This window comes from Cryobacterium sp. Hz7 (assembly GCF_004402815.1).
Taxonomy (GTDB): Bacteria; Actinomycetota; Actinomycetes; order Actinomycetales; family Microbacteriaceae; genus Cryobacterium; species Cryobacterium sandaracinum.
This window is the reverse complement of the sequence record NZ_SOFB01000045.1, coordinates 1-57,671: the sequence shown is the minus strand read 5'-3', so window position 1 is coordinate 57,671 and position 57,671 is coordinate 1. Positions and strand designations below refer to the sequence as shown.

Here is a 57,671-nt window from a genome sequence, read left to right as displayed (position 1 = left end):
GGAGGGGGCGCAGGGCGGAGCCGATGTCGGTGACCGTGGCGGACGGGGTCTCGACAGGCTCGACCACCGGTGCAGGGGTCTCGACAGGCTCGACCGTTGTAGGGGGCTGGTCCGCTGCCTCGTAGCCGCTGCGCCCAGGGGTGGCGGCCACGGCGTCGGACAGGCCGAGGGCGGCGTGGATACCGGCCCAGACTCGATCGCCGGGCTCCACGAGTTGCACACTGCGCGCGGACCGGCCGACGTGGGCGGTGTGCTGCAGGGCGATGAGTTCCAAGGAGCACTCGGGGCATTCCGACAGGTGCTGGCGTTCGGGTTCGGTGAGGTCGAACTCTGTCATTGCGATGAGAGCGAGGTTTTCCCGGTCAATGTGTGTCATCGTTCGCCTCCAATCTGGTGCGCAGTCTCGAAAGACTTCGGCGGATGTGACTCTTAACGGTGCCGAGCGGCAGTCCGAGGTTATCGGCGATTTGGGTGTGCGTGAGATCGTCGTAGAAGGCCAGCTGCATCACCTGCTGAGGAACGGGTCCGAGCCGGCGAAGTTCGTCGCTCATTAGCACACGATCCGCGATGTCGGCGGATTCGTCGGTCTGGCTGAGCGCGGTGTCGACGAGGACAGCCTCCTCGACCCGCCGCCGTCGTGAGCGGGCCTCGTGGGCATCCGCGACGGTGTGCCGAGTGATCCCGACGAGCCAGGCCGGCAGAGGCGACCGCGACGCATCAAATCCGTCCCGCCCGCGCCAGGCGGCGATGAAGACCTTCTGGGTGACGTCTTCGGCTTCGCCGGGATCGCCGAGCGAACGAACGGCGATCGTGTAGACGAGGGATGACCAGCGGGCGTAGGCCTCGGCGAGCGCACGTTCGTCTCCCGCCCGAAACGCGAGAACGAGCTGGGCGTGGTCGTCTTCGTCGGTGAGTGCCGTCACGTCGTATCGGTTTCCCCCGGTTGGTGAGCGCATCGGGAGGTCGTACATGTCAGACTCCGCCGGAGAGCAAGCCTCGACCACCGTGATGACCAGCATAGCCACCCCTCTGCGTCATGGTGCCTGGGTCATGCGATTGGACTCGCCGAGACGATTACGTTGGACAGATAGGTGCGGGCGTCGTAGTCGAATTCGCCGCCGCAGGTCACAAGGGTGAGCCGGTTGGGACCGGACCGGTCGAAGATCGAGTCCCAAGGCACATCCTGTTTGGCCACGGTTTGAACGGATTCCACGGAATAGCGACGCTCCTGACCGTCGTCGGTGGTCACCACGATCTCGGTGCCCGCACGCGCCGAGGCGAGCTGGGCGAACGGTCCGATGTCGTAAATCAGGGAGTCGACGTGGGCGGCGATCACGGTCGCGCCGGTGGTGCTGGCCGGTGACGGTCCAAAGCGATACCAGGCGGCGAGCGAGGGGTCTTTTGGCAGCTCCATCGCCCCGTCGTCGGCCAGACCGACGGACTCGATGGCCATGTCGATTCCGAGGGAGTCGACTCGGATGGTCTGGGGCGGCCGGGCCTGCGGGGTCTGGTTCTGATCCAGCGAGGAACTGACGGTCGGCACGTCGACCTCGGCGACGGGCAGCGGGGCCGACGGCGTCGGAGTCGGCGCTGCGTTCGTCGGGGAAACGTAGGCCGTGGGCGATGATGTGCTCGGGGCGCTGCTGCAGCCCGTGAGCAGGGCAAGAGCCACAGCGAGCACTGTGAAAGTGCCCACTGTGGCTCTCATTGTGGATCTCCCTTTCTGACTGGCGTGACTAGCGGCGAGCCGCGGACAGGCGACGCATACCGACGACGGCGGCGGCGACCAGACCCATCAGCACGGCGGCGAAGCCACCGACCATGAGCCCCATGGAGTCGTCCGCCTGGTTGGTGGCGACGAGACCGGCCTCACCGGCGGGGATGCTGTCCGGGTTGGAGTGAAGCCCGTCGATGGTCTGAACGGCCAGGGCCAGGTTCTTGTCGGTCAGGCTGCCCCACGCGTAGACGATCGTGTTCGTGCCCTCTGCGACGTTGACGTCTGCCGGGCCGATCACCGGGTCAGTCGTTCCGGTTGCGGCGACGGCGGCCGAGATGGTGCCGGCCGGCAACGTGAGCACGGATTCCTTCGGGTTCATTAGGGCGGTGATCGCGACGGCTCCGTTGGCGAGAACATCGACCGCGGGGGCTGCTGCCACGTGGCGAACCGTCAGGCGGCCCTCCCCGGCGGCGAGCTGCGAGATGTCGTTGGTGAACAGCGACGCCGTGGGCTTGCCGGCCTCGTCGAGGTGCGCGGCGGCGGTGTAGTTCTTGCCGGCTTCGAGCGGGAGGTCGACCGGGCCGATGGCAGGTGCGCTGGCATCCGCTGCGTCCGACGCGGTGATGGCCACCTTGTAGGTGCCGGGTGCGAGGTCGAGCGGACCGGCGAGGTCGCCCGGCTTGAAGTCGTCCAGGGTCAGCTTGTCGTTCACGTAGACGTCGACGGTGAGGCCGGGAACTCCGTGGAACACAGACAGCTTCGCGACGTCTTCGGCTGCCTGTGCCGGAGCGAGACCGCCGAGGGCGACGAGAGCACCGAGAGCGCTGGCCGTCATTCCGATCTTGAGGGACTTGTGCATCGTTTCCTCCTGCGTAATGGATCTGTGAGTGGGTCACTCTGAAGAGATTCTTGAAACCTCTTTAACCCCTACTTCTCTCGCACGTCCCCAAACGGATGCACATGCATGGAAATCTCTGTAAAACTTTTTTTGCGGGCTGCAGGTCGCGCGCGATTTCATCGGCTCGCCGCGGCGCGATGCAGGGAGATGTCCCGGCGAAAGACCAGCATCACCACCACCAGCGACACGGCCGAGAACGCGGCCCCGCCCGCGAACATCGCCGGGTAGCCTAGCCACGGCTCGAGTAGGGACAGCGCCAACGGCACGAAGAACCCCAGGTAGGTGATGCCGTAGTAGATCGCGGTCAGCCGGGCGAGGTGGTCGGGCGGCGCGATCCGCTGCACCTCCTGCAGCCCCGACACCATCAGCAGGCCGTACGCGGCGCCGAGCAGGGCCGCCGCCGCCAAAATCAGCCAGAGCACGGGTGGGCTCACGGCGACGGATGCGAGCAGCAGCGACCCGACGGTCAGCATCAGCGCGAACATGATTCCTCGGGCATTGTGCCCGGCGGTGATGCGGTGGCTGAAGAGCTGCAGCGACGCTCCCGCGACGAGAGCCACCACGCAGAGCAGGGCCGCGAATGCCACCGGCGCGGACGGGATCTCGGTCGCGGCGAGCGCCGGCAGGATGGCGTAGGCGGTCGTGGCCGTTCCGAAGACCCACGGCGCCACCGGCACGATCAGGAGCAGGAACCGCGGGTACGGGGAGATGGCCGGGTGGACGGCCGGCAGGGCCCCGGCCGCGATGCCCCGTCCCTGGGACTCCGGGGTGCAAAACAGCAGAAGGCCGAAGAGCACGGCGATGACGGTGTGCGCCGCGTACGGCAGCACGCCGGGGAACGGCGCCCACTGGGCCAGCGCTCCGGAGCTCGCCGCGCCGAGTGCGAAACCGAGGGACAGCGCGATGGTCGCCCGTCGTGCCCCCGAGGAACGGTCGGCCCCGAAGTCGAACGGTCTCGCGGAGAGTTCCTTCACCCAGCTGGTGCCCACGGCCATGGCCAGGCCGAGGGCGACGCCGGAGAGGATGCGGCCGGCCAGCAGCATGGGCACATTTCCCGCGGACAGGGCCAGCAGCACGCTCCCCGCGATCGCGACCCAGGGCGCGGGCAGCATCAGCGGTCGGCGGCCGAACCGGTCCGACAGCGGGCCGGCGATCAGTAGCGCCGGGATGATGCCGAGTACGTAGGCCCCGAGCAGCAGGTTCGCCAGCTGGTTGGAGAACCCGTCCGCCTGTCGGTACATCACCAGCAGTGGGGTGAATTCGTTGCCGCCCCAGGCGACGGCGAAGATCGCGGCGGCCGGCGCGAGCCAGTACTTCCTGCCCCGGGCGCCGGTGAACGAGCCGGATCCGGTGGTCGAGCCTGTCGAAACCGAACCCATCGCATCCTGGATGTCGGTTGTCATGACGGTCCCCCGGTCGGCATTCGGCGGCCTCGGCAGCGAGGCCCGCACGCCCCCAGCCTAGGGGAGGCGCCGGGGCTCACTCCCCCCAGCCGGCGGCGAACCAATTCGACGGAGATTGTGCAATATGTGCGGGTTTTCGGAGTGTTGGACGCGGTTATGGGCACAATCTCCGTCGAATTCGTCAGGGTCAGGGCCAGGGCCAGCCGAGCTCGCGCGTGTGGCCAACTCAGGACATCCGTCGCCCGGTGGCCCGGCCGCCCCGGACCAGTGCGGAACCAGCGCGGATGTCCGGGCCGGCCCGGACGGATCTCCTGAGTTAGCCCCAACATCGGCCGGTTGCCCAGCAGCGCCAGCCGGATGCGCAGCATCTCTTGTGCGGTTCGGGCAGCCCCCACGCGCTCCGCCCCACAGCGCGAACGAATTCGACGGAGATTTTGCGATATGTGCGGGTTTCTGAAGGTGTTTAGGGCGATGCGGGCAAAATCTCCGTCGAATTCGTTAGGGGCGTGAGAGGCGAGCGAGTGCCCGGACTCAGGGCGCTCAGGGCGCTCAGGCCAGGAACTGCAGTGCGGCGCGCTTGAACTCGCGGGAGGTGAGCGTGTTCACGTGGTCCCGGCCCGCCAGTTCGAGGTAGTCGGCACCGCGCGCGCGGGCAAGTTCGGCGACCCCGGCCGGGATGCAGTCGGCGCCGCCGGCGACGTAGAGCACGGGAATCTCGACCGGCACGTCCAGCGAGGAGCCGGCCACCCCGCCGACGCACGCCACGAGGGCCTCACGGTCGGCGCCGGCGGTGATCGCGGCACCCAGTATCGCCGCGATCGACGGGTCGGCGCCGGCGGTGCCGGCGGTCACGAACCGGCGCACGGCATCCGGATGCCACGTCTCGAACAGTTCGTCCGGCCCGGCTCCGCCGAGCACCAGTCGGCGCACCCGGGACGGCGCCAGCCGCGCGAGCGCCGCCGCCACGCGCGAGCCCATCGAATAGGCGACCACGTCGACCTGCTCCAGCCCGAGGGCGTCGAGCACGACCACGAGGTCGGCGGCGAGTTGCCGGGGCAGGTAGTCGATGCTGCGGTGCGGCTTGTCGCTGCGGCCGTGACCGCGGAGGTCGAGGGTGATCACGCCGCGCCCGGCGTCCTGCAGGGCTCGCACCCAGCCGGTGCCGACCCAGGTGACCTGCGATGTCGACGCGAACCCGTGCACGAGCAGGATCGGGCGCTCGCCGGGCACGACGTCGTAGGCGATCCGCACGCCGTCGAGGCGCTGCGCGAACAGCGCCCCGCCTGCAGAGCCCACCGGAGCAGAGCCCGCCGGAGCAGAAACCGCCGAAGCAGAAACCGCCGCGGCCGGCCCCGCCGGGGCCGGACTCGCCGGGGCCGGACTCGCCCGGCCGGTCACCCCCACGCTCAGACGACCACGTCGGAGGTGACGAGCACGGCACCGGCATAGGCCAGCTCGCCCAGGGCCGCGTCACTCGTGTCCGGGGCGACGCCGGCGACGAGGTCGGTCAGTACCCGCACATGCTGGCCGTGGCCCCGCGCATCCAGGCCGGACGCGCGCACACAGTGGTCGGTGGCGAGGCCGACGATGTCGATGTCGGTCACCCCGTTCGCGATGAGCAGCTCGCCCGTCTTCTCGCCGCCCATCGAGATGCCGTCGAAAATGGAGTAGCCCGGTTGGCCCTGCCCCTTGCGAATGTGGATGGTCGTGTCCGGCAACAGCAGCGAGGGGTGGTACTCGGCGCCAGGGGTGCCCGCCACGCAGTGCACGGGCCAGGGGTCCATGGAGCCTGGCTCGCCGGCCCGGGCGAAGTGTCCGCCGTTGTCGCTGTCGGGGTCGTGCCAGTCGCGGGAGGCGAAGATCACGTCATAGGCATCCGGATGTTCCGCCAGCAGCGCGCTGACGCCCGCGGCCACCGCAGACCCACCCTCGACGGCGAGGGCCCCGCCCTCGGTGAAATCGTTCTGAACGTCGATGATGAACAGGGCCCTGGTCACGGATTGCTCCTTCTGTCGCCGGTTGAAGTCAGGAGTTCGACAGGTTGTCGCCGCAGCGGAAGAACCCGGCGGTGATGGTGTCGAGCGCCTGCTTCGCATTATCGCTCACATCCCCGAGCGCGTAAACGGCGAAGGTGAGCGGCGTGCCGTCGGCCGCCCGGATAATGCCGGAGAGCGTGTAGCCGGTGTCGATCCAGCCTGTCTTGGCGAAGACGGCGCCGTCGGCGACGGTGTTGTCGCCCGTGAACCGGTCGCTGTAGGACAGCGATCCGGTGGGTCCACCGGCGATCGGTAGGCCGTCGAAGATGACGCCGAGGTCGCCGTCGCGCGCGTTGATCTTGACGAACAGCCGGGTGAGATACGACGGCGGTACGGCGTTGTCGTCGCTGAGGCCTGAGCCGTCCCGGATGATGATGCCGGTCGTGTCGATGCCATAGGCGTCGAGCGCCGTGACGACGGACTCCTGCAGGGCGCCGAAGGTGTTGCCGGCCCCGGACTCCACCGCGACGAGCCGGGCGAGCATCTCGGCGAGGGTGTTGTCCGACACGATCAGCGACTGCCCGATCAGCACGGACACGGGCTGGGACCGGGCGGCGGCGAGCTGTTCGGCCCCGGCCGGCGCGGTGCCGACGCTGACGCTCACGCCGCCGCCGAGCGCGGCGGCGAAGGCCGCGCCGGCGCGCCCGACGGGGTCGGCGCTGCGGGAAGAGCTCTGACGCGAGGGGTCGTCGCGGTCACCGTCGACCTGCAGGGCGGTCACGTCGGGCATGGAACCGGCGTTGCGTTCCAGTTCATCCCAGCTCGGTTCCCAGCCGGGCCCGCCGAAGAACGAGGCGTCCAGCACGAGGGAGGTGATCGGCGGGTTCGCCGGGTTCGCCCGCCAGGCGGCGAGGGTCTGGCGGGCGAGCTCATCGACGTGGGCTGCGCCGGGGTAGACGGATTCCGTGCCGGTGGGCAGGCGCGTGAGGGTGAGGTCTCCCCCGCCGACCAGCACGACAGACCCCGGTGTGCTGCCGGTGACGACGGTGGTCGTGGCCCGGTAGTCCGGTCCGAGCACCTCAAGGGCGGCGGCGCTGGTCAGCACCTTGAGCACGCTCGCCGTGCGTGAGGAGGTATCGCCGCCGCGGTCGAAAAGCACCTCGCCGGTGCTGGCGTTGATCACCTGGGCCTGGAAATCAGCCAACCGGGGGTCGGCGGCCAGCGCTGAGACCGAACACGTACGCAGGTTTCTGGCATCGGAGGCGGTGGCCGGCACAGGGCGCTCCGAAACGGGTTCCGCGGCCGGCACGTTCACGCTCGCACCGGTGTTCGCGGCGGCGATGGAGGCGGTGGCCGCGGCATCCGGGGCCCGGGTCGACGCCCCGATCAGGACGGCACCCGCGCCCAGCAGCACCGCCACGGTGACGAGGACGGCCGCGAGGCGTTTGCGAGGCTTCGATTCTTCCACCCGTGAACCCTACCCGCCGGGCTTGTGAGTCAGCCGGTGCCTCGTGCCCACGGCGTTGCAACGGCGTTACTGCGGCGTTGCGACGGCGCCCGCGTGGCCGCCGGCGCGTGCCGGGCGGCGAGCCAGGCATCCAGTGCCGCGGCCGGAAGCGGGCGGGACATGTGGAAGCCCTGGGCCTCGTCGCAGCCGTACCGGGTCAGCTCGGCGTAGGCGACGGCGTCCTCGACGCCCTCCGCCACCATGCGCACGCCGAGGCTGTGCGCGAGCGCGATGATCGAGGCCACCAGGGCCGCGGCCCTGGCGTCGTCGGCCATCGGGAACACGAAGGACTTGTCGAGTTTGAGCTCGTCGATCGGCAGGTCCCGGAGGTAGGCGAGGGAGCTGTAGCCGGTGCCGAAATCATCCACGGCGATGCGGATGCCGCTCTCCCGCAGGCGGATCAGGATGTCCCTGGCCCTGGCCCGGTCTTCCATCAGGAACTCTTCGGTGATCTCCAGCATCAGGTCGGCGGCCGACAACCCCCGCACCTGGATCATGGCGGCGATGCGTGCGGGCAGATCGGACTCGATCAGGGTGCTGGGAGACATGTTGACCGCAACGGTCAGCGGTGTTCCCTGCGCACGCCAGACCGCGGCCTGGTCGAGCGCCTTTCCCAGCACGATCCGGGTCAGGTCGCGCATGAGCCCGACGTCTTCGGCCAGGGTCAGGAACACGTCGGGAGGCAGCAGACCCCGGCTCGGGTGCTGCCAGCGCACCAGCGCCTCCACACCGTGCACGTGCCCGGTGGCCAGCTCGATCTTGGGCTGGTAGTGCAGCACGAGTTCGTCCGTGGCGAGGGCGCCGCGCAGGTCTTCCATCATCCGCAGCCTGGAGTCGCCGTGATCGTCGTCGGAGCAGACGAAGACGTGGTGCCCGCTGCGGGAGGACTTGGCCTTGTACATGGCCATGTCGGCCTTGCGCAGCAGCACCTTGAGGGTGTCACCCTGGTCGGGGAATAGGGCGATGCCGATGCTGACGTTGGACTCGATCGCGATGCCCTCCAGCGTGAACGGCCGGGCCAGGACCGCCCGCAGCCGCGCGGCCGCCGCCACGGCCTCGTCGTGGCCGGCGTCCTGGATCAGAAGCGCGAACTCGTCGCCGCCGAGCCGGGCGAGAAGATCGCCCGGTCGTCGCTGATCGAACAGGCGCGATCCGGCCTGCACCAGCAGCAGATCGCCGACGTCGTGGCCGAGACTGTCGTTCACTTCCTTGAACCGGTCGATATCCAGGAGCAGCAGGGCACACCGGTGGCCGTCCCCGGGCATGAGGTGAGCGGATGCCTCGGCGTAGAGGGCGCGCCGGTTCGGCAGCCCGGTCAGGTCGTCGGTGCTCGCCTGGCGGTGAAGGTCGGCCATCCGCCCGATCTGCCGGGAGGCGAGCTGGGTGCGCACGGTCCCGAGCACCAGGGTCACGCCTGCGAGGAGCACGGCGCCTGTGGAGATCTTCACCTGCGTGCCGAGGACGAGCACCGCCATCCCGGCGATCGTGGCTGCCCCGGGCACCGCGAGAGTCCACACGCCGCTCAGGGGGCGCCGGGCGGTGACACCGGGCCGAGCCAGGTCCCACGCCCAGACCGCAATGAGGGTGAGGCCGAGCGCCCAGCCCGCATCCAACGGCTCCCCGAAGGTGTACGTTCCGGCGGAAACCTGGAAGGCGTAGACGGCGTCGGTTGCCGCGAAGATCAGGAGTCCGAGCACCAGCAGGGCCCACCGTCGGCCCACGTCGAGTCCGCGGGCGGCGGCAATCCCCGTGATGACCGACACGAGCAACAGATCGAGCAGAGGGTAGCTGGCGGACACCAGGGCGGCCGGGGAGGGCGGCCAGACACCCGCGGATGCAATCACCGGGCTGAGCAACACGGCCAGCACGGATGCCGCGCCAAGCGACCCGATGGCTCCGTCCACCAGGACCGACCGGGGTATTTCACCACGCTGACGGTGGACCAGGACAGCGAGTCCGGCCAGGATCAGCGGATAGAAAAGCGTGTAACCGATGTCGGCCGGAGACGGAAACGAGAGCGTCGCCGCGCCCGCGAGCAGGTAATAGGTGCTGCCGAGGGTAAAGGCCGTCATCGCGGCCGACACCAGAATCAGCTGCGTGCGGCCGCGCTCCGCGCGGAGCGCGGCTGCCCAGCAGAGCAGGGCCGGGAGCCCCGCAGTGATTAGCGACAAGGAGCCGGTGAAAACCGGGCCGAAGGCGGCGAACAGGCCGATCGCGTAACCGATCAGCAGCACCCACATCAGCCACAGGATCCAGCGGCCGAGCCGCGCATGGCGAAGGGAGCGGTCATCGATTCGATCCGCGTGCGCGTTGGCGTGCATCGGATCCCCCGCTCCCGTTGCGTACACGCTAGCCGAGCCGTCATGGGCCGATGGACCAACGCCACCGAGTATGACCACCCCAAAACGGGGGGTGGCGTCACCCGACGGGCGGAACGAACTCGAACGGCTCGACGACGGAGCACGCGACCAGCGCGCCGAGGAGCCGCAACGGCCACGTATGGGGGCGGTGAGGCCGGTTCGTGACACCACCACGGGATCCACGGAGCGCCATTCTGCCCCCTCCCGCTCTACTGGTCAGATTATCGACCGGAGCACGGCGCACGGACTCCCGCGTACTCCCCGGGGTACCGCAGGCCGATTTGCGCGCGCACCAGGTCGAGCGTCTCCATGATCGCCACCACTTCCTCGACCGGCAGGATGTCGCTCGAGATCTTGCCGGCCCGGATCAGTTGCTCCGCTTCGGCCGCCTGGTAGTGCATGCCGCGCCCGTTGATCTCGGCGGTGAAGGTCTCGATGACCTCGTTCGCGCTGTTGAGCACCCGGAAGTCCGTGGGCGAGTACCAGACCCGGTCGATGTCGATGCGGCCCAGCGTGCCGAGGATGGTGGCCGTGTTCGGGCCGGTGGTGTTGCTGGCCGACAGGGTCTGGGCGATCTGCCCGCCCGCGTAGCGGAAGGTCGTGGCGATCTGCGCGTCGGCGCCGGTGGCCTTGAAGGTGGCGGTCGCGAGGATCGTCTCGGGGCGTCCGAACAGTTCGGACGCGAAGGTGAGCGGGTAGATGCCGAGGTCGAGGAGCGCCCCGCCGCCCAGGTGCATGGCGTTCAGCCGGTGCGCCGGGTCATCCGGCAGGTCCTGGGTGTGATCGGCGATCAGGGTGCGCACGTCGCCGAGGGTGCCCTCGGCGAGGATCTCGCGGATGCGCACCATGTGCGGCAGGAACCGGGTCCACATTCCCTCGAGCACCAGCAGCCCCAGGGTCGCGGCGAGGTCGACGACCTCGCGGGCCTCGGCGCCGTTCAGGGTGATCGGCTTCTCGATCAGAACATGCTTGCCGGCATTCAGGGCGAGCTTGGCGTTCTCGGCGTGAAACGGATGCGGGGTCGAAATGTAGATGATGTCGACATCCGGGTCCGCGGCCAGGGCCTCGTAGCTCGGATGAGCCGTGGGGATGCCGAACTCGGCCGCGAAGGCATCCGCCGACGCCTGCGAGCGGGAACCGACCGCCTGCACCTGAAAACCGTTCCGGACGAGGTCGTTCGTGAATGCGTGGGCGATCCCGCCCGTGGCCAGGATTCCCCAGCGAATAGTGTCGGTGCGGGTTGTGTCGGTCATGGGATCAGCCTAGCGATCGCATGCGGCCGGCGGTCGAGCCCGTCACGACCCGGCGACCTGGTCCGGCGGCCCGGCACCGGGCATCCGTGGAGACAGCACGGTGACTCCGGAGATTTTCGCAACACGCCGCTCGGCCGGGCCGTAGAACCGGCGTTTCCCGAAAATCTCCGCGTTTACGTGACGACGGATGCCCCGGTCGGCTCAGTCAGCCTCAGGTTGCGGGCTCAGTAGGGCGGTATCAGCTCGATGAGCCGCGCCGCGTGCGTGCGTGCGTGCGTGCCTGCACTAAGTGGCTTTCCGCAAGGTTGCGGTTGGCGACCACGCGGGTGAGGCGACTTCGGTCGATGAGGCGGTCGATTTCGTCCCGGCCACGAGCCCAACGCCCCTGTACGCGATTCGGGTGACTTCGCGGTGCGCACTCGCGTGCCGGGCGTGCGCGGCACGAGCGAAAGCCACGGCTGCCTGAGTTGAGATGGAGCCGCCTATCAGAATCGAACTGATGACCTTCTCATTACGAGTGAGACGCTCTACCGACTGAGCTAAGGCGGCGTCACGATTATTCCTCTCGGAAAACCTCGGACACAGCTACAAAGTCTAGCTGGTCTTCAGGGTCATCTCGTACAGGTCCGCGAAGGATGCCGCGACGTGCGTGGCCAGGGGGCGGGCCGCGTCGGAGTCGGCCCAGCACCGCCAGGCGTGGCGGAGCGCAGCCACGGCCACCAGGGTGAACAGGAGCGCCCGCTGCTCAAGCTGCGCCGAGCCGGCGCCGAGCTCGGGGTGGTCGACGACGAAGCGCCGGGTGACGATCTCCTGCAGTCGACCCTCGAAGTTGCGCAGGGTGGCCATCCGCATCCCGAACAGGTAGGGATTCTCCTTCATGACCTGACGCCGCGGTTGGTGGATCTCCCGGTCACCCTCGGTGTTCCTGAGGCTGACCGAGAGCAGCGCGGCCAGCTGAGCCAGGATGTCCCCATCGCGGCCGCCGTGCACGAAGGCCTCGATCTGCTCTTCGGACGCGAGGTCGAGTTCGTCGCCGACCAGCGCGGCATCCTTCGAGGGGAAGTAGTTGAAGAAGGTGCGCGGCGACACGTCGGCGAGCCGGCTGATGTCCTCGACGGTCACCTTCTCGAGCCCCCGCTTGCAGGAGAGCGTCAACACGGCGCGCTGGATGGCGCGTCGCGTTGCGAGCCGCTTACGTTCGCGTAGGCCCGGTTCCTCGTGGTGCAGCGACATGCCTCAATTCTTACACAGCGCGCAAATCTGCAGCCAGGCGGATGCTCAGCACATCGGGTCTTCGGCCGGCACCGTGCCCTTCAGCAGGTAATCGTCGACGGCCGAGTTCACACAGTCGTTCGATTTGTTGTAGGCGGTGTGCCCTTCGCCGGTGAAGGTGACGAGGTGGCCGCTGGCGAGCTGCTCCGACAGGTTCTCGGCCCACACATAGGGTGTGGCCGGGTCGTTGGTGGTGCCGATGACCAGGATCGGGTCGGCCCCCTCGGCGACGATCTCGGACCGCTCCCCGTCAAACTGGTAGGGCCAGTTGGCGCAGCCGATGTCGCCGAACGCCATGTACTTGCCGATCGTCGGGGCGGCCTGTTCGATCTCGGCGGCCTGCGCGCGCATCGAGGCGGGATCGTCGTTGTAGCTGTAGTCCACGCAGTTGATTGCCAGAAAGGCCTCGGTCGCGTTGTCGCGGTAGGTGCCGTCGGCGGACCGGCCGTTGTAGCCGTCCGCGAACTGGAAGGCCATGTCGGCGTCGCCCTGCAGAACGCTCGCGAACATCTCGCTCAGGTTCGGCCACGCGGTGGCCTGGTAGAGCGGGTAGATGATGGCGGTGAGCAGCGTGTTCGCGCCGAGTCGACGGCTGTCGGTGGCCGTGATCGGGCTGACGTCAACCGAGGCGAGCAGGGCTCCGATGGTAGTCATGGCCTCGTCGACGGTGCCGTCGAAGGGGCACTCCTCGCCGGCCAGGCAGTCGGCCAGATAGGAGCGCAGCGCGTTCTCGAACCCGGTGGCCTGCACCCGGGTCACATCGGCGTTGCTGGTGGACGGGTCGAGGGCGCCGTCGAGGGCGAGGCGTCCGACCCGCTCGGGGTAGAGGTCCGCGTAGGTCGCACCGAGGAAGGTGCCGTAGGAGTAGCCGAGGAAGTTGAGCTTCTCGTCACCGAGCGCGGCGCGCAGCAGGTCGAGGTCGCGGGCTGCGCTGAGGCTGTCGACGTGTGCGAGCAGGGCGCCGGTATTCTCCTGGCAGGCGGCCCCGAAGTCGACGGCGGCCGTCGACAGCTCCTGGATCCAGGCGTCGCTCCCCCGCACCGCGGCGGGCAGGCCGTAGAGGTACTCGTCCATCTCAGCCGGTTCGTAACAGCTCACCGCCGAGGAACGGCCCACCCCGCGCGGGTCGAAACCGACGACGTCGAAACCGGCCTGCAGCTTCGCATCCGTGGCGTAGTCGAGGGAATCCTTCACGAAGTCGTAACCGGAGCCGCCGGGGCCTCCGGGATTGACCAGCAGGGAACCCACCCGGGTGCCCGTGGCCGGATGCCGCACCAGCGCCAGGTCGACCGTCTCGCCGCTGCCCGGGTCGGCCCAGTCGAGCGGCGCCGAAGCCGTGGTGCACTGCAGGCCGGAGTCGCAGTCCGCCCACTTCAGCACCTGGTCATAGAACGGTTCGAGGTCGGCGTCGACCTTCTCCCCGGTCGGGACCGAGGTGGTCGGCGCCTGCCCCGGCAGGAACAGCGGCACGCAGCCGCTGAGGCCCATGGCGAGCACCAGTGCCAGGGCGGTGGCCCTGGCACGCGCCGACAGGGTGCGCACGCGAGTTCGTCTGGTCAACGGATTCCCCTTTTCTGGGACGTGTTCTCGGTCACCGGCGGATTGCCGATACGAGCATGGCCTCGAGGGCCAGCGCCGGCGCCACGTTCGATTCGATCCGCTGCCGGGCTTGGGCGATCGCGTCCAGGGTGAACAGCGTGGCGGCGGGCGCACAGACGGTTCCCGCCGCCCGCACCTCCGTGAGGAGTTCCCGGTTGATGACGCTGGTCTCCCGGCCGAGCTGCACCATGATCACGTCGCGGTACAGCGAGGTGAGGTCGACCAGGATGCGGTCGATCCCGTCGCGGAGGCTGCGGGTGGCCCTCCGCTTCTGGTCATCTTCGAGGGCCTTGATCTGGCTGCGCAGGCCGGGCGGGACCGACTGTCCCGGCTCGACGCCCAGGGAGCGCAACACGCCCTCACGCTCGGCGGCGTCGCGCTCGAGTGTGATCGCCTTCGCGTCGTCACCGGCGATGGCGAGCAGCCGGGCCGCCGCATTCACCGCCGCCGACACGCCGCGGATGCCGAGGGCCGCCCGCAGGGTCTCCTCGCGTCGCGCTCGCGCCTCGGGGTTCGTCGCCAGGCGGCGGGCCATGCCGATGTGGCTCTGCGCCTCCCGAGCGGCTCGTTCCGCGGTGGCCCGGTCGACACCGTCCCGGGACACGAGCAGCTCGGCGACGTCGTCGATGCTCGGCACCCGCAACCGCACCGATCGCACGCGGGACCGGATCGTGGGCAGCAGGTCAGCCTCGCTGGGAGCGCAGAGAATCCACACGGTGCGCTCCGGCGGCTCTTCCAAAGCCTTGAGCAGAACGTTGGAGGTGCGCTCGACCATGCGATCGGCGTCTTCGACCACGACCACCCGGTAACGGCCCACCGACGGTGAGTACTGCGAGCGCTTCACGGCCTCTTTGACCGAGTCCATCTTGATGATGACGCCCTCGGTGGAGAGCACGGTCAGGTCGGGATGCGTCCGGGCGTCGACCAGGCGGCGGGCGCTCTCGTCACCGGCCTCGGTGCCGGGACTGAGCAGCGCGGTCGCGAAGGCGAACGCGAGGTTGGAGCGGCCCGAGCCGGGCGGCCCGGTGATCAGCCAGGCGTGCGTCATGGCCGACCCGGCGCGCGCCTCGGCGTCTCCGTCACTCGGACGTTCGGCCGCCGCGCGGAAGATCGCGATCGCTCTCGCCTGACCCGTCAGGCCATCCCACACAGTCATCGGACCAGAGTACCTTTCGTCGGTGACAGAGGGCTTAGAGCTCGTCCAGCCGGCGCCGTCAGCTGGTTGCGCCCCCGGCAGGGCCCGTCCAGTCGGCGCATTCCGTCCAGCCGGCGCAGCACCGCGCCTGATGCCGAACCAATTCGACGGAGATTTTGCCGAAAACGGCCGGTTTGGGGCCGATAACGGGGTCCAGGGCCAAAATCTCCGTCGAATTCGCACGGCGCACGGCGCACGGCGAGCCCGCGCGTGAAACGGATGCCGCCGCAGCGGCGGGCCGCCGGGCCGCAGCGGCCTCGGACATCCGTTCACTTCGCCTCTAGAGCAGCGCGGCGACCCGGTCGCGGATGACGGCGGCGATCTCGGCCACCGGACGCCCGGCGTCCACGACCAGAAACCGCTCCGGCTCGGCGTCGGCCAGGGCGAGGAACGCGGCGCGCACCCGGCGGTGAAAGTCGCTCTTCTCCGCCTCGAGCCGGTCGAAGGGCTTGTTCTCAGCGTCGAGGCGGCCGCGCGCCACGGTCTCGTCGAGGTCGAGCAGCACGGTCAGCGCGGGCAACAGTCCCTCCGCCGCCCAGAGCGACAGATCACGCACCGGGGTGGCGTCGAGCACCCGTCCGGCACCCTGGTAGGCGACGGATGAGTCCAGGTAGCGGTCCTGGATCACCACTTCGCCTCGGGCGAGCGCCGGCCGCACCGCGGTCGCGATGTGCTGGGCCCGGTCGGCGGCGTAGAGGAGCGCCTCGGCCCGCGGTGCGATCTCACCGCGGTGGTGCAGCACGATCTCACGGATGGCGCCGCCGACATCCGTTCCGCCGGGCTCGCGGGTGCGCAGCACGGTGCGCCCGCTCTGCCGGAGCCAGTCGGTGAGAAGCTCCGACTGGGTCGTCTTGCCGCACCCGTCACCACCCTCGAGGGTGATGAACAGCCCGGCAGCGGCGGGACCGGTCACGGCTTCCGGAACTTCTCGGGTCACGACAGCGACGACGCCTGGGTCGCGGCCTTCGCGGCCGCGGTGGCCGCCCGGGTCGCCGCAGCCTTGGCCGCCGTCGCGGCCTTCTGAGCCGGGGTGCGCTGAGCGCGCACCGTCGTGGTGGCACCCGACGGAGTCGGCTTTTTGACGGCCGACTTCCGAGCCGGGGCCTTCCTGACCGCCGTCTTCTTCGCCGGGGCCTTCTTGACCGCCGTCTTCTTGGCCGGGGCCTTCTTCGCCGGCGCCTTCTTGACGGCCGGGCCCTTGGCGCGCTTGTCGGCGAGCAGCTGCACGGCGCGGTCGAAGTCGACCTCCTCCACCGTCTCGGCTTTCGGGATGGTGGCGTTGGTGATGCCGTCGGTGACGTAGGCGCCGAACCGGCCGTCCTTGATCTTGATCGCCTTGCCGCTCTCGGGGTCGGGAGCCTCGAACTCCTTGAGCGCGCTCGACGCCCGCCGGGCGCCGTACTTGGGCTGGGCGTACAGGTCGACCGCACCGGCCAGATCGATCTCGAAGATCTGGTCCTCGCTGGTCAGTGACCGGGTGTCCACGCCCTTCTTGAGATACGGGCCGAACTTGCCGTTCTGGGCCGTGATCTCCGCGCCCGTCTCCGGGTCGAGGCCGACCACGCGCGGCAGGGCGAGCAAATGCAGGGCCGTGTCGAGGTCGATCGTGGCGAGGTCCATGGTCTTGAACAACGAGGCCGTGCGCGGTTTCACCGCGGCGACCTTCTTCGCCGGGGGCTTGCGCTTGGGCTTCGCGGCCGCGGCCGTCGTTTTGGTCGTGGAGGCAGCCTCGGCGGCGGCCGAATCGGCAAGCAGGGTCACCTCGCCGGTGACCGGGTCGATGGTCTCGCCGGGTTCGACGACCTCGACCTCGGGCTCCAGCTCGGTGACGTAGGGGCCGAACCGGCCGTCCTTCGCCACGATCCGCTTGCCGTTCTCCGGGTTCTCGCCGATCACGCGGTCGGTGATGACCGGCGCGTCGATGAGTTCGCGGGCTTTCGCCGGGGTCAGCTCGTCGGGGGCCAGGTTCGGCGGGATGTTCACCCGGCGCGGCGGGGCATCCGGTGCCGCGCCCGGGTCGATGACCTCGAGGTAGGGACCGTACTTGCCGATGCGCAGGGTGATGTCGTCGCCGATGGGCATCGAGTTGATCGAGCGCGCGTCGATCTCGCCGAGGTTGTCGATGACCTGGCGCAGGCCGCGGTGCTTGTCGGAACCGAAGTAGAAGCTGGTCAGCCAGTCCACCCGGTCGGCTTTGCCGTCGGCGATGCGGTCGAGGTCGTCTTCCATCTCGGCGGTGAAGTCGTATTCGACCAGGTCGGAGAAGTACTCCTCGAGCAGGCGAACGACGGAGAAGGCGATCCAGTTGGGCACCAGCGACTGGCCGCGGGGGGTGACGTAGCCGCGCTCGGTGATCGTGGAGATGATCGACGCGTACGTCGAGGGGCGGCCGATGCCGAGCTCCTCGAGCTTCTTCACCAGGCTCGCCTCGGTGTAGCGGGCGGCCGGGGTGGTCTCGTGGCCCTTGGCTTCCACGTCGAGCAGGGTCAGCTTCTGGCCCTCTTCGAGCGGCGGCAGCTTGGACTCGGTGGCGTCGGTGGGTGCGTTGCGCTCCTCGTCACGGGATTCCTCATAGGCCAGCATGAAGCCGCGGAACGTGATCACGGTGCCGCTGGCGGCGAATTCCGCGAGCACCCCGGATGTCGCGGGGTGCGTGGACGTGCCGGTCGGCCCGGCCGCGATGGTCACCGACGCGGTCGAGCCGGTCGCATCCGCCATCTGCGAGGCGACGGTGCGCTTCCAGATCAGGTCATAGAGCTTGAAGTCGTTGCCACGCAGAGTGGATGCGAGCGCCGAAGGGGTGCGGAATGTGTCGCCGGACGGACGGATCGCCTCGTGCGCCTCCTGAGCGTTCTTGCTCTTGCCCTTGTACAGGCGGGGCTTGTCGGGCACCGTTTCGGGGCCGTAGAGCGCCGCCGCCTGGGTGCGCGCGGCCGTGATCGCCTGCTGCGACAGCGACGGCGAGTCGGTTCGCATATAGGTGATGTACCCGTTTTCGTAGAGCGACTGGGCCACGCTCATGGTCTGGCGGGCGGTGAAGCGCAGCTTGCGGGCCGCCTCCTGCTGCAGGGTCGAGGTGGTGAAGGGCGCGGCCGGGCTACGACGGTAGGGCTTGGCGGTCACCTTCGTCACGGTCAGGGCGACCGATGGTTCCTTGAGGGCGGTGGCCAGGGCGAGGGCGGATGCCTCGTCGAGCGTGACCGCCGTCACCTTGGGTTTCAGCCGGCCGAGGTCGTCGAAGTCGCCGCCGGAGGCGATGCGCTCTCCGCCCAGGCGCACGAGCTTCGACTGGAATGCGGAATCCGCCCGGGACGCGCCGGTAGCAAGCTGGGCGATGAGGTCCCAATAGCCGGCCGACACGAACGCGAGGCGCTCGCGTTCGCGTTCGACGACGAGGCGGGTGGCCGCGGACTGCACGCGGCCGGCGGACAGGCCCGGGCCGACCTTGCGCCAAAGCACGGGGGAAATCTCGTAGCCGTAGATGCGGTCGAGGATGCGCCGGGTCTCCTGCGCGTCGACGAGGGCGGTGTCGAGGTCGCGGGTGTTGTCCTTCGCCTGAAGGATGGCTTCCTTGGTGATTTCGTGGAAGACCATGCGCTTGACCGGCACCTTGGGCTGCAGGACCTGCAGCAGGTGCCAGGCGATGGCCTCGCCTTCGCGGTCCTCATCAGTTGCGAGCAGGAGTTCGTCGGCGTTCTTCATGGCCCGTTTGAGTTCGGCCACGGTCTTCTTCTTCGCGTCGGACACGACGTAGTACGGCTCGAAACCGTTTTCCACGTCGACCGAGAACTTGCCGAGCGGACCCTTTTTCAGTTCGGGTGGCAGGTTCTTGGGCTCGATCAAGTCGCGAATATGGCCGACCGAGGACAAGACCTCGTAGCCGTCGCCCAGATACGCGGCGATCGATTTCATCTTCGTCGGCGATTCGACAATGACCAGCTTCTTAGTGCCTGGCACCAGACTCCTCTTTATAGGTACGGGTCCAAGTGGGCCATGGCACACCATACACACTTCAATATGGTGCCTGCCTAATCGACCACGCCGCGCGAGACCATTGGGGGTTGCCAGGCCCGCGCTGGCGGAGACAATTGGAGCATGGCGAATTCAGCGACGGGCACGTACACCGCGAAGCTCACGGACGGCCCCCTCCAAGGCAAGACAGTCACCACCCAGTTCCTGGAATCCGGCGATCCGCGGCCGCGACTCGAGATCCCTGCCGACGGCAACAAGCGCTACCTCTATCTACGCGGCTCCGGCCTCGAATTCGACTCCAGCACATCTCCGGCTCGACCCACCGCCGTGGACTACCGCTACATCGAGGCCCTCTTCGACTGAGCCGCCCGTGGCTTTCGCGCCGGTAGCTTTCCCGCCGGCTGAGACGAAGTCAGCCGGCGGGGCCGCCGGGCGAATCGGGCGGCCCGGCCCGTGCCTGCGCGCCCAGCTCGAACCCGAGGTAGCCGCGCACCGCGGTCACCGATGCGATCAGTCCCTCCACCGTGCAGACGGTGACGGATGCCCCGTTCAGCCTCGCGGCTTCGGCCGCCGCCGCGCAGGGAATCCCGGCCACGGCGCCCGAGGCGGTGTCGGCGGCGGCGAGCGCCGCGGCATCCGCTGCCCCCTGCACCGCCTGACCGACCACCAGCGCGGCGAACAGCGGCAGCAGCACCGCCGTCAGGAGCATGATCGCGCCCAGCACCCCGACAGCTAGCACCGTGCCCGAGCCGCGCTCGGGTGCTGACCAGTGCCGCCGCCGCAGAGCCCGGGAAGTCAGCGTCCGGGACCTCCCCCGGCGGGGCCTCACCGGCCACCGCCGAGCGCGCAGGACCCGGCCCGGAGCGTGAGGCCGAAGGCCGCGAAAGCGCCGAACGAGCTCGGTGCGCGCAGGTTTACGCAGACGAACTCACCCCGGCGCTCCGGGGTCATCGAGGCCCCTTGCACCGCCCGCTGCACCAGCCCAGAGGCCCGGTCGACGCTGTCGCCGCGGGAGAGGGACCGGGCGGCGTCGGCCGCGGCATCCGTGAGGCGCACCTGCTGGCCGATCACCTGCAGGGCGCCCAGGCAGCAGGCGAGCACGAGCACTACAGCCGGAACGACCGTCGCGAACTCGGCGGTGACGCTGCCGCGGTCGCGGGGGCGGTCCCTGGGGCCGGGGCGGCGCCGCGCGCGGCTTCGGGCGCTCGGGGCGTCGTCGGAGTGCACGTCGGAGTGCACGTCGGAGTGCCCGTCGGGCCGGCGGCTACCCCACGGAAAGCGCATTGCGCACCAGATCGGTCAGGATGCCGCGCACCTCGTCCCCGCGCAGGATGACGATCAGGAGGCCGGCGAATCCGACCGCCGCCATCGTTGCGACGGCGTATTCGGCGGTGGCTGCACCCGTCTCGGCGCGCAGGCCGCTCGGCAGCCGGAACCGATCGGGGCGCGGAAGCCGGGGTGCCGGTGCCGCCTTGCGCAGAGAATCGTGGCCGAGGCCGGGGCCGGTGGTCGCTGCGTCGATCGTGCCGGTGGCGCGCTCGGCGATCAGGTTCCTGGTCAGGTTGGTGACCTCGTCGGTGGCCGGTTCAACGGTCGGTTGCAGGGCCTGACCCCTGGTCGGTTTGGCGGCCTGATCGGTGGTCGGTGTCAGGGCATAATCGGTGGTCGGTTCGATGGTGGGCATTCGTTCGTCTCCTTCTCGCGTCGGGCGACGCGGTGTGTGGGCGGCACGAGTGGTCTCAGACTGGCGCGGGCGAGGGCGGAACACCGACAGCCGCTCGCTTCGGTGCAGAACTTCAGAAAACGAGCACTGTGGACGAGAGGACGGTCATCAACAGCGGCAGAACTCCGATCAGCATGAATGCGGGCAGCACGCACACCCCGAGCGGGATCATGAGCGTGACCGCGAGGGTGGCGGCCCGGTGCTGGCCGTCGCTGCGGGCCTGCCGACGCAGCTGGTCGGCCTCGCTTCGCAACAGCTCCGCGGCGGGAACGCCGGCGCGCACCGACAGAGCGAGCACCCGGTCGATGCTGGCCGCCGAGTCCGCGCGGTGCAGGGCGAACCGCTCTGCCGCCGCGTCGACCAGGGTCCGGGCGCGGTCGACGGAGCCGCCGCCGGTCATGGCGATGGCGGTGAGGTCCAGTTCGAGCCCGGGGGTCGGGTCCCGTGCCCGGGCGGAGTGCACGAGCCGCCGGTTCCAGCGGTCCGCCGCCAGCATGAGGGCGCCGCCGCCGGCGAGGCAGGCCCAGCCGGGTGCGGTGAGGAATAGCGTCTGCAGCGTGTTGAAGCCCACAAGGCTGCCGAACAGCACACCGACGACCGGCAGGAACGCGACCATCCGTGCCGTGGCGCTCGGGCCGGCGAGCGCCACGGCGAGGTCGGCGTGCAACTGGCCGAGGTCCCGGAAGGATGACGCCAGTTGCCGCAGGCAGGAGGCCAGCGGCGCTCCGGCCTGGGTGGCCACCTGCCAGGCCGCGGCGAGGCCCAGCCAGGCGGCGCCGATCTGGCCGCCGAGTGCGCGGGCCTCGGCGGCCACGGCGTCGGCGATGTTGTCGCCGCGGCGCCCGGCGTCGGCCGCCGCCCGGATGATCTGTGCCCCCGAAGAGGGCGGTGTCGGCGACAGAGACTTTTCGCCGACGGGGTGCGAAGCGACGGGTTCGAGGTAGGCCCACGCGGATGCCGGGGAGACGCCGGCGGCGAGGAGAACCGCGATGCGTTGGGTCACCTGCGCCACCTCCTCGATGGCCGGGCTGGGCGGACCGTGCCGCCGTTTCACGCCGAGCCACGTGCCGAGTCTCCTGCCGACTCTCCTGCCGAGTCTCGTGCCGACTCTCATTCCGACTCTCCAGTCTCGGCGGCCGCGGCGGCCCGCCGCCCGTGTGTGCGGACCGGTCTGGGCGGGCCGGACTCCCCCGGGGCCCAGCGGTTCCCCGGGGCCGCGGCGATCACCAGCAGGCGATCCCGGGCGTCCAGCGCGAACCGGCCGAGCGGAGCGAGCCGACGGCGGCCCTCGCGGCGCTCGAGGTGCAGCACCAGCCCGATCGCGCTCACCGCCTGCCGCGCCACCGCTTCCGGACTTAGTCCGGCGAGAGCGCCGAGGGCCTCGAGTCGGGCCGGAACGTCGTGCAGGGAGTTCGCGTGCAGGGTACCGGCGCCGCCGTCGTGGCCGGTGTTGAGCGCGGCCAGCAGCTCCCGGATCTCGGCACCGCGGCATTCGCCGAGCACCAGCCGGTCGGGGCGCATCCGTAACGCCTCGCGCAGGAGACTCTCCAGGCCGATCCGGCCGGCACCCTCGAGGTTCGGCTGCCGTGCCTCGAGCGCCACGACATGCGGGTGGTTTATGCGCAGTTCGGCGACGTCCTCGATGGCCACGATGCGTTCCCCAGGCGGTGCCTCGCCCAGCAGCGCTGCGAGCAGGGTGGTCTTGCCGCTGCCGGCAGCTCCCGTGATGAGCAGGTTCTCGCGCCGGTGCACGGCCACGCGCAGCCGGTCGGCGACGGCGACGGATGCCTCCCCCACCCCGAACAGACCCGCGGCGGCGAGCGTGGCGAGGCTCAGCCGCTCGGCGCGAGGCAGCCGGATGGACAGCAGCGTGCCCGTGCTCGACGCCGGCGGCAGCACCGCATGCACCCGGATGCCGTCGGACAGCCGCACATCGACGCAGGGGCTGGCCTCGTCGATGTGGCGCCCGCCGAGGGCGATCAGGCGCACCGCCAATTCCCGCACAGCCGGTTCCGGGCAGCTCCACTGCGGGGCGTGCAGCAGTCCGTGGCCGGCATCCACCCACAGCCCGGCGGCGCCGTTGACGAACAGATCGGTGACCTCGCCGTCGGCGGCGAATTCGGCGAGCGGGCCGAGCACGAACACGTCGAGAGGCCGGATCGCCGGCAGCACACCGGGGCTGAGCACACCGGGGCTGAGCGCACCGGGCGGCCGGGCATCCGTGCGGCGGTCGGGAGCACCGTTGGGAGGGCGGGCAGGCACGGACCTGCCATACGACGGGACGGCGACGAACGGCTCGGGCATGCCCCGACGTTAGATCGGCGGTGGGAGCGCATCCGGCCCCTGCGCCGGATCGAGGAGAACCCGGGCCGACCGCCGGCTGGGGAGGACCGGGACGCGCCACCGCGAAAAACCAAAGGTTAAAAAGGGGGGCGGCACCTATTGGGGGGAACAGGTGCCGCCTCGGCAGTGCGCTGATTGGGGGGGAACCAGACACACCGCAGGTCAAAACTTTCGTTCAGACAAAGACAAATGTACAAGGGGAATTACAGATGCGCAAGTCCCCCGTGTCCTCATAAATGAGGACACAGAACCCGGGTGCCTGATGAGACCACAATTGGGGGTGGGAACTCGCCGCAATTCCGCGCAACCTGGGCGACACATGTCGCCGTGTAGGGTTCAGGAGGGGCTGGTTAACGCGCCCGATACACGCAGCGCATCGCAAAGGAGCGACATACGTATGAGCGTCAAGATCGATAACCTTCTCCATGAATCCCGCAGATTCCCGCCGACACCGGAATTTGCCGCACAATCCATCGCGAAGCCGCAGATCTATCAGGACGCCACGGACGACCGATTGAAATTCTGGGCTGATCAAGCCCGCGAGCTTCTGCACTGGCATAAGCCGTTCACAAAAACCCTGGACTGGACCAATCCACCGTTCGCCAAATGGTTCGAAGACGGCGAATTGAACGTGGCCTGGAACTGCCTCGACCGGCACGTGCTGGCCGGCAACGGCGACCGGGTCGCGCTGCACTTCGAGGGTGAGCCGGGAGACTCCCGCGACATCACATATGCCGAGCTCACTGCCGAAGTGAAGCGTGCTGCGAATGTGCTGACAAAACTCGGCGTGAATGCCGGGGACCGCGTCGCGATCTACCTGCCGATGATCCCGGAGGCCGTCATCTCGATGCTCGCCGTGGCCCGCATCGGCGCCGTGCACTCGGTCATCTTCGGCGGTTTCAGCGCCGAAAGCCTCCGTTCGCGCATCGATGACGCCAGCGCCGTGCTCGTGATCACCGCCGACGGCGGTTACCGCAAGGGCAAGGCGTCCGCTCTCAAGCCGGCCGTCGACGCGGCTCTGGAGGGCGGCGAGACCACCGTGCGCAACGTGCTCGTGGTCAAGCGCACCGACGGCTTCGTGGAGTGGTTCGACCGCGACCTGTGGTGGCACGACGAGCTCGCCTCGGTCGCGGGAGAGCATGAGGCGCTGGGCTTCCCGGCCGAGAACCCGCTGTTCATCCTCTACACGTCCGGCACCACCGGCAAGCCCAAGGGCATCCTGCACACCACCGGTGGCTACCTCACGCAGGTGGCGTTCACCCACAAGAACGTGTTCGACCTGCACCCCGAGACGGATGTCTACTGGTGCACCGCCGACGTCGGCTGGATCACCGGCCACAGCTACGTGGTCTACGGCCCGCTCGCCAACGGCGCCACCCAGGTGCTCTTCGAGGGCACCCCGGACACCCCGCACCCCGGCCGGTGGTGGGAAATCGTTGAGAAGTACAAGGTGAGCATCCTGTACACGGCGCCCACGGCCATCCGTACCTTCATGAAGCTGGGTCGCCAGATCCCGCAGGGCTTCGACCTGACCAGCCTGCGCCTGCTCGGTTCGGTGGGCGAGCCCATCAACCCGGAGGCGTGGATGTGGTATCGCGAGGTCATCGGCGGCAATGTCGCGCCGGTGGTCGACACCTGGTGGCAGACCGAGACCGGCGCGATCATGATTTCCGCCCTGCCCGGCGTGACGACGACCAAGCCCGGCTCGGCGCAGAGCCCGATCCCCGGTGTCGTGATCGATGTGCTCGACGACGAGGGAAACCACGTGGGCCGAGACAACGGTGGCCTGCTCGTGGTGACCGAACCGTGGCCGTCGATGCTGCGCGGCATCTGGGGTGACCCGGAGCGCTTCAAGGAGACGTACTGGGAGAAGTTTGGATCGGAGAACCCGCGCTACTTCGCCGGTGATGGCGCCCGCCTCGACCGTGACGGTGAGATCTGGCTGCTCGGCCGGGTCGACGACGTGATGAACGTGTCGGGGCACCGTCTGTCCACTGCCGAGATCGAGTCGTCGCTGGTGGCGCACCCGATGACCGCCGAGGCGGCCGTGGTCGGCGCGCATGACGACACGACCGGCCAGGCGGTGGTGGCGTTCGTCATCATCAAGTACAGCCACCTGGAGGAGTCCTCGCACGCGGACATCCAGGCCGTGCTGCGGGCGCACGTGTCCCAGCAAATCGGTGCCATCGCGAGGCCCCGCCAGATCTTCATCGTGAGCGAGCTGCCGAAGACGCGCTCGGGCAAGATCATCCGGCGTCTGCTGCAGGATGTCGCGGAGGGCCGCGAGGTCGGCGACACCACCACCCTCGCTGACACCTCGGTGATGACGGCGATCATGTCCACCCTGAAGTAACCAGCGTCTAACCAATTCGTTCGGGCACGCACCCGAGTAGACACACGAAAGCGGGCAGGCCCAGTGGGCCTGCCCGCTTTCTGGGGCTCAGGCGAAGGAGACGATGAGCTCCAGCTCGACCGGGGAATCCAGCGGCAGCACAGCGACGCCGACGGCCGAGCGGGCATGCACGCCCCGGTCGCCGAAGATCTCGCCGAGCACCTGGGAGGCACCGTTGACGACACCGGGCTGGCCGGTGAACGACGGGTCGGATGCGACGAAGCCGGTGACCTTGACGACCTGCGTCACTCGGTCCAGCGATCCGATCGCGGCCTGGATGGCGGCAAGCCCGTTGAGCGCGCACTGCCGGGCGTAGTCCTGGGCGTCGGCGGCCGGCACGAGTCCGTGGCCGTCGCCGACCTTGCCGGTGGCCGGCAGCGCCCCCGAGATCATCGGCAGCTGACCGCTGGTGAACACCAGCGAGCCGGAGACCACGGCCGGCACATAGGTGGCCACGGGCGGCACGACGCTCGGCAGCTCGATGCCGAGCTCGGCCAGTCGGGCAGCGATCTGCGCCACGCCTCAGGCTCCTTCGGTGGCGACGGGGCGCTTGAGGTAGGCGACAAGCCCACCCTCGGGTCCGGGAACGACCTGCACGAGCTCCCAGCCCTCCGAGCCCCAGTTGTTCAAAATGGCAGCTGTGTTGTGAATCATCAGCGGCGTCGTAAGGTACTCCCAGGCAGGCATAAGGCTCCGATTCAGGCGGTTATTCAGATTTGTCACTTAGTCTCAATAGTATGTCTGCCAAAAATCGTACGGTCAGTGGAGCGCTCGGCGGGTTCCTCGGTTTCGTCGGGATGAGCGCCGTGGCCGGCGTCCTCGTCGCCGCCGCTGTCACCCCCGCTCTGGCCCTCTCCGGCATGACAGCCACGAACACGATCAACATGTTCGAGAGCCTTCCCGACTACCTCGCGATCGACCAGCTGGCGCAGAAGAGCAACATCTACGCGACCAACGCCGACGGCAGCCCCCTGCTTCTGGCCTCGTTCTACGATCAGAACCGGGTGGAAGTCGAGTGGGACGCGATCAGCCCGTTCGTGAAGGATGCCGTGATCGCGGGCGAGGACCCCCGCTTCTATGAGCATGGCGGCATCGACCTCGAGGGCACCGTCAAGGGCGTCGTGAGCACCGTGGCCACCGGCACCGCGCGCGGCGGATCCTCGATCACCCAGCAGTACGTGAAAAACGTGCAGGTGCAGAAGTGCGAGGCTCTGGCCGACGAAAAGAAGCGCATGAGCTGCTACGACACGGCCACGGAGACCACCCCCGACCGCAAGCTCAAGGAGATGCGCCTCGCCATCGGCGTGGAGAAGCAGTACGCGAAAGACGACATCCTTCGCCAGTACCTGAACATCGCCGGTTTCGGCGGCACGGTCTACGGCATTGAATCGGCCGCCAACTACTACTACAACACCACCGCCGCGGGCCTGTCACTGGCGCAGGCGGCGAGCCTGGTGGCGATCGTGAACAACCCGGTCAAGTTCCAGCTCGACAACCCGGACAGCGAAACCAACGGCGTCGCCAACGGGTATGCCGCCAACAAGGAACGCCGCGACTACATCCTGGGCGAGATGCTCAAGTACCAGAAGATCACCCAGGAAGATCACGACGCCGCCCTGGCCACCGTGATCGAGCCCACCATCACGGAACCCAGCACCGGGTGTGCGACAGCCGGCGGCAGCGCCTACTTCTGCGACCTGGTCGTCAACACCCTGCGGAACGACCCCTCCTTCGGTGAAGACGAAGTCACCCGCATGGCCAACTTCCGTCGTGGCGGCTACGAGATCTACACCACGCTCGACCTCGACCTGCAGAACGCCGCCGAGACCACCATGAAGAAGCACGTGCCGAAGCAGTACGGGGACTGGGACGTGGGCGGTGTGATCACCAGCGTCGAGGTGGGCACCGGCCGAGTGTTGGCCATGACCCAGAACAAGGATTACAGCCAGGACCCGGCCGTGACCGAGAACAACAACGACTACACGGGCATCAACTACAACACCAACTCCAACGAGGGCGGCTCGCTCGGGTTCCAGCCCGGCTCGACCTACAAGGTCTTCACCCTCGCCGAGTGGCTGACCCAGGGGCACACGCTCAACGAGCGCGTCGACTCCCGCCGCAAGAGCGACTGGGGCGTGTTCAAGAACAGCTGTGAAGGCAACCAGAGCTATGTCTTCAACCCCAAGAACGACGCGAACGAGCCCGGCACCAACTACAGCGCGCTGCAGTCGACGATCGACTCCATCAACACCGGCTTCATCGGCATGGCGAAGAAGCTGGACCAGTGCGGCATCGCCACGATGGCCAACTCCTTCGGAGTGGGCCGCGCCGACCTGAAGCCTCTCGAACAAGGTCCCTCGGCCGTGCTCGGCACGAACGAGGTCGCGCCGCTCAGCATGGCCATCGCCTTCGCCGGCATCGCCAACAACGGCGTCAGCTGCAGCCCGATCGTGATCGACCGGATCGTCGGCGGCGACGGCGTCGACATGACCCCGCCGCAGACCAAGTGCACCCAGGCGGTCACCCCTGAGGTCGACGCCGGCATGACGTATGCCATGCAAAAGGTGATGACCGAAGGCTCGGGACGCGCGTCGAATTCCGCGACCTCCCCGAAGGTGCCGATGATCGGCAAGACCGGAACCACCGACGGCAACAAGGACACCTGGATGAGCGGCGCGAGCACCAAGGTCGCCACGGTGATCGGCGTCGTCAGCGTCACCGGCGACATCAACCAGCGTCTCGTGGACGACTGGGAGGGCGGCACGGCTGCCACCGCCCGTCACCGCATGTGGCCGGAGGTGATGAGCGTCGCGAACGCGAAGTACGGCGGAGACGCCTTCGCCGAGGCATCCAACAAGGTGCTGCAGGCCGTTCAGATTCCGGTCCCCGACCTGCGCGGCAAGTCGATGAGCGAAGCCGCCTCCACCCTGACCTCGGCCGGCTTCGACGTGGTCGACGGCGGTGTGACCGACTCCGAGATGCCCGCCGGCACCGTGGCCCGCACCGACCCGGCCGGCGGCAGCAGCGCCAGCCGCGGCTCGACCGTGACCGTCTACTCCAGCAACGGCGCGCTCAAGATCGTGCCCGATGTCGTGGGCAAGACCGAGGCCGAAGCTACCTCCACCCTGGCGGGCTTCGGCATCGTCAAGCAGGAGCAGGACGTCACCGACCCGAAGCAGGTCGGCACGGTGCTCTCCATGACACCGACCGCCGGCTCCGGCGCCGCGGCGGGCAGCGCCGTCACGATCGTGGTCGGCAAGCTCGCCGCCGGCGCGAAACCCGACGCGAAACCCGACGCGAACGGCGGGGGCAACGGATGACGCGCGCCAACTCCGCAGGCACCTCCCTGGCCGTCAGCGCCGGGGTGGTAGCCGCGGCCGGAGTCGTCGCGTTCGCCTGGGGCTCTCTCGTGGAGCGCCGCATGTTCACCCTCCGCGAGGTTCTCGTTCCGGTGCTCGCGCCGGGATCCGCCCCGATCAAGGTGCTGCACCTCTCCGACCTGCACATGGCACCGTGGCAGCGGGATAAACAGGACTGGGTGCGCGGCTTGGCCGACCTCGCGCCGGACCTGATCGTGAACACGGGCGACAACCTCGGTCACGCCGACGGCATTTCCGGGATCGAGTATGCCCTCGAACCGTTCCGCGGCATTCCGGGCATCTTCGTCAACGGGTCGAACGACTACTACGGGCCGCAGTTGAAGAACCCGATGCGGTACTTTCGTGCCCCGTCGACGCTTCGCTCGGCGTTTCACGAGAAGCTCGACATCGCCCACCTGCACCGGGTGTTCGGCGACCTCGGCTGGATCGACCTCGACAACGCGGCGGCCGCGCTCGACATCAACGGCACCCACCTGGAGCTGTTCGGGGTGGATGACCCGCACATCGGGCTCGACCGCCTCGACCTGATCACCCGGGCGATCGACGACCTGCGCGCGAACGACCCGTTGTCGGAGGAGCACTGGCCCGACCCCGAGGAGGCGACCCCGCCGCGGTCGACGCTCACGGTGGGCGTCGCCCACGCACCCTACCAGCGGGTGCTCAACTCGTTCGTCAACCATGGTGCCCAGCTGATCCTGGCCGGGCACACGCACGGCGGGCAGGTGTGCGTTCCCCGGTACGGCGCCCTCGTCACCAACTGCGACATCCCACGCAAGCAGGTCAAGGGCCTCAGCCTCTGGGACTCCGGACTGCACACCTCGTACCTGAACGTGTCCGCGGGGCTCGGCACGTCGATCTACGCGCCGGTGCGGTTCGCCTGCGCGCCGGAGGCGACCCTGCTCACGCTGACGGCGGCGTAGCGGGGGTATCGGCAGGCTCGGCACCGGATGGTCGTGGTACGGCATCCGGGGGGTTATACTTGTTAGGGCTTACGGGCCATCGGGGTATGGCGCAGCTTGGTAGCGCGCGTCGTTCGGGACGACGAGGTCGCAGGTTCAAATCCTGTTACCCCGACAGATATGCAAAACCCTCACTCTTCGGAGTGGGGGTTTTTGTAGTTGGTGTTTGGTAGTTGGTGTTTGGTGCGACCGGGCCGGCGCGGCCAGAAGCGCGAGAGGATCATGTCATGACCGATTCCAGCCCGGGTCTCCCCGCACCTGTCGCTATCCCACGGCATGCCTGGCAGGCCCTGATCGTGCTGCTGGCCGGCATGTTCATGGCGCTGCTCGACACCACGATCGTGAATGTGGCGCTTCCGACCATCCGTACCAGCCTGGATGCCTCGGAGGCCACCCTCTCCTGGATCATCTCCGGCTACGCGCTCGCCTTCGGGATCGCGCTGATCCCGGCCGGGCGGCTCGGCGACCGCATCGGCCACAAGTGGGTCTTCTTCACCGGTCTGCTGCTGTTCACCCTGGCCAGCCTCGCCTGCGGGCTCGCGCAGAACGATCTGCAGCTGATCATCGCCCGGGTCGTGCAGGGGCTTGCCGGCGGCATGTTCGTGCCGGCCGTGACCGCTGTGATCCAGCTTCTGTTCCCGCCCATCACCCGCGGCAAGGCGTTCGCGATCATGGGCACGGTGATCGGCGTATCCACGGCGCTCGGCCCGATCATCGGCGGCCTGATCATCGAGGCCTTCGGCGACGAGAACGGATGGCGCCTGGTCTTCTGGGTCAACCTGCCGATCGGCATCGTCGCCCTCGTCGCGGCGGCGATCCTGTTGCCGGCCGGCTCCGAACGTGCCCCGGGCACCCCGAGCGGCGGCATCGACTGGGTGGGCCTGCTGCTGATCTCCGGCGGGCTCGTGGCGCTGCTCGTTCCCCTGATCGAGGGCGAGGACCAGGGCTGGCCGCTCTGGACCTACCTGACCCTGGCGGCGGGGGCGCTGTTGATTGTGGCATTCGGCTTCTGGGAGGTGGCGTACACCCGGTGGGGCAAGAGCCCGCTGGTGCCGCCGCGGCTGTTCCGGCACCCGGCGTTCACCGGCGGCATCGTGCTCGCGCTGGTCTACTTCGCCGCGTTCACCAGCATCTTCTTCACCATTTCGATCCTCTGGCAGGCCGGCCTCGGGCACACCGCCCTCGAGTCGGGGCTGGTATCGATCCCGTTCGCGATCGGAACCATCATCGGCGCCTCGCAGAGCAACCGGCTGGCGCAGCGGCTCGGCCGCACCGTGCTGATCATCGGCGTGTCCCTGGTCACCATCGGCCTGGTCTGGGTCTGGCTCGCCCTGCTCCTGATCGGCCCGGCGATCACCAACTGGGAGCTGCTGCCGCCGCTGCTGATCGCGGGTCTCGGCAGCGGATTCTTCATCGCGCCGAACGCCCAGTTCATCGTGGCGACCGTGGACCGCTCCGAGGCCGGTGCGGCCAGCGGCGTGGTCGGCGTGATGCAGCGGGTCGGCAGCGCCGTGGGCATCGCCGTGATCGGCAGCGTCTTCTTCGGCACGCTGGTCGTGGCCGGCCCCGGTGCGGAGGCCGTCGCCGCCGGCTTCACAGACAGCGCCACCGCGGCGATGGGCGTGAGCGCCGCGTTCAGCGTGCTGGCACTGCTGCTCGTCTTCGTGCTGCCGAAGCGGGTGTCGGCCGGGCGGTAGGGGCGGGGTTCCCGTCGTGAGGGTGCCCGTTCCGATCGAGAGCCCCCGCTTTACCGGTCACTCTCGACCGGAATAGAAGTGGTCGGCGGTGGGCATCCTTCGGCTCAGAGCGTATTTGCGGGCCCCCGCGCACGGATGCGTCTACGGTAAATAGATCGACAGTGTTGCGGTCAGGTCCCGGCGCCGTCGGTTGCCGACCGTGACGTACCGGGAGGCGAGACATGACCGACGCGAGTCGCACTCCCCCGCCGAGACCGCCGGGCCCTGCCGCGGCGGGCGGAGCCGTGCCCACCCGGCTGCGCCGGTGGGCGCCCTGGCTCATGCTCGCCTATCTGGTCGCGCTGGCCTTCATCGCGTTCTGGCCGGTGCCGGTCGACCGGGCGGCATACGATTCACTCCTGGCCCTTATCGATTGGCTGCAGGAACACGGCGCGCCCGGCTGGGTGCGCTACGGCCTGGTCGAGTTCATCGCCAACATCGCCCTGTTCGTGCCGGTCGGCCTGTTCGTCGTGCTCGTGGCCGGCGCACGACGGTGGTGGCTGGCCGTGCTGGTCGGGTTCGCGGCGAGCTGCACCATCGAACTCGGGCAGCTGATCTTCCTGCCGGACCGGTTCGCCACCCTCGCCGATGTGGTCGCGAACACGGTCGGGACTGCGGTCGGAACGGTGCTCGGGTTGGTTCTGTTGCGCGGCGGCCGCGGGCTCTGACGGGGACTGCAGGTCGGGTGCGGGTGTGCGCCGGGGTGCCCGTCGGCACGTGCACTTGCCTTTTCTGTGGCTAACTCAGGAGATCCGGGATGGGCCTCGGTGTCCGTTTCGCAATTCCGGGGGTGCAAGCCGCAGCCGGCCCGGTTTTCCTGAGTTAGCCCCCTCCGGCGTGCATAACTCCTGCTGATTCTGACGGATGTGCCCGACCCGGCCTGGCATGGCCCTCCGGCCGCGAACTGCAGAAGTTACGCCAGCTGAGGCACCGGGCACCGGCCTCACCGGTGGCTAACTCAGGAGACCAGGGCTGGATGCCCGGCACAGCCCCCGGAAACCCGCGGCAATGGATGATCTCGGCCGGGTTTCTCCTGAGTTAGCCGCAGCTGTCAGCCCGACCCAAGTGGGGCGCGACGGGCAGGGGCAGGCTTACTGGGAGTAAGAGGATGTCGCGCAGACGCAGGGCGGTCGGTTCGGAGGGGTCCAGCGCGAGTGCGCGCCGCAGAGCCGCGCGCGGCTACCCGATCGTCTGCAGCTCCGGCTGGTAGGCGCTCAAGGTGTCGGTCTGGAAGCCATCGCGCACGGCATCGAGACCCTCCCAGTCCACGTTCACGATCGACTGGCCGTCGCCCGATGTTCCCGTTCCGTCGGTCGGCATCGTGAAGAACGTGACCTGCGGCTGGCGCAGTTCGCGCAGCTCCCAGGCCAGCGACGTCAGGTAGGCGGAGTTGAAGCCGTCGTCCACGGCAAGGTAGGGCGTGACCGTCTCCAACAAACCCGACGTCTTCACCGGATCGGCAAGCACGGACTTGCGCATCGCCGCCGTCAGCAAACTGCTGATGATGATCTGCTGATTGCGCACCCGCTGAAAGTCGCCATCCTGGAACGCATACCGCTCCCGCGCGAAGGCGATGGCCTCCGTGCCGGTCAAGTGCAGGCTACCCGGCTCGAAGCGGTGACCCTTGAGGTGGGATGAGTCGAAACCGATCGGGTTGTTGATATCGACGCCGCCGAGGGCATCCGTCACCTGTTTAAACCCGAAGAAGTCGACCACGGCCACGTGATCGATGCGGGTGCCGAGAAGGTTTTCCACGGTTTGCACTGCCAGCGGCACCCCTCCCCAGGAGAGCGCGGCGTTGATCTTCGCCTGCCCGTGCCCAGGCACCTCGACCCAGCTGTCGCGCAGGATCGACATGACGAAGAGGTTCTTGCGATCGGCCGGCACGTGCACCACCATCATGGTGTCCGAACGCTCGCCACGGATGTCGGAGAGGTTTTTCCCGGTGGCGCCGCGGGTGTCCGATCCGAGTAGGAGGATGTTCTGCGCCTGCCCGTCGGGAACCGCATCCACCGCTGCAGATGGGTCGGCGGGGGCTGCATCCGGTCCGGCGGCGGCCGGATCGGCTGCACCCGGTGCGGACTGGCCGGCCGGCGGACGAGAAGCCTCGTCGGGGAAGGCGTTCGAGATCTTCTCGGTGCCACTGTCGAAAGCGCGGGTCAGGCTGAACGCATAGATGCCGCCCGCGGCGATGGTGACCAGCACAACCGTGACGAGCACGCCCAAGGTGATGCGCCAGGGATGACGTTTCCGCGGCGCTTGGCGAGCCCCGCCGGGACTCGGCTCGGGGGGTTTGTGGCGCGACAAGTTCGTTGTTTCGTTCGGCATTCGGATTGCCTCCTGAGACCGCTCAAGAGAACGGTGTCGTCAACATAGCCCGGGCTTTCCCCCATGGATATGGGCCGTTTAGGAAACGAATGCCCGATAAGAATGCGAATGCCGGGACAGAATGATTCGTGGCGCGTGTTGCGAAGGCACTACCGCACCCCTGGTGTGAGGCCGAGCTCCGCCATCAGCAAGCGCAGTGCAGGGCGGAGAAATGCCGCCTGGGACTCGCGGGGATCGACCGAGCGGAAGATGTCAGACGGAGGCGGCCTCAAGCTGCGGGATCAGCGTCTCAAGGAACGCGGCGGTGTCTTCCCAGCCCTGCACGGCGACGCACTCCACGCCGAGAACCTTGACCGGGTAGTCGTTGCCGTTCTCGTCGAGGCGGTCGCCCACGAACAGCATGTCGTCGAGCGGCACGCCGGTGAGGGCTGCGAGCTTGTTCATGCCATACGCCTTGTCGATGCCGCGCCGGGTGATGTCCACAGACGTGGACCCGCCGGAGCGCACCTCGAGTTCGGGAAGCAGCGCCTGCACGGCTTCGCGCAGGGTGTTCTTCTTCACGCCGGTGGGGTCCCACGCGGTTTTCGCGGCGACCGGGGCGGCCTGGCCGAGGGCGGAGAAGGTGATCTGCGAGCCGCGGTCCTCGAGGATCGGGCCCCAGGTGTCGTTCTCCCAGTAGCCCAGCGAACGCGCGGATATTTCGACGGCGTTGAGGGCATCCGTCTTCTCGGCGTCGGTCAGGTACTCGGCGTAGACCTGGTTCCAGGCACCGTCGGCGTGCCGGTAGTACTGCGTGCCGCAGGTGGGCATCAGGTGCAGGCGCGAGAGGATGTCTTCACTCACGGTGTCGAGGTTGTCGATCAACTGCATGTGGAACTGGGCGATCTGCCCGCCGGAGATGACGCATACGTCGACGACCCCGAGCAGGTTGACCATGAGTTCGGCCATGCGCGGGTCGAGCGGCGACTTGGAAGCGGCCAGCGTGTCATCGAGATCGAAGGCAACCAGGCGGGGAAGTGTCGTCATGTGAAGTGTGGATCCTTTGCAGTTACTCGGGGCCGTAGTCGTGGCCCGGAGCTTGACGTCACCCATGCGCGACGCCCTAAAAAGTGTACAGCGGGCCCTGCTTGTCGAGCCGGGGCGGGTTTCGGGGCTGGTTTCGGGGCGGGCGCGGGGCGGGCGCGGGGCTGGTTTCGGGGCGGGTGCGGGGCTGGTTTCGGGGCTGGGTTTCGGGGCTGGGTTTCGGGGCGGGTGCGGGCAGGGTGCGGGGCTGCGTGTGGGGAGACGGGTGCCGCGGCGGCGGGAGCCGTCGGGGCTCGCGCGGGAGCGTCCGTCGTGACGTCAACTCGGAGAATTTCGGGACACGCCCTATGTGCTCGGGTGGGGTGACCCCGTCCGAAAAGACCGGGTCACCCCAGCCACGGGGAACGGCGTGTCGCGATAAAGTCCTCAGTTACCGCAGGGGCACGGATGCCGCGGCGCGGGTTCAGAGAATGGCTCGCCGGGTTTCGACAAGCGAAACCACCGACAAGCACCACCACCGACAAGCGAAACCACCGCTACAGCCCCGCGGGCAACTCCCCCGTCGCCACGAGATACAGCCGCTGCGTCGGCCGCGTCATGGCCACGTACAGCGCCCCGGCCCCACGCGAAGACGCCGCCACGATCCCCGCCGGGTCCACCACGATCACGGCGTCGAACTCCAGCCCCTTCGAATCCTGCGGGGTGAGCACCGCCACATCCTTGAGCAGCCCCGCAGCCCCGACACCGACACTGACGCCCAAGGAACCGAACGCAGCAGCCAGTGAAGCAACAACTCCAGCCAGAAAGTGCTCCAGCACGATCACGGCAACCGTGCCACCCAACCCCAGCGAGCGTTCCCGCCTAACGGCCGAAACAACATCCGTGAAAGTCTCAATCGGCCACTCGCTCGCCCGCACCGACCTGGCTGGGGTGATCGGCAGATCGTGCGCGAGCGCCATCGACTCGGCAGCCGAAGCGATTTGGCTCGGCGTGCGGTAGTTCACAGTGAGCTCCTCGAGCCGCCACCGCGAGGCCTCGAGCGAGGAGCCGAGCAGGGGCTCGAGGGCGTCGCGCCAGTTCGACGCGGCCGCGGCCGACGCCGCCTGGGCGATGTCGCCCACGATCGTGAACGACCGCAGCGGGCCGCGCCGCAGAACCAGCCGCCACTGCATCGGCGACAGCTCCTGTGCTTCGTCGACGACCACGTGCCCGTAGGTCCAAGTGCGGTCCAGGGCGGCGCGCTCGGCCGTGGTGGCCCGGTCGCCGAGCTCGGCGAAGTTGTCGGCGAGCGCCTTGGCGTTCACGAGCCCCTTCACCTCCATGTTCGAGATCGCCAGCTCGGCGTTCTCCACGTCGCGCTTGCGCTGCTCCTTCTGCTCGCGCCGCTGGGCTGCGTCGACCACGTTGTACTCGCCCAGGTGCTCGGCCGCCTCGTCGAGCAGCGGCACGTCCGAGATGGTGAACTCGGCATCGCGCGGCCGGTGCAGCAGCGCGCGCTGCGCGGGCGTCCAGGTGGGGGTGAGCTGCGCCAGCCATTGCGGGCGGGCGTAGAGGTCTTGCACGAGCTTCTCGGGGGTGAGCGGCAGCCAGGCCGTGTTCAGCGCCACCCGCACGTCGTCGGCCAGGCGCAGGTCTTCGCGCAGCATGGGCAGATCGGTGTCATCCATCGACCGGCCCTGGTCCTTCAACTGCGCGAGCCACTCCCGGGAGAGCGCGGCGAGCGCGTTCTTCACGAACGTGACCCGGGCCTCGTTGTGCGGCTTGCCGCCGGCCCGCGCCCGGTGAATCGCGGTCTCGATCAGTTGCGGCTTGAGCGTGAGCCGGTCACCGTTCACGACCAGCACCTGCGCCGACGCCGGCACCCGCTGCCGCGACCGCACGGCACGCTGAACGAGCCGGGCCATCGAGGTCTGGCCCTTGATCGCGGTGACGGCCGGGGCATCCTCTCGGGTGGCCTCGATGCCCGGGTAGAGCTGGCCCACGGATGCGAGCACCACCCCGGTCTCCCCCAGCGACGGCAGCACCGCCTCGATGTAGTGCAGGAAGGACTCCGACGGCCCCACGATGAGCACACCCGAGTTCTTCAGCCGATCCCGATGCGTATATAAGAGGTATGCCGCGCGGTGCAGGGCCACGGCCGTCTTGCCGGTGCCGGGGCCGCCCTGCACGACGAGCACGCCCTTCAGGTCTGAACGGATGATGCGGTCCTGCTCCGCCTGAATCGTCGACACGATATCGCTCATGTGCCCGGTGCGCTGGGCGGTGAGCGCGGCCAGCAGTGCGCCCTCCCCCTGGTGCTGGGTTGCCGAATCGCCCTCGAGCAGTGCGGCATCGAGGATCTCGTCCTCGATCCGCACGATGTCCCGCCCCTTCGACAGCAGATGCCGGCGGGCGCGGGCGCCGAGCGGCGTCGCCGCGGTGGCCTGGTAGAACGCGCTGGCCTGCGGCACCCGCCAGTCGAGCAGGATGGGCTGCAGGTTTTCGTCGCGCAGCCCCAGCCGGCCGATGTAGCGGTAGACGGAGGCATCCGTCGAGTCGGAAGAAGAGGAAGAGGAAGAGTCGGAAGCAGAATCAGAGTCAGAGGAGTCGGCGGCCACTTCGAGCCGCCCGAACGCCAACCGGTCGTCGACCTCGCGCAGCTGCACGATCCGGTCCTCATAGAGGCGCGCGAACGTGTCACGCTCGGAGCGCGACTGGTGGTTGCCGCCCACGTCGAGCCGCCGCACGGCCACGAGCTGCTGCTCGGCCTCCCGCTGCAGCGCGTCGAGGCGCGCATACAGGTTCGCTACATACTGCTGTTCCCGCTGAAGCTCCTGGTCGACCACGCGCACACCCCTTGAAATCCGAGCCTCAAGCTTACTCGGCTCGAAACACTGACCTGACCGAGAAACAAACAGCCCGCAGGCCTGACCGGTGTGGAGAACACCACCGGCAGTTCATTGGACCATACGACCAGGACTGTGGGTGTCGGGATGCCTTCCCCACACCCGCAAAAAATCCTCCGCGCCTTCCCCGGCGGAATGTAGCCCCGGCTACTCCTTCGCGACGGTCACGCAGTCGAGGGGCAAATCCGAGATGATCGTGGGGTTCACCATTGGGGTGACCTGCGCCTCGAGCGCCTTCCCGGTACCAGCTGCGACCACGTCAACGCTCAGCTTCGACGTGGCCCCGGGCTCCATGCTCACGATCAACTTCGCCACTGGGTAGTCGGTGTCATGGAAGGCCTCGAGCTGCACGGCAGCTCCGTCAACCGTGGCACCCACGATCTGCGAACCGGGCGGGGCGTAGACCATGACGAGCATGCGCTGCACTCCCGGATCGAGCTTCTCTCGGACGAACGTGCCTAGAATGGATGGACTGATCGATGTGGCCGCATCGGCTGGTATCGCATTCGTGAGGTCTACGCCGATGCGATAGGACGCCTTCCCATCTGCCCGGCACGCGGCCTGCCCGAGGTTGACAGCCTGGTTGAGGTAGAAGTTCATCTTCGAGCCGACGTTTTCCTGGAAGTAGATCCCGACTCGATCCGTCGTCGGGTCGCTCTTCGGCAGGGCGCCGTTTACCCCGAGAGACTCGAAGATAGATTCTTCTTCTTCCTTGGAACTCCACATCAGCACCCGGTGCTCGCTCGCGGCCTGGGTGAGGGCCGACAGCACAACCTTGGGGTCGAGATCGCCGCTCATGAGCTGATCGAAGGTTTTCACGACGATTTCCGCATACACGGCGTCCTGTGCTGAATTGTCAGCCCCGATATCATCTGACCTGTAGCGCATGTACACCCCGTTCAGGAGAAGAGGCACAAGAGTGTCGCTTGTCAGGACATCGCCTGTCGACAAGGGAATCGGAGCGGTCCCGCGAAGAAGATATCCCAGCGCCACGGGGTCAATGGCAATCACACCGTCCACTTCTGTGCCGAACTGTCGTTTCCACATCTCCTGCGCCGTCTCTGCTGCACTCTCGAAGCTGGGCCTCACTGTGAGGTTCGACATGGCCCGGCCGAATTCCGAACCGTAGAGCGCTTCAACACCATCCGGCATAGGAATCACGGATTCCTGGTAGTAGGCGAAGTTCCCAAATCCCGCCGGCACGGCGTCTCCCAGCGTGACGCGACCCTTGTCAATCGTCAGCAAAGCGAACGAGAGCGAGGTGCCTCCGAGTGCACGCGCTTCAGCGTTGTTCTGGAACACGAGGACATAGCTGCGTGGGGCATTCCCACCAAGCGCGTCCGGAAGAGCATCCACCACCTGGCGAGCCGACACCAGCGTCGGCGTGATGCTGTTTAGGAGGCCGTGGAATTCGTCCACAGCGGCGGTGACCTGCCCAATGGTCGAGCTCGTGTCGAGCCCACTGACACGCTCGCTCGCTGCGGAGAACACCTTACTCGCCTGGTTGAGAGCCTTTCCGGCCGCAACAATCGGTTCAAGATCAATGGCACCTTGGGCGGGCTTCAGCGCCGCAGGATTCAGCGTCGCTGCGGTCTCAGCCAAGGGGACGGCCGCGCCGTTGATCACGTCGTCGGCGACATCGGCGAGGTTTCGCACCACCTTAAGATTCGCCCCCACGACCGGAACGAACTCCGCGGCACGCCACACCGGATCGCCGGTCAGATCTCGGGCGCGGGCGGTGTGTTTTGCCATGCTCTTCACCGAAGCAGAGACCGCTGCTGAGTCTCCTGCAAGCACCTGCGTTTTGATCGTGGAGGCCAGCGGCATTGCTGCTTCCAGTTCGGCCTTCGCCTTCAACCCCCGGATGCCCACCCAAGCACCGGCGACGATGACAACGCCAACGACGATCGCCGCCCAGAACCACCAACGACGATAGATCCGGCCCTTGCGGCGATTCGCAGATCTCCGAGCGCCTGAGCGGTTGCTTGATTCAGTCACTAAGGTATTGAATCAGGTCGAGGCGCTGCCAGAGAACCACGGGAGCCGTGGCCGGTCAACCGATCGTCTGAACTTCGGACTGGTAAGCATCGAGGGTGTCCGTCTGAAACCCCTGCTGCACTTCCTTTAACTTGTCTTGGTCAATGACGACGATCGACTGGCCGTCGGGCGAGGTACCGGTGCCTGTCGTCGGCAGGGTGAAGAACGTGACGTCGCTCACGCGCACGTCGCGCAGCTCAACGGCCAGACCGGCCACGTAGGCCGAGTTCAGCCCCTCGTCAACGGCGAGGTAGGGAGCAATCGCCCCGACCAGATCGCTGATCCTGGCGGGGTTGGTGAGGGTTTCCGCCGTCAGCGACTTGCCCAGCAAGGCCTTGATGAAGGCCTGCTGGTTGCGGGCCCGCTGAAAGTCGCCGTCCGCGAAGGCGTACCGTTCCCGCACGAAGGCCAGCGCCTCCGTGCCGTTCAAGCGTTGGGTTCCCTCGGCGAAGTAGCGCCCCGGCAGCGAGGCCGAGTCGAAGCCGACCGGATTGTCGATGTCGACGCCGCCCAGGGCATCCGTGATGCCCTTGAACCCGGTGAAGTCGACGATGGCCACATGGTCGATGCGCGCACCGAGAAGACCCTCGATGGTCTGCACGGCCAGGGGAACCCCGCCGTAGGACATGGCGGCGTTGATCTTGGCCTCGCCCTCACCCGGAATGTCGACCCAGCTGTCACGCATGATCGACATGACATAGATGTTCTTGCGGTTCGCCGGCACGTGCACCACCATGATGGTGTCCGAGCGCTGGCCGGTAAGGTCGGTGATGGAACCGTCGTTCGCTCCCCGGGTGTCAGAGCCCAGCAGAAGGATGTTCTGCCCAGTTGCCCCGTCACCGGTTGCCGCATCACCGGTTGGCGCCGGCGGCCGTGACGCCTCGTCGGGGAACACGTCGGGGATCTTCACGGTCTGGCTATCGAAGGTGTTGCTAAGAGTCCAGGCGTAGACGCCCGCAACCCCGCCAACCAGCAGAACGACGGCGGCGATGGCGATGAGCGCGATCCGCCACCCTCGGCGTTTCGGCTTTGTCACCGAAGCGTGAGAAAGGTCGGTCATCAGGGCCGCCCGAGCCCCAGGTAGGTCCAGCCCGCAGCACGCCAAGCAGCAGCGTCAAGAGTATTTCGACCGTCAATTATTATGGGCACACGAACCAGAGTAGCCGCCCAAACCGGGTCAATCTGCTTGAACTCGGCCCACTCGGTCACCAGCACTACGGCATCTGCTCCGCGCAGGGTCTCCTCGATGCTGGTCGCATAGGTGAGCTGCGGGTGCCGCAGGCGCGAGTTCTCGATTCCCTGCGGGTCGGTCGCCATCACGTCGGCGCCGAGGCCCCGCAACTGCACGGCCACATCGAGGGCCGGCGAGTCCCGCACGTCGTCGGAGTGCGGCTTGAAGCTGAGCCCGAGCACGGCCACCTTGGCCGTGTAGACGGGCTTATCGAGGGCCTGCAGGGTCATGGCAACGACCCGCTGACGCTGCCGCAAGTTAATTGCGTCAACCTCCTTCAGGAAGGCGACCGAGTCACCGCGGCCGAGTTCCTCCGCCCGGGCGGTGAAAGCACGGATATCCTTGGGTAGGCAGCCGCCGCCAAACCCAACGCCGGCGTTGAGGAATTTACGGCCGATGCGGTTGTCGAACCCAATGGCGTCGGCCAGCTCGGTGATGTTCGCCCCGGAGACGTCGGCGATCTCACTCATAGCGTTGATGAAGCTGATCTTGGTGGCCAGGAACGCGTTCGCGGCGACTTTGACGAGCTCGGCGGTCGCGTAGTCGGTCACGATCAACGGCGTCTCAGCGGCCATCGCCGACGCGTAGACTTCGTTCAGCAGCGCTGTGGCGTGCTCGCCGGCCGCGCCGACCGGCACCCCGTAGACGAGACGGTCGGGTCTGATGGTGTCTGTCACGGCGAAGCCCTCGCGCAGAAACTCGGGGTTCCAGGCCAGGGTGGCCCCGCTGCCGGATGCCTCGATCACCCCGGCAAGGCGGCCGGCGGTTCCGACCGGAACCGTGCTCTTGCCCACAACCAGGTCGCCGGCGGCAAGGTGAGGCAGCAGCGACTGCACAGCCGCATCGACGTAGCTGAGGTCGGCGGCATGGCTGCCGGCCTTCTGCGGGGTGCCGACGCCGATGAAATGCACTTGCGCGCCGGCGGCGTCGGCAATGTCGGTGCTGAAGCGTAGCCGACCCGACGCCATGGCCGAGGTGAGAATCTCGGGCAGGCCCGGCTCGAAGAACGGCGGTGTGCCCGCAGCCAGCTGGTCGATCTTTCGAGCATCGATATCGATGCCCACCACGTCGTGGCCCAACTCGGCCATCGCCGAAGCGTGCACGGCCCCCAAATAGCCACATCCGATCACGGACAGTTTCATATCGTTTTCTCCACGCCTGAAGCCTAGCCGCGCGCATAATTGCAGCGCACCGCAGCACCCCCACCCCCTCTTTTGGGGGTGCCAAGCCGGAATTCGGCCTTCACCGCAGGAATAGAGTCGACATCGTGAACAAAATCCGGCCCGAGCAGATGGGCCACAAGGCCCTCTTGCGCCGCGGCCGCAGCACCAAGGGCCTGCAGTACGCCTTGCTGGCCGTGGCCGCGATTACCGCCGGCGGCATCGGCTACGCGGCCCTCTCCATCGGCCTGTAGCACCCGCCCTGGCGGCGCCCCTACTGCGCAGCCACGCTTAGGCATTCTCGGCTAGACGCGGTGACACTTCCGCAACTCGACCGTTGGATCGAGGCTGGGACTCGGGCGCGACACCTTGCTCGGGTGGGGTAGAACACACAGTAGAGTCGAAGCGATCGACCTGCGTCGTGCAATCGACGACGACACATCGGAGCGAAATGACCCACCAAAGTTATCGATTGGTGTCGCTCGATGGGGTCCGTGGCGTCGCGGCAGTCGTGGTCCTGCTTCACCATGCTGCGCTCATTGTGCCGTCCCTCGCGAGTGTCTACCACCCCGGCGCGCCCTCGACCGGACTGGCTGGCATCCTGGCCTATACACCTCTTCACCTGGCTTGGGCAGGAGGGGAAGCGGTTTTCTTGTTCTTTATCCTTTCCGGTCTAGTTCTGGCTCTTCCGGCCACAAGGAGAGAGATCGAATGGGCGCGGTACTACCCGAGCCGGCTCATTCGTCTTTATCTCCCAGTAATAGCAGCGATCGCATTCACGGTTTTGACAATTGTCATTGTTAGTCGCGACGGTCAGTCGGCAAGCCAGTGGCTCGAAGTACATCCAAAGTCATACACCGCGGTCGGCATTATCGCGGACGCCACCCTACTGGATGGAGTATCAGGCACGGTGACGCCCCTCTGGTCGCTTAAATGGGAAGTCCTGTTCAGTATTCTGCTGCCTGTTTACGTGGCCGTCGCCAAGAGGATCAATCCAGCGCTCGTCATGGCCGGGTCGCTCGTGCTTCTTGCGCTCGGTTCGACTGTTCAAAGCGGCGTACTTATGTACCTGCCAATGTTTGCCATAGGGGTTGCGCTTGCCCACGGGTGGTCACGCATTTCGAGGTGGGCCGAGGCGGTCAACGGCTCAAGAATTGGCTGGATGGCGTGGGGTGGAATGTTGATCGTGAGCGCGACACTTGCCCTATCGACTTGGATGTTGAACCCCCTTCGCCTAGGCATTGGGGCGCTCACGCTTCCGCTCATAGTCGTCGGCGTCGTTGGGTTGATTTTGGTTGCGGCGTTCTCGCCACTGGCTCAATGGATACTTTCAAGTCGACCATTTGTCTGGCTCGGAACCCTCTCATTTAGTCTTTATTTGACGCACGAACCAATCGTGGTGGCGTTCGGATATTTGCTCCCAACACACCCGAAGCTGGCCGCCCTCTTCGCCGTCTGTTGTGCGTTCCCGCTCGCGTGGTTATTTCACAAGTTGGTCGAGAAACCCAGCCATCGCTTGGCGCAGCAAATTGCGGGTCGAGAAGCGCCAGTGTTAAGGAGAGACCCTCGCAACGAGACTCTGGCCAGGCAGCCCAAACCGTAGCCCCGTAAAGACGCTTCGTGATGGGTTGACGGCGCTCACAAAACAAGGTGATTGTCGGCAACGGCCGCGACCGGCTCGGACGCGGTGGCTAAGCCCAATACCGTTCAATCGAGTAGTTTGATGGCGCAGCGAGTCAGCCCTGCTGCGGCGCAGCCGCAGCATCAGGGGCCTGCAGTTCGCCCTCCTTGCCGTGGCCGCGATCACCGCGGGCGGCATCGGCTACGCCGCCCTCTCCATCGGCCTCTAGCACCCGCCCTACCGGCGCCCCTACTGCGTAGCCACGCTCGCACAGTCGAGCGGCACGTTTGTGATGGCCGTGGGGTTCACCATCGGGGTTACTTGCGCCGCGAGCATTTTCTTTGCCGTGCCAGCCGCAACCGCGTCCACGCTGAGCTTTGACGTGGCGCCCGAGTTCATCGTGAGAACGAGCTTGGCCACGGGGTAGTCCGTGTCGTGGAACAGCACCAGCTGAACCGCGGCACCGTTAACGGTGGCTCCCACGATCTGCGACCCTGAAGGCGCGTAGACCATGACGATCAAGCGCTGAACTCCGGGTTTGAGCTTCTCCCGGTCGAATGTTCCCAGAATCGATGGGCTGACTGACTTCGCCGCATCAAGCGGAATGCCGTTGGTGAGGTCGACGCCAATTCGGTAGGACGCCTTTCCATCGGCCCGGCACGCTGCCTGCCCCGGGCTGACCGCCTGATTCAGGTAATAGTTCATCTTCGAGCCGACGTTTTCTTGGAAGTAGACCCCAACTCGATCGGTCTTTTTGTCGCTCGCGGGGAGGGCTCCATCTGCATTGAATGACTCAATGAGGTCCTGCTCTTTGTCGACGGGACTCCACATCGTAACCCGACGTTCGCTGACGGCCTGGGTCAGGGCCGACAGCAGCAGTTTCGGATCGAAGGTTTTCTCGACGATCTCCGCATAAACGGCATCCTGCGCTGCATTGTCGGCGACGGCGTCGGCATGCGTGTCCCCTGACCAAAAGCGCAGGCACCGGATCGTGTCCCAAGCCATCGTCGTCGCGGTCGGCGTCGCGGCCGACGGACGCCGTGAAGTACTAGGTTTCGACGTTGGTGACAGCGAGAACGAGGGCTTCTGGACCAGCTTCCTGCGGTCGTTGAAGACTCGCGGCCTCGACGGGGTCAAGCTGGTCATGTCTGACGCTCACACCGGCCTGAAGAAAGCCATCGGGACCGTGTTCCAGGGCGCCGGCTGGCAGCGCTGCCGGGTGCACTTCATGCGCAACGTCCTCGCCGTGGTGCCGAAGGGATCGCAGGACATGGTCGCCTCGATCATCCGCACCATCTTCGCCCAACCCGACCGCGAGCACATCGAGAAACAGTTCCGCGAGGTGACCACGATGCTCTCCCGCTCGCACCCGAAGGTCGCGGCGATGCTCGTCGACGCGCAACCCGACCTCCTCGCCTTCGCCGGCTTCCCGAGGCGGCACTGGCGCCAGATCTGGTCCACGAACCCGCTCGAACGGGTGAACAAGGAGATCAAACGCCGCACCGACGTCGTCGGCGTTTTCCCCAACACCGCGGCCCTGCTGCGCCTGGCCGGATCGGTGTTGATCGAGCAGCACGACGAGTGGGAAGCCGGCGAACGCCGTTACTTCTCCGAGGCCTCGATGCTCGAGCTGGCCACCATGAACAACCCCATCGAGGTCCTCGACGAGGCGGTGATCCTCCCCGAACTCGCCGCCGCCTAAACTAGAACCATTGACCTGCATGGTGTTGAGAGATTCCACCACTCAGCGGGACGTGACCAAACCCTCACCGAACTTTGGGAGACACGCCCTAGAACTCGCCCGGCACTAATGGCCCTGTTTTGGGTCGGCGTTGACATGGGCAATTAACGTTCTGCGTCTGTGCCAGTGCCAGTGCTCCGATAAGCGACTCAGTGAGCGCGGTCATCAGTGTCGGCATGCGCGCCGTGGAAGAAGAAAGTGCATGCACTCACGTATTAGCTTGTCCGTCCTTGTCAGGATTGGCTATTTGAGAAGCACGACGGTCCCCGGTCTCAATATTTCCATTGTCTGCAGTCGAACCGATTTCGCTCGAGCTGATGTGCCCTCGGCCTGCCTTGTCACGGTCCGAGTAACGAACTCCACCAAAGCGACAAAGAGAACAAACGTTGAAGTAACCACAGATCGTCCAAATCGCTTTCGGATGTATCTGACCCGGCTGATTGCGCCTACACAGTAAGCCATCTCCGACACCGTTGACGAGCTCGCTCCTCCGACGTGAACACCCCATTGCATCGGCACAAATAGACAGCCACCAAGTGCCGCGGCTCGCGCGCAAATGTCAACGTCCTCGAAATACAACTCGAACTGCGGATCAAACCCATCGAGGAGAGTGTAGGTCTCAACGCTCATTCCGAGAAGCGCACCATCCACCTGGCCCACGAGGAGCGGATGATCAGCGTCAGTCCCTGCGCCGCCGGGCAATGCTTGCCTGTATGCACGGGTACCGATGAACGCTTTTTTGGCCTCCAGCCACATTGAGACGATGGGTCGAGCGTTCACACTGGCAAGGTGTCCCGGGGAGATCAGCCGGCCTGCAACAATCGCTTGGTTGCTCGCCTCGAGGTGCTCGACCAGAGACGATAGAGGCCTAGAAAGGGCCACATCCGGATTCACGAAAAAGACATGGGTTGAGGGCTTCAACAAAGTGACGCCTTCGTTGCATGCTCTGGCGAAGCCGAGGTTGGCGCCAGGGTCGACGTATAGGAGGCGAGAGTCCTGTTCGGTCATCCTCTGTACGAGCACTTTTGACTCAGCATCCGAGGAGTTATCCACTACCACGACCGACTCCACCGTCGGGTCTAACAGCACGCCAGACACGCAATCGAGCAGCATCTGGCTGGAGGAAAAAGCGACGATTACAACGCCGATTTGAATATGACGGGTATTTTCAACACGGGACGGCTCATCACTCGGCGACATTCGCTTCTTCCAGCTCCAGATTCTTCATTCTTTTCCTGATCACAACAAGCACAACAAAAGTCTGTACGGAGTAGATGACACTGGACGCGATCGCCGCACCCGTAGCACCTAACGCACCAACAAAGGGAAGGTAAAGAACACATAGCGCGGCTGAGGTTAAACCTATGAGCACGAGGGACCGCTTGGAACCAGAAGTGAGTATGCTCGACAACCCGATTCGCGCGTAGCCCTGAATCAGAACGCCTGGCAGCAAAATCAGAATAAGCGGAACTGCAGCAACGTACTTGGGTAGTAGAAGCGGTATCAGAATCGTGCTCCCAAGCCCAATCGCGACACAAGCCAAAACGCCGACAATGAAATTCAGACGGGTGAGTTTGGAACGCTGAGCTCGTTGGTCAGCCGCAGTCGCGCGCCTGGACCCTGAGTCGAAAGCGATGAGGCTAAGCGCCTCCGAAAACACCCAGATCATTCCTGCTATCGGAACAGCAATCGAGTAGACCCCTACGGCCGATGCACTCACCATCAAGCCAAGAACAACCACATCGGCGCTGTGAAGTAGCTGCTGTCCCGCCACGCCGACGTGTGCAGCGATCGAAGTCTTCAGAATATCAATACGCGGAACGTGACTTCCGCCCGGCCTCTCCTCGCGCCGCTCATTTCGCCTCGATAGCGCGAACGCTGTCGACAGAGCGAGAGCCACATACCAACACGCCACAACGGGAAATGGAGAGTGAAAAGCGAGCGCGACAGGTACACCAAGCATCGGGAAGACGACCGACTGAATCAGCCAGGCGTCCCGAAACACTCTCGAGTACCCCAACCCTTGATAAGTACGCAGCACGACGAGGTTCACGATGACCAGTGCGCCACCGCATGCGACCATTACGATCATTGCCCCGTCGAACAGACCGATGCGCACGCCTGGGTTCAGCATCACAGGCACGATCCCGAGCACTAGCACAAGGATTGCGATTAGGAATGCAATCTTGAAGCCACGTTTGGGAGCAGAGACGTCTCCCAGACGAAACGCCCGCACGATGCCGACCTGAAGACTCAAGTATCCAAGCGCGCCAACGAGTCCGGCACTGGAAATCACAAGGGCCAGCACGCCTCGCCCGCTCGTTCCCAAAATTGCGGCGGTCGCAAACGTCATGATCATCGAAGCGACTAATGGAAAAATCTGTGCCAAGAGTAGATCAGCGAGCTTTCGCCGCTTCGGATTAGATACGCGTGCCATCTGTTTCCCTCTTGGACTCTTCGTTGGAATGGAACGGCTGCAGAACGCCGAGCGGCGCCTCCCAAGAACATCTCCTAGACATTGGCTTGGCCCGTGTCTTATGACCATTCATTGCTCGACGGGTCCTGGATTGCTCTCCGTGAACGCCTATTTCCTCGACACCCGAGGCAGCACAGCGCCGCATCTCGACAGCCGGCTCTCCGACGCACACGCAAGCACGATCCCGCACTAGCCCTGCTCGCTCAGCCACGCCTGGAACATGAGAACGGGCCACAATTGGTGCTCCCGGTTTCTCCTCCCGCTGAGGTGCTCTGCCCACATGCCACGGACGACTTCGTGCCGAAAATACCCCTCTCGCTTCAGTCGAGACTCGTCAATGAGCGCTTCAGCCCAATCCCGAAGGGGGTCCCTCAGCCACTGTCCTAGAGGAATGCCAAATCCCATTTTCGGACGTTCTGTCAGCTCTTTAGGCACGTGGCGGTCCAGCACTCGGCGCAGAAGCCACTTTCCTTCGCCATTTCGAATCTTCAAACTCACCGGCATCGTCCATGCCAGTTCCAAAAGGCGGTGATCGAGTAGGGGGACCCTCGTTTCCAAACTGGTTGCCATCGCGGCTCGATCGACCTTCACCAGGATGTCGTCGGCCATGTAAGTCTTAGTGTCCATGGCCATCATCCACTCCTCAAAAGACTCCGTCGGTGGCCAAGAGTCCGGATCAGTAAACGCAGTCATCGGCTCGCGCGATTCTAAGACTGCGCTGGTCGGATCGTCCCAATTGCTGGTTAGTCGACGATAGAACGACGCCTCATCCGCAGCACCCAAGACTGTCGCCAACTTGTGAGCTTTGTCTCCCGGATAGGCTACGTCAAACCGATTTGGCAGGAGGGGCTTGGCAAACTCGAACATGCGATCCAAAGTGCCGGGCGAAACGCTCTCCAGCGCGCGCTTCGCCGCCCGCCTGACCGGGACTGGAAGTCGAGCCATTCGAGCCCACACACTGTGAGCCGTGAGATAGCGATTGTATCCACCAAACAATTCGTCACCGCCGTCACCAGTCAAGGCGACGGTCACATCCTGATGGGCAAGCTGGCTGACCAAGAAGGTGGGGATTTGCGAGCTGTCACCAAACGGCTCGCAATACATTGCGGCCAGCTTCGGGATGACGTCGAGCGCATCGCCCGGCTGAACATACAATTCCGTGTGCTCCGTGCCGAGGCACTCTGCAATGGCCTTAGCATGCGGCGCTTCATCGTAACCGGTGTTCGCAGACCCAATTGAGAATGTCCGCACCGGGTGCCGACTCTGGGCCTGCATAACCGCGACGACAGTACTGCTGTCAATCCCGCCGCTGAGAAACGCTCCGACTGGAACATCAGCGAGCATCTGCCCTCGGACACTGTCCGAGAGCGCCAGTTCAACTGCGTCGACCGCCTGCGTTTCGGTTCCGGCATACCGATTCTTTGAACCCGAAGCAATCACGTCGTTCAGGCTCCAATACGCGCGAGGTACGGATCCTTGAGCCGCTGAGCCATCGGCCACGGGGATGCTCAGGTAAGTCCCCGGCATAAGCTTCCGTATTCCTTGGTAGATACTATGCGGTGCGGGAATGCAGTTGTGACGAAGAAGGAGCGCTAAAGCACCCCTGTCGACCTCTGCCGCAAATCGCGGGTGGGCCTTCAATGCTTTCAGCTCCGAGCCGAACATTAAGGCGCTGTTGAGCCAACCATAGTAAAGAGGCTTCTCCCCCATTCGGTCCCGTGCAAGAGTCAAGACGTGGCCGGTTCGATCCCAGAGGGCGATCGCAAACATGCCGACTGTTGCTTTCAGAGTTCTTTCGATGCCCCACGCACTGAAGCACTCAAGAAGCGTTTCAGTGTCGCTGTGGCTGCGCCAGGAAGGCGCCTCTTGATTATCTTCAAGCGTCTGACGCAAAACTAGATGGTTGTAGATCTCGCCGTTAAATGAAAGAACGTACCTGCCATCCGCCGAGGTCATGGGCTGAGCTCCAGCGCTCGACACATCGAGGATCGACAGGCGGCTGTGCCCAAGAGCTACACCAACACCCTCGTCAATCCACCGGCCATCTTGGTCCGGACCTCGATGACGAATTGCTTCCACCATGCGGCTCATCGCATCTGCGAGTGCTGTCGCATCCCCAGTGGCTTGCACGCAACCTGCTAGTCCGCACACGCTCAGTGTTCCCCTCGGTTGTGATTGATTAGCCCTGCCTCGGGTTAGTGGACTCAGACCTATTCGGCCTTAGCGAAAACCGTGGACTGGTCTGAGTATTGCAGCTAGAAGTCGACCGGGCTGACCTCGGCCGAGGGATGAGTGTCGGCGGCGCCGATCATGGCGGTCCACGAACCACGCGCCGAACTCTCGGGATGCCCTGTTGCTGCTAAGCCAGACGGGGCGGTGATGAGACTCGGTCTTCAGCGTGGCGAAGAAACCTTCTCCTATCTCCTCGCCCCCGCAGCCCCGGCCTAGCTGTTGTTCCCACTGACGTTGTGAGCACGGTTGATGGGTGATTTGCCGCCGATGCCGGTATGGGGTCTGTGGTGATTGTAGCTATGGATCCAGTCTTGGTAGGTGGCTGCTCGGGCGGCGTCTGAGTTGTAGTGGTGGGCGTAAGCCCATTCCGCGGCGAGGGTGCGGTGGAATCGTTCGATCTTTCCGTTGGTTTGGGGTCGGTAGGGCCGGGTGAACTTGTGCGTAATGTTGCCCAGCGTCGTTGAAGAACTTCGACCGGTAGCAGGGGCCGTTGTCGGTCATGACGCGCAGCACAGTGATGTCGTGGGTCGCGTAGAACACGTTCGCGCGGCCCCAGAAGCCGGCCGCGGTTTCCTTCTTCTCATCGGTCAAGATCTCTGAATAGACCAGCCGGGAATAATCGTCGATCGCGGAGTGCAGAAATGAGTGGCCTACGCCTGCCTGACGGTTGCGTTTGCCGGCTTGGCGGCTTGGCGGCCGAGAGTGCGGTGGCCGCCGCCGTCGGGGATGCGACCAAGTTTCTTCACGTCAACGTGCACCAGCTCACCGGGTGTTTTCTTCTCGTTGTTAACGCCAACTGAAAACAGGGCCAGAAACGCCAACTGAAAATAGGGCCACCAACCATCATGGAAGGTGATCAAATTGGATGATTGGGCAGAGATTCGCCACCTGCATTCGACGGGGAAGCATTCGAAGCGGGAGATAGCTCGGCTGGTTGGAGTGTCCCGAGGAACGGTGGACCGCGCGTTGGCCGTGGATCGGTCGCCGACGTATCAGCGGGAGCCGACTGGGTCGAGTTTCGACGCGTTCGCCGGCCAGGTGCGGGTGTTGCTCGCAGCGACGCCAACGATGCCGTCCGCGACCGCTGCTGAGCGGGTGGGCTGGTCGGGGTCTCCGTCGCTGTTCCGGGCCAAGATCGCCGAGCTGCGGCCGGAGTATGCGGTGCCGGATCCCGCGGATCGGCTGGTGCACCCGCCCGGGTTCCAGGTCCAATGTGATCTCTGGTTCCCGCACGAAGACCTGCCGCTGGGCCATGACCAGGCTGCTGCGCCGCCGGTTTTGGTGATGACGTCAACGTTCTCCGGATTCATCCAGGCCCGCATGTTGCCCTCGAGGACGACGCCGGATTTGCTCGGTGGGATGTGGTCGTTGCTGCAGGAGGCCGAGGCCGTTCCCGCCCGTTTGACCTGGGACAACGAGACCGGCATCGGGCGCGGGAAACTCACCGAGCCGGCCGCCGCGTTCGCCGGCACCCTCGGCACGCAAATCAAGCTGCTCAAGGCCCGCGATCCTGAGTCCAAGGGCATGGTGGAGCGGATGAATCGCTTCTTCCGCAGCCGATTCATGTCGGGTCGCGCCTTCATCTCTCCCGACGACTTCAACCAGCAGTTGGCTGGCTGCCTGCCCATCGCGAACAACCGTCTCTCGAGGTCGCGACGAGGGCGACCCGGTGACCTGGTCCGCCTCGACCGGGCGGCGATGCGCGGCCTGCCGCCGATGGCGCCGGAGGTGATGTTCCGCAACAGCGTCCGGCTCCCAAGGGATTACTACGTTCGCGCGTTCAGCAACGACTACTCCGTCGACCCAGCCATGATCGGCCGGGTCGTTGACGTGGCAGCGAGCCTGGAGCGCGTGACCGTCCACCACGACGGGGTCCTCATCGCCGAGCATCGCCGGAAATGGGCTCGGCAACTGACCGTCACCGACCCGGCACATGTCCTCCGCGCGGCCGAGCTGCGCGCCCAGTTCCAAGCCCAACGCGCCCGCCGGCCCACGGTCACGGCCGTCGTCGAAATGGCCTCACTGGACCGCTACGACGAGCTCTTCAGCGTTGACATCGACGCCGCACCGACCGTGTTGGCGGTCGCGTCATGACCGGCTCAGAAGCGGCCTCGCAGATCGAGTACTACGCCCGCGCGCTGCGGGCACCACGGATCAGTGAAGCGTTCCGGCGCCTGGGCGATCAGGCCCGCGACGCGGGCTGGTCCCACGAGGAATACCTCTCCGCAGTGCTCTCCAAAGAGGTCTCCGAACGCGAAGCCTCCGGGGCCGCGCTGCGGATCAAGGCCGCCCGGTTTCCCGGTCACAAGACCCTTGAGGACTTCAACTTCGACCACCAACCCTCCGCCAACCGAAACCTGATCGCGCACCTCGGCACGAGCGTGTTCCTCACCGAAGCGAAGAACGTCGTCCTCCTCGGGCCACCCGGAACCGGGAAAACACACCTCGCCGTCGGCATCGGGATCAAGGCCGCCAAGGCCGGCCACCGGGTCCTCTTCGACACCGCGACGGGCTGGGTGACTCGACTCCAAGAGGCCCACTCGCGGGGCAAACTCGCCGCCGAACTCATCAGGCTGCGCCGCTACAGCCTGCTGATCGTCGATGAGGTCGGCTACATCCCATTCGACCAGGACGCCGCGAACCTGTTCTTCCAGCTCGTGTCATCCCGCTACGAACACGCCTCGCTGATCATGACGAGCAACCTGCCCTTCGCCCGCTGGGGCGACGTGTTCGGCGACCTCACCATCGCCTCCGCGATGATCGACCGCATCGTTCACCACGCCGACGTAATCAGCCTCAAAGGCAACAGCTACCGGCTCAAGCAACACCAACCCGCCGTGACTACGGCACACTAGAACCACACGAGAGTGGCCCTGTTTTCAGTTGGCAGAAGTGGCCCTGTTTTCAGTCGGCGTTAACACTCGTACCGAATCGGTTTGGGTTTGCGCACCGGCAGGCCCGTGTTCTGGTCTAGATGGCCCAGCAACGGCATCCGGTACCGGTTGAGGACCTTCGAGACCGTCGATTGCGGCAGCCTCAGGTGGTAGCCGATGCGGTGCGGCCCCCACCGCCTCGTGAAGCGCAGCGCGATGATTCGCCATTCGGTGCGCCGAGCACATTGGTTCGGGGAGAAGTGANAACCCATTTGGCCACGGTCGCGCGAGAGACCTGGAGCCGTTCGGCGACCCGGGCTTGAGCCCAGCCGTCGTTCACGACGAGCTGAACCAGCTTCAGCCGGCCTCCCGGGGTCAGCGGGGCGTTGGCATGAGTAACGTAAGAGATGAGGGCCTCCGTTGCATCGTGTTGAGTGTGGTAACCCAATCGATACCGGAGGTCCTCACCTTTTTAGCTCACGCCACGCTCACAACCTGTGTGGGAACAACAGCTAGCCCATCGACCGGATGATGCGGCGCTGTTTGTGATCGCGGCATTCTGCTCTGACGCTTTGGGTGTCGCGATCAGATTGGATGATCGCCTGCTCGGGCCGCTCACCGCGCAGGTTGGCGATCTGGCCCACCCAGACCTGGTTCAGGGCCCCGGTGTCTTTGGCGATATGCCTACAGCCCCCATCCACTGGGTACTCCAGGCATCAAAACTGTAGTGCTTCTGCACTCCGGCGCGGGCCCTCCCTCCCATGCTCAATCTCTCTCGAGCGCTCATCTCGATGACGCCGTCAATCGCATCAGTCCATTCCACCGAGTTATTTGCGACAAATCCCCCAAGTCGAGGAATAACAGAGCTATTGGCTCCAATCCCGGTGCCAACTACGGGGAGTCCCGCGGCAGCATATTGCAGGAGTTTGTAGGAGCACTTTCCGCGGGTAAATGGGGTATCTGGCAACGGCATCAGCCCCACGTCCGCCGATGCGATTTGGCTCGCGAACGTTCCTGGGTCCCAGTCTTGGCGATCGATGATGGAGTCGAGTGGGCCGAGACTCGCATTACCAGCGCTGATAACAGTCACTCGAAGGCCGTGCTTAGCGTTAAGTTCCATCAAGACGGCGGACAGCTCGGTCAAGTAGCTTTCGGTTGAGGGGGAACCAATCCAGACGGCCCGAGGGTACTCAGCAAGCTCGTAGGAGGCTTTTTGCGTGTAGTTGGACGGTTCGACACAGCTCGGGATCAGTACGACCTCGCTGCGGTGTTTCGATGCTTCCTCTGCAAGATTCTCATTCCCAGCTATGACAACATCCGCTGCCTGCACAGATGCAAGCCAGGCCCTCTTCGAAGACCAGAAACGCTGAAACGGTCCGGCAGCAAGGTAAATAGCGTCATCGAAGTCGTATACAGAATGAAGCGCAGCCTTCAGAAGCGCACCCTCAAGCGCGCCTGAACTAAAGGGAGATGCTGACCGGCCCAGTATCAACGTCTTGTCGCCTACCCTGCCGACAAGTTTGCAAAGATCAAGTTCGGCCATCGCCACCCGCGCGCCCCCCACGCGCAGAAGTGTCGAAAAGCCGGCATTGGATGTTCCCGCATATTCATGACGATCCACAGCGAGATCGAAGTGGTCGAACCAGTCGTACATTCGAACGCGGGTGCTGGCTCCGGATGCCCCGTACCGCGAAACGCTTACCACACTTTCGTTTTCAGCTCGAGAATCACTGCGCACTAATTGACTCATTTCTGCAGTATTCTGCGACAACGTCGATCACAAGGTTACCAATCTTGTGTCCACGGAGTTTGCCGCCGACCCTGCAGCTCGATCTGGTGAGCGGTGGCGCCCCCACCAACTGTCCCCTGTGCCCGCCTGTGCCGCCTGTGTGCGGCGGAAGGTGTGGCAGGGAAGCCTTCCTCACTTTGTGATCAGCGAATTCACTGTTTGAGAGGACTCCCCATCACGCAACCCCATCGGCACCCCCAACGTCATCGCCGCGGGCATCACCGCCGCCGACCGGCTAGTCGTTGCTCGCCCAACCGCCGTTGGGGTCGCCGTCGGATCCGGCAATGTATCGAGACCAGACGAAAAAGATCCTTCTCTTTCAGCATCAACTCATCCGCGAGGCCGCCGATGGGGGGGTGACGACGCGGCAGCGCTGCCCGATGGTTCGCGCTTTGGCCGGGCTGGTGCGCCCGGAGCCGGAGGACGGTCTCTAAAGACACCCTCGACCGGTGGTGCTGGGGCTGGCGGCACTGCGCTGCGGTTGCAACGCGTTGAAACCCGGCGGCCACCCCCAAGGCGCCGTTACGCCGACGTAGATCTTGTCGTTGGCAGCGACGCCGAGACGAGACCGCCCCGCGTGCACGTTGACTCAGGTGCGCACACCTCAATTTCGCCGGCCGGACCTACCCGCTCTTTTCCGACGACGCGATTCACGCCATTCATCGCGCCTCGCGGGGACATTAACGCGCGGTAAACAACCTCGTGGTCGCGGCACTGATCGCGACCTATGCCGCCGACATAGCAATGGTCCAACCTAGCCGCAGCGCAATCCACGATCGCCGAAAACGCCGACGGAAACCGCATCACCACTGACACCACCACGTCATTAGCACGATGAACGTCCCCCGGAATCGACAGACAGGGCTCGTTTACGGCTAAGCATCGCCACCGAAAATGACGCCTCTATCCCCACCTAACGCGACGGGCGAAAAGTTACGCGAATCGCGGGTCACGGCGTCAGTGCGGCAAGATACAAGGTATGACAGATACACCATGGCGCGAGGAGACACACCGAGCGACGCATCGCTTGCGTGTTCGTTCTCGGCCTCAAATTCTTGTCAGTTTGATTCTTATCGCGGCGGCATTCCCTATCCGGTTCCCGATCGGTGGTGGGCTAACAGCGTCCCTCTTTGATGCCACGGCGCTCGTGACCGCAATTCTGTTTATATTCCTGATTCCTCTGATGAAAATGCCGACAATCCCGCGACCATTTCTCTGGTTGGCTGTCGTATCGATACTGGTCGCCCTAGTTTCCCTATTTTGGAGTCAGGACACCACGACGAGTGCGCTCTATGTGGTCTCCTCGATAGAGGCATTTGTGGTCTTCATCGTTGTCGTCACGCTTCTTACCGATGCGCCTCCGACGCAGATCGTCAGACTAATCAGTGTCTTAGTTTTGCTGTTGCTCACCGGCTCGGTGCTCCTATGGTTGCGTGTTCCTGCCTTTATGCCACCGGCCGAGCTCGACCCGCTTCAGGGCGACTACCTCTCTTACTTCGCGCGGTTGAGTCACCCATTCATTGGGCGGTCGAACAACCTTGCCGCGCTGCTCGTGATCTTCATCGTCCCACTTACTGTGTGGGCTCGCCGGACCGGTCATCGTTTCTCCGGGTTTGTGGCTTTCCTCGCCTTGGCGGCCGTGATTTTGACTTTAAGCCGCGGGACGCTAATCGCGTTCGCCGCGAGCATTGTCATCTACGTCCTTGTCGAAGGAAAGGCTGGGTGGAACTTCTCCAAGAAGGCCGCTGCGTGGCTTGTGCCCATTTCCGTCGTCGGCCTTGTCGCTATCTCTGCGAACCCCGAGATGGGCAGGTTCTTCTCCGACCGATTCAATTCAGACGGGGCGGACGCACGCTTGGACTTATACGCGGCTGCCCAGCGAGCTTTTAGTGCCAACTGGATCGCTGGGGCTGGGGCGGGTGTCGGGGCGGACGTGCACAACACCTTCATGCAGCAAGTAACCTACTTCGGCTTGGTCTGCGGCGTGGTCATCGGCATCCTGTTGATTCGAGTTGGAGCGTGGTGGTTCGCCCGTGCACATGCGGAACACCTCTGGTTAGCCCATGCTATCGGCGTCGGGTTCACTGCCCAGCTCATGTCCTTTTGGGTGGAGTCGAGTTACGAGGGCAGCCTTCTCCGACCGCTCCTGTGGCTGGGTTGGGCGTTGGTTGTAGCACTGTTCAACGCGCAGCGTTCAAAGGCTGCACCCGAACATCTTCGTGATTCGACGGAGTCGATGCTGCGCCGATCTCGGCGTGTGCAGGCGTGAGCCGGCCGATCTTCTTTCCAGGTTTCTTGTCTTGAAGCTCGCCCGCATTACAGAGATTTCGCCCCACGGTGATCTGCGAGGAATAGATGCCTCACGACCGCAAATATGCATGGCCCCCATTCTGGGAGATCGAGTCCCCATACGCGACGAAATGGTCAGGCTTCTGGGCGGCAATGGGACCGCCGCGGCGACTTGTTCTGAGTTCTTGGCTACAACTCACCCTGACGGTAATGATGAGAAGAGTCTTGAGGCTGCGTGACTCTAACCCTGACTGACGTCCTTCAAGGATTGTCTTTTACGTGATCTGTCCGCGGTCTTGAG

At 66.0% G+C, this 57,671-nt stretch carries 45 protein-coding genes, 2 tRNA genes and 3 pseudogenes (1 of these 50 running past the window's edge); 13 read left to right on the top strand and 37 right to left on the bottom strand.

Features of this window, described 5'->3' with window-relative positions:
* The 16 genes from E3N86_RS09400 to topA all read right to left on the bottom strand — a co-directional run.
* On the bottom strand, positions 1-376 hold the 5' end (the start) of the coding sequence (locus tag E3N86_RS09400) for an anti-sigma factor domain-containing protein (protein ID WP_134511835.1). 449 nt of this gene lie to the left of the window's left edge; only the first 376 of its 825 coding nucleotides appear in the window; the start codon lies at positions 374-376; its stop codon lies off the left edge, out of view.
* On the bottom strand, positions 363-1,019 hold the full coding sequence (locus E3N86_RS09395; protein WP_241977361.1) for an RNA polymerase sigma factor: 657 nt from the start codon (positions 1,017-1,019) through the stop codon (positions 363-365). The genes E3N86_RS09400 and E3N86_RS09395 overlap by 14 nt, the downstream gene beginning before the upstream one ends.
* Before the next feature lie 29 nt (positions 1,020-1,048).
* On the bottom strand, positions 1,049-1,708 hold the full coding sequence (locus E3N86_RS09390; RefSeq protein ID WP_134511834.1) for a class F sortase: 660 nt from the start codon (positions 1,706-1,708) through the stop codon (positions 1,049-1,051).
* A gap of 28 nt (positions 1,709-1,736) precedes the next feature.
* Complete coding sequence (locus E3N86_RS09385; protein WP_134511833.1) at positions 1,737-2,576, bottom strand: DUF4397 domain-containing protein; 840 nt, start codon at positions 2,574-2,576, stop codon at positions 1,737-1,739.
* Positions 2,577-2,731: 155 nt separating this feature from the next.
* On the bottom strand, positions 2,732-4,018 hold the full coding sequence (locus E3N86_RS09380) for an MFS transporter (RefSeq protein ID WP_198412902.1): 1,287 nt from the start codon (positions 4,016-4,018) through the stop codon (positions 2,732-2,734).
* Between the two features lie 549 nt (positions 4,019-4,567).
* Entirely contained in the window at positions 4,568-5,314 is a 747-nt protein-coding gene (locus E3N86_RS09375) for an alpha/beta fold hydrolase (RefSeq protein WP_198412901.1), read from the bottom strand.
* Between the two features lie 110 nt (positions 5,315-5,424).
* A complete protein-coding gene (locus E3N86_RS09370; RefSeq protein WP_134511832.1) occupies positions 5,425-6,015 on the bottom strand; it encodes an isochorismatase family protein in 591 nt (196 codons plus the stop codon).
* Between the two features lie 28 nt (positions 6,016-6,043).
* Complete coding sequence (locus E3N86_RS09365; protein ID WP_241986005.1) at positions 6,044-7,462, bottom strand: D-alanyl-D-alanine carboxypeptidase/D-alanyl-D-alanine-endopeptidase; 1,419 nt, start codon at positions 7,460-7,462, stop codon at positions 6,044-6,046.
* 29 nt (positions 7,463-7,491) lie between these two features.
* Positions 7,492-9,849: a bifunctional diguanylate cyclase/phosphodiesterase gene (locus tag E3N86_RS09360; RefSeq protein WP_206751010.1), complete on the bottom strand. Its 2,358-nt coding sequence runs from the start codon at positions 9,847-9,849 to the stop codon at positions 7,492-7,494.
* A 233-nt stretch (positions 9,850-10,082) separates the two neighbouring features.
* Positions 10,083-11,114, bottom strand: a complete 1,032-nt coding sequence (locus tag E3N86_RS09355) for a Gfo/Idh/MocA family protein (protein ID WP_134511830.1) — start codon at positions 11,112-11,114, stop codon at positions 10,083-10,085.
* A 473-nt stretch (positions 11,115-11,587) separates the two neighbouring features.
* Positions 11,588-11,663, bottom strand: a tRNA-Thr gene (locus E3N86_RS09350).
* 45 nt (positions 11,664-11,708) lie between these two features.
* A complete protein-coding gene (locus E3N86_RS09345; protein ID WP_134511829.1) occupies positions 11,709-12,347 on the bottom strand; it encodes a TetR/AcrR family transcriptional regulator in 639 nt (212 codons plus the stop codon).
* 45 nt (positions 12,348-12,392) lie between these two features.
* Positions 12,393-13,946: an alpha/beta hydrolase gene (locus tag E3N86_RS09340; RefSeq protein ID WP_241986004.1), complete on the bottom strand. Its 1,554-nt coding sequence runs from the start codon at positions 13,944-13,946 to the stop codon at positions 12,393-12,395.
* A gap of 31 nt (positions 13,947-13,977) precedes the next feature.
* Entirely contained in the window at positions 13,978-15,141 is a 1,164-nt protein-coding gene (locus E3N86_RS09335; RefSeq protein WP_134511828.1) for a DNA polymerase III subunit delta', read from the bottom strand.
* Positions 15,142-15,460: 319 nt separating this feature from the next.
* On the bottom strand, positions 15,461-16,117 hold the full coding sequence (gene tmk / locus E3N86_RS09330) for a dTMP kinase (RefSeq protein WP_241981683.1): 657 nt from the start codon (positions 16,115-16,117) through the stop codon (positions 15,461-15,463).
* Complete coding sequence (topA, locus tag E3N86_RS09325) at positions 16,114-19,137, bottom strand: type I DNA topoisomerase (protein ID WP_104099402.1); 3,024 nt, start codon at positions 19,135-19,137, stop codon at positions 16,114-16,116. Before topA ends, tmk begins: the two co-directional genes overlap by 4 nt.
* A gap of 138 nt (positions 19,138-19,275) precedes the next feature.
* Between topA and E3N86_RS09320 the strand changes: the two genes are divergently transcribed.
* Complete coding sequence (locus E3N86_RS09320) at positions 19,276-19,515, top strand: hypothetical protein (protein WP_134511827.1); 240 nt, start codon at positions 19,276-19,278, stop codon at positions 19,513-19,515.
* A 49-nt stretch (positions 19,516-19,564) separates the two neighbouring features.
* Here the strand turns inward: E3N86_RS09320 and E3N86_RS09315 are convergent, their stop codons facing one another.
* The 5 genes from E3N86_RS09315 to E3N86_RS09295 all read right to left on the bottom strand — a co-directional run bounded on the left by E3N86_RS09315 (position 19,565) and on the right by E3N86_RS09295 (position 23,179).
* Complete coding sequence (locus tag E3N86_RS09315) at positions 19,565-19,936, bottom strand: Rv3654c family TadE-like protein (protein WP_134511851.1); 372 nt, start codon at positions 19,934-19,936, stop codon at positions 19,565-19,567.
* Between the two features lie 41 nt (positions 19,937-19,977).
* A complete protein-coding gene (locus tag E3N86_RS09310; RefSeq protein ID WP_134511826.1) occupies positions 19,978-20,436 on the bottom strand; it encodes a TadE family type IV pilus minor pilin in 459 nt (152 codons plus the stop codon).
* Positions 20,417-20,581, bottom strand: coding sequence for a DUF4244 domain-containing protein (locus tag E3N86_RS09305; protein ID WP_241986007.1), 165 nt, complete (start codon positions 20,579-20,581; stop codon positions 20,417-20,419). The genes E3N86_RS09310 and E3N86_RS09305 overlap by 20 nt, the downstream gene beginning before the upstream one ends.
* Before the next feature lie 367 nt (positions 20,582-20,948).
* Positions 20,949-21,878: a type II secretion system F family protein gene (locus tag E3N86_RS09300; RefSeq protein WP_241986003.1), complete on the bottom strand. Its 930-nt coding sequence runs from the start codon at positions 21,876-21,878 to the stop codon at positions 20,949-20,951.
* Between the two features lie 107 nt (positions 21,879-21,985).
* Positions 21,986-23,179, bottom strand: a complete 1,194-nt coding sequence (locus E3N86_RS09295; RefSeq protein WP_134511824.1) for a TadA family conjugal transfer-associated ATPase — start codon at positions 23,177-23,179, stop codon at positions 21,986-21,988.
* 436 nt (positions 23,180-23,615) lie between these two features.
* Here E3N86_RS09295 and acs point away from each other — a divergent pair, with 436 nt between their 5' ends.
* A complete protein-coding gene (acs, locus tag E3N86_RS09290; RefSeq protein ID WP_104099397.1) occupies positions 23,616-25,571 on the top strand; it encodes an acetate--CoA ligase in 1,956 nt (651 codons plus the stop codon).
* 87 nt (positions 25,572-25,658) lie between these two features.
* Here acs and E3N86_RS09285 read toward each other — a convergent pair whose 3' ends face one another.
* Positions 25,659-26,129: a RidA family protein gene (locus E3N86_RS09285; RefSeq protein WP_104170783.1), complete on the bottom strand. Its 471-nt coding sequence runs from the start codon at positions 26,127-26,129 to the stop codon at positions 25,659-25,661.
* A gap of 3 nt (positions 26,130-26,132) precedes the next feature.
* Positions 26,133-26,297, bottom strand: a complete 165-nt coding sequence (locus tag E3N86_RS09280) for a DUF4177 domain-containing protein (protein ID WP_134342594.1) — start codon at positions 26,295-26,297, stop codon at positions 26,133-26,135.
* Between the two features lie 50 nt (positions 26,298-26,347).
* Between E3N86_RS09280 and E3N86_RS09275 the strand changes: the two genes are divergently transcribed.
* From E3N86_RS09275 to E3N86_RS09255, 5 genes are all read left to right on the top strand, one after another.
* Positions 26,348-28,930 (top strand): transglycosylase domain-containing protein, encoded by a 2,583-nt coding sequence (locus tag E3N86_RS09275; protein ID WP_134511823.1) that lies wholly within the window; start codon positions 26,348-26,350, stop codon positions 28,928-28,930.
* Positions 28,927-29,910 carry a metallophosphoesterase gene (locus tag E3N86_RS09270; RefSeq protein WP_104099394.1) on the top strand — a complete coding sequence of 328 codons (984 nt, stop codon included), beginning with the start codon at positions 28,927-28,929 and terminating at the stop codon, positions 29,908-29,910. The genes E3N86_RS09275 and E3N86_RS09270 overlap by 4 nt, the downstream gene beginning before the upstream one ends.
* Before the next feature lie 80 nt (positions 29,911-29,990).
* Positions 29,991-30,064 (top strand) — tRNA-Pro (locus E3N86_RS09265).
* Positions 30,065-30,176: 112 nt separating this feature from the next.
* The gene (locus tag E3N86_RS09260) at positions 30,177-31,646 is read left to right on the top strand and encodes a DHA2 family efflux MFS transporter permease subunit (RefSeq protein ID WP_104099393.1); all 1,470 of its coding nucleotides are present in this window, start codon (positions 30,177-30,179) and stop codon (positions 31,644-31,646) included.
* Between the two features lie 221 nt (positions 31,647-31,867).
* Positions 31,868-32,353: a VanZ family protein gene (locus E3N86_RS09255; protein ID WP_134511822.1), complete on the top strand. Its 486-nt coding sequence runs from the start codon at positions 31,868-31,870 to the stop codon at positions 32,351-32,353.
* Positions 32,354-32,864: 511 nt separating this feature from the next.
* On the opposite strand, the gene E3N86_RS09250 is transcribed toward E3N86_RS09255, so the two are convergent.
* The 6 genes from E3N86_RS09250 to E3N86_RS09225 all read right to left on the bottom strand — a co-directional run bounded on the left by E3N86_RS09250 (position 32,865) and on the right by E3N86_RS09225 (position 42,331).
* On the bottom strand, positions 32,865-33,905 hold the full coding sequence (locus E3N86_RS09250) for an LCP family protein (protein WP_166785067.1): 1,041 nt from the start codon (positions 33,903-33,905) through the stop codon (positions 32,865-32,867).
* A gap of 360 nt (positions 33,906-34,265) precedes the next feature.
* Positions 34,266-35,039 (bottom strand): HAD-IIB family hydrolase, encoded by a 774-nt coding sequence (locus tag E3N86_RS09245; RefSeq protein ID WP_134511820.1) that lies wholly within the window; start codon positions 35,037-35,039, stop codon positions 34,266-34,268.
* A 533-nt stretch (positions 35,040-35,572) separates the two neighbouring features.
* A complete protein-coding gene (locus tag E3N86_RS09240) occupies positions 35,573-37,867 on the bottom strand; it encodes an ATP-binding domain-containing protein (protein ID WP_134511819.1) in 2,295 nt (764 codons plus the stop codon).
* A 201-nt stretch (positions 37,868-38,068) separates the two neighbouring features.
* Complete coding sequence (locus E3N86_RS09235; protein WP_134511818.1) at positions 38,069-39,919, bottom strand: DUF4012 domain-containing protein; 1,851 nt, start codon at positions 39,917-39,919, stop codon at positions 38,069-38,071.
* A gap of 55 nt (positions 39,920-39,974) precedes the next feature.
* Complete coding sequence (locus E3N86_RS09230) at positions 39,975-41,018, bottom strand: LCP family protein (RefSeq protein WP_134511817.1); 1,044 nt, start codon at positions 41,016-41,018, stop codon at positions 39,975-39,977.
* The gene (locus tag E3N86_RS09225) at positions 41,018-42,331 is read right to left on the bottom strand and encodes a UDP-glucose/GDP-mannose dehydrogenase family protein (protein WP_134511816.1); all 1,314 of its coding nucleotides are present in this window, start codon (positions 42,329-42,331) and stop codon (positions 41,018-41,020) included. The genes E3N86_RS09230 and E3N86_RS09225 overlap by 1 nt, the downstream gene beginning before the upstream one ends.
* Before the next feature lie 125 nt (positions 42,332-42,456).
* On the opposite strand from E3N86_RS09225, the gene E3N86_RS16835 reads away from it, so the two are divergent.
* Together E3N86_RS16835 and E3N86_RS09220 are read left to right on the top strand one after the other, a co-directional pair.
* Positions 42,457-42,603, top strand: a complete 147-nt coding sequence (locus tag E3N86_RS16835) for a hypothetical protein (RefSeq protein WP_166785066.1) — start codon at positions 42,457-42,459, stop codon at positions 42,601-42,603.
* A 197-nt stretch (positions 42,604-42,800) separates the two neighbouring features.
* Positions 42,801-43,952 carry an acyltransferase gene (locus tag E3N86_RS09220; protein ID WP_134511815.1) on the top strand — a complete coding sequence of 384 codons (1,152 nt, stop codon included), beginning with the start codon at positions 42,801-42,803 and terminating at the stop codon, positions 43,950-43,952.
* A gap of 267 nt (positions 43,953-44,219) precedes the next feature.
* On the opposite strand, the gene E3N86_RS09215 is transcribed toward E3N86_RS09220, so the two are convergent.
* The gene (locus E3N86_RS09215; protein WP_134511814.1) at positions 44,220-44,975 is read right to left on the bottom strand and encodes a hypothetical protein; all 756 of its coding nucleotides are present in this window, start codon (positions 44,973-44,975) and stop codon (positions 44,220-44,222) included.
* Between E3N86_RS09215 and E3N86_RS09210 the strand changes: the two are divergent.
* A pseudogene (locus E3N86_RS09210) lies at positions 44,953-45,672 on the top strand (IS256 family transposase); the annotation flags it as partial. The gene E3N86_RS09215 and the pseudogene E3N86_RS09210 sit on opposite strands and share 23 nt — an antisense overlap.
* Before the next feature lie 282 nt (positions 45,673-45,954).
* Here E3N86_RS09210 and E3N86_RS09205 read toward each other — a convergent pair.
* The 4 genes and pseudogenes from E3N86_RS09205 to E3N86_RS09190 form a co-directional block, all read right to left on the bottom strand.
* On the bottom strand, positions 45,955-46,911 hold the full coding sequence (locus E3N86_RS09205; protein WP_134511813.1) for a glycosyltransferase family 2 protein: 957 nt from the start codon (positions 46,909-46,911) through the stop codon (positions 45,955-45,957).
* Positions 46,898-48,148, bottom strand: a complete 1,251-nt coding sequence (locus tag E3N86_RS09200) for a hypothetical protein (protein WP_134511812.1) — start codon at positions 48,146-48,148, stop codon at positions 46,898-46,900. The genes E3N86_RS09205 and E3N86_RS09200 overlap by 14 nt, the downstream gene beginning before the upstream one ends.
* Positions 48,149-48,376: 228 nt before the next feature.
* Positions 48,377-50,338 (bottom strand): asparagine synthase (glutamine-hydrolyzing), encoded by a 1,962-nt coding sequence (gene asnB / locus E3N86_RS09195; protein ID WP_134511811.1) that lies wholly within the window; start codon positions 50,336-50,338, stop codon positions 48,377-48,379.
* 293 nt (positions 50,339-50,631) lie between these two features.
* Positions 50,632-51,201 (bottom strand): annotated as a pseudogene (locus E3N86_RS09190) (integrase core domain-containing protein); the annotation flags it as partial.
* Between the two features lie 70 nt (positions 51,202-51,271).
* On the opposite strand from E3N86_RS09190, the gene E3N86_RS09185 reads away from it, so the two are divergent.
* Positions 51,272-52,513 carry a helix-turn-helix domain-containing protein gene (locus E3N86_RS09185; RefSeq protein ID WP_134511810.1) on the top strand — a complete coding sequence of 414 codons (1,242 nt, stop codon included), beginning with the start codon at positions 51,272-51,274 and terminating at the stop codon, positions 52,511-52,513.
* Positions 52,510-53,274, top strand: coding sequence for an IS21-like element helper ATPase IstB (gene istB / locus E3N86_RS09180; protein WP_134511809.1), 765 nt, complete (start codon positions 52,510-52,512; stop codon positions 53,272-53,274). The genes E3N86_RS09185 and istB overlap by 4 nt, the downstream gene beginning before the upstream one ends.
* A gap of 65 nt (positions 53,275-53,339) precedes the next feature.
* On the opposite strand, the pseudogene E3N86_RS09175 reads toward istB, so the two are convergent.
* From E3N86_RS09175 to E3N86_RS09170, 3 genes and pseudogenes are all read right to left on the bottom strand, one after another.
* Positions 53,340-53,701 (bottom strand): annotated as a pseudogene (locus tag E3N86_RS09175) (helix-turn-helix domain-containing protein); the annotation flags it as partial.
* A gap of 103 nt (positions 53,702-53,804) precedes the next feature.
* Complete coding sequence (locus E3N86_RS17645) at positions 53,805-53,936, bottom strand: hypothetical protein (RefSeq protein ID WP_255453061.1); 132 nt, start codon at positions 53,934-53,936, stop codon at positions 53,805-53,807.
* A gap of 11 nt (positions 53,937-53,947) precedes the next feature.
* Positions 53,948-54,946: a glycosyltransferase gene (locus E3N86_RS09170; protein ID WP_166785065.1), complete on the bottom strand. Its 999-nt coding sequence runs from the start codon at positions 54,944-54,946 to the stop codon at positions 53,948-53,950.
* A 1,114-nt stretch (positions 54,947-56,060) separates the two neighbouring features.
* Here E3N86_RS09170 and E3N86_RS09165 point away from each other — a divergent pair.
* A complete protein-coding gene (locus E3N86_RS09165) occupies positions 56,061-57,350 on the top strand; it encodes an O-antigen ligase (RefSeq protein WP_134511806.1) in 1,290 nt (429 codons plus the stop codon).
* Positions 57,351-57,671: the final 321 nt, after the last annotated feature.

Coding starts and splice junctions, on each gene's coding strand:
- E3N86_RS09395 (WP_241977361.1), bottom strand. CDS start 1,019: ATGCTGGTCATCACGGTGGTCGAGGCTTGCTCTCCGGCGGAGTCTGAC.
- E3N86_RS09390 (WP_134511834.1), bottom strand. CDS start 1,708: ATGAGAGCCACAGTGGGCACTTTCACAGTGCTCGCTGTGGCTCTTGCC.
- E3N86_RS09385 (WP_134511833.1), bottom strand. CDS start 2,576: ATGCACAAGTCCCTCAAGATCGGAATGACGGCCAGCGCTCTCGGTGCT.
- E3N86_RS09380 (WP_198412902.1), bottom strand. CDS start 4,018: ATGACAACCGACATCCAGGATGCGATGGGTTCGGTTTCGACAGGCTCG.
- E3N86_RS09355 (WP_134511830.1), bottom strand. CDS start 11,114: ATGACCGACACAACCCGCACCGACACTATTCGCTGGGGAATCCTGGCC.
- E3N86_RS09345 (WP_134511829.1), bottom strand. CDS start 12,347: ATGTCGCTGCACCACGAGGAACCGGGCCTACGCGAACGTAAGCGGCTC.
- E3N86_RS09335 (WP_134511828.1), bottom strand. CDS start 15,141: ATGACTGTGTGGGATGGCCTGACGGGTCAGGCGAGAGCGATCGCGATC.
- E3N86_RS09320 (WP_134511827.1), top strand. CDS start 19,276: ATGGCGAATTCAGCGACGGGCACGTACACCGCGAAGCTCACGGACGGC.
- E3N86_RS09310 (WP_134511826.1), bottom strand. CDS start 20,436: ATGCGCTTTCCGTGGGGTAGCCGCCGGCCCGACGGGCACTCCGACGTG.
- E3N86_RS09295 (WP_134511824.1), bottom strand. CDS start 23,179: ATGCCCGAGCCGTTCGTCGCCGTCCCGTCGTATGGCAGGTCCGTGCCT.
- acs (WP_104099397.1), top strand. CDS start 23,616: ATGAGCGTCAAGATCGATAACCTTCTCCATGAATCCCGCAGATTCCCG.
- E3N86_RS09280 (WP_134342594.1), bottom strand. CDS start 26,297: ATGCCTGCCTGGGAGTACCTTACGACGCCGCTGATGATTCACAACACA.
- E3N86_RS09275 (WP_134511823.1), top strand. CDS start 26,348: ATGTCTGCCAAAAATCGTACGGTCAGTGGAGCGCTCGGCGGGTTCCTC.
- E3N86_RS09270 (WP_104099394.1), top strand. CDS start 28,927: ATGACGCGCGCCAACTCCGCAGGCACCTCCCTGGCCGTCAGCGCCGGG.
- E3N86_RS09260 (WP_104099393.1), top strand. CDS start 30,177: ATGACCGATTCCAGCCCGGGTCTCCCCGCACCTGTCGCTATCCCACGG.
- E3N86_RS09255 (WP_134511822.1), top strand. CDS start 31,868: ATGACCGACGCGAGTCGCACTCCCCCGCCGAGACCGCCGGGCCCTGCC.
- E3N86_RS09245 (WP_134511820.1), bottom strand. CDS start 35,039: ATGACGACACTTCCCCGCCTGGTTGCCTTCGATCTCGATGACACGCTG.
- E3N86_RS09230 (WP_134511817.1), bottom strand. CDS start 41,018: ATGACCGACCTTTCTCACGCTTCGGTGACAAAGCCGAAACGCCGAGGG.
- E3N86_RS09225 (WP_134511816.1), bottom strand. CDS start 42,331: ATGAAACTGTCCGTGATCGGATGTGGCTATTTGGGGGCCGTGCACGCT.
- E3N86_RS09220 (WP_134511815.1), top strand. CDS start 42,801: ATGACCCACCAAAGTTATCGATTGGTGTCGCTCGATGGGGTCCGTGGC.
- E3N86_RS09215 (WP_134511814.1), bottom strand. CDS start 44,975: ATGGCTTGGGACACGATCCGGTGCCTGCGCTTTTGGTCAGGGGACACG.
- E3N86_RS09205 (WP_134511813.1), bottom strand. CDS start 46,911: ATGTCGCCGAGTGATGAGCCGTCCCGTGTTGAAAATACCCGTCATATT.
- E3N86_RS09200 (WP_134511812.1), bottom strand. CDS start 48,148: ATGGCACGCGTATCTAATCCGAAGCGGCGAAAGCTCGCTGATCTACTC.
- istB (WP_134511809.1), top strand. CDS start 52,510: ATGACCGGCTCAGAAGCGGCCTCGCAGATCGAGTACTACGCCCGCGCG.
- E3N86_RS09170 (WP_166785065.1), bottom strand. CDS start 54,946: ATGTACGACTGGTTCGACCACTTCGATCTCGCTGTGGATCGTCATGAA.
- E3N86_RS09165 (WP_134511806.1), top strand. CDS start 56,061: ATGACAGATACACCATGGCGCGAGGAGACACACCGAGCGACGCATCGC.